This is a genomic window from Rickettsia typhi str. Wilmington (assembly GCF_000008045.1).
Lineage (GTDB): Bacteria > Pseudomonadota > Alphaproteobacteria > Rickettsiales > Rickettsiaceae > Rickettsia > Rickettsia typhi.
Genome location: NC_006142.1, coordinates 692,059 through 749,729, shown reverse-complemented (window position 1 = coordinate 749,729; position 57,671 = coordinate 692,059). Strand labels below are relative to the sequence as shown.

Sequence of the window (57,671 nt, the reverse complement as noted above, 5' to 3'; positions counted from 1 at the left end):
AAAAATTAAAATCACTCAAAGGAATTAAAAGAGTAAAAAAAGTTGAATGTACTATAGAAATAAAAATTGCTATACAACAGCAAAGTTTTAGATTCGTCTTTTCATGTTGTGCAATAAATCCAAGTATCATTGTAGCAATTACAAGAGTGCCATAATCAATTAAAGCCCAGCTAATATACCATAATATTATCATTATCACTACATGGCAAGAACCGCTATAGAAAAAACTAGTTACAGAATTACGAAAATAATAAATATAACATTGCCCTAAATAGATAGAAATTAGAATATTGCTAGTCAGAAACTGTTTAAATAATATAGTAGTATATATTTGTAGTATAATCCCGTATACTATTATTCTAGTTTTTGGTTTATCATAAAAATTATAGCCAGCAAAAAAGCAAAATACTGGCATAGAGATACGACCGATTATCCGCATAATTGTTAATTCGTGATATAGATATATGCCAATATGATCAATGGTCATCGCGATAATAGCTAAAGTTTTTAAAAAATCCTGATAATTTGTTTTATTTTGTGCTATTATCATAATTAACCACTTTCAATAAATATGCCGCGCCAAAAAATGTTGCTACTCCAATTGTAATTGTACTACCTAGCATAGCGACTTTAATAAGTAAATATTCCGAGTACATATATTCTAAATAATAATACTTTATTAAAGAAATTATAATAGACATTAATGTACAGCATAATAAAATCTTACTACAGAAAAGCTTTATACCAGCGTCTATATGGAGTTTATGTTGTTTTGTACTATAGCTATATAATAAACCTAAATTATACCAAGCGGCAATAGATGTTCCAACTGCAATACCTATATGTTTCAAAGAATCCATTAATAATAGATTCATATTAGTATTCATTATAATTGAAAATAATGTTATTTTGAGAGGAGTTTTAGTATCTCCATTAGCATAAAAAATAGGAGTTAAAATTTTTGCTAAAATAAACGCAGGAAGACCAAGTGCAAATGCAGAAATAGCCTCGGCTGTATTTGTAGTATCTTGATGCGTGAATACTCCTCTTTCATAAATTATATGAGTAATTGGATGAGATAATATTATAATACCAAATGTTGCGGGCAATGATAACAATAGTCCAATTCTAATAGAATTATTTTGTATTTTTTGTGCCGATACTATATCGTTTGATTTATATACTTTTGACATTGCAGGTAGCAATATAGTAGAGAAACTTGCACCTATTATTGATAAAGGAAATTGATATATCCGGTCAGCATAAGCTAATATAGAAATAGCACCTTCAATAAAGCTCGCAATAGATTGTGAAATAAAAAGATTTAATTGCTGTATGCCTGAGCTAATAGTTGCTGGTCCCATATTAATCAATAGCTTTTTTACATCGGGATCGTTTGTGTAAAAAATTATTGGAAAATGCAAATCAGCTCTTTTGACACAAATAAACATAAACACAACTTGTAATATTCCAGCAATTATTAAAGATACGCTAATTGAGATAGTAGATTCTATATAATTCTCAAAGATTAAAGTAAAAATTATTACGCATACACTTAAAATAATTGGTGAAAACGCAAATGCAGCGAATTTTTTTACAGAGTTTAATATACCGCCAAGTAGAGCTGTTAATGAAACAAATATTAAATAAGGTATTGTAATACGGCATAAAAATACCGTCAATTCAAACTTTTCTTTTTTAGCGTAAAATCCAGGAGCAATAAATAGTATTAATTGTGGCATAAAGATTTGCATTAATGCTATTGTTACTATTAATATTAGAAATAGCAGCGTAAAAACTTTTCCTGAAAAATTATTTGCAGCTTTCTTAGAAATAAGCATTTTTTCATTATAAATAGGAATGAATACACTTGATAATGCCCCTTCTGCAAAAATTCTTCTAAATAAATTTGGTAGTTTAAAAGCAATATTAATGCTATCGCCTATAGGTGTTGAACCAAATAATGATGCGATAAATTGCTCACGCACTAAGCCAAATATGCGCGAAATGAGTGTAAAAAAAGCTACTACGATCCCTGAGCGAAATAATGTCACTGTTTTATTAATGTTAATAGATACGTTATTATAATGATATATTGTTTGTGTGGATTAGTTGTTCCACTTTTGCTGATTTCTGTCTATTCCTTCCTTGATTAAATCTTCTGCTTTTACTTTATTCCCCCATCCAGTAACTTTAACCCATTTATCTTTTTCTAAATCTTTATAATGCTCAAAGAAATGCACAATACGTTTCTTTAGCATTTTACATAAATCATCTAGTTCTTGAATATGATCGAAAGTAATATCGAGTTTAGATGTTGGTACTGCGATAATCTTCTCATCGAGTCCTGATTCATCTTCCATCATTAATACACCGATTGCTCTGCATTTGATAACTGATCCAGGTACGACTGGATGATGTGCTACGACAAGTACATCTACCGGATCACCATCATTTGAAAGAGTATCAGGAATAAAGCCGTAATTACAAGGATAGCTCATGGTAGTTTGCATAAAGCGATCAACAAAAATCGCTCCTGATTCTTTGTCAAATTCGTATTTGATTGGTCCGCTATTCATTGGAATTTCGATAATTACATTTATTTCATTATTGTTTGCTTTTGCTTTAATTTTATCTATAAACATATTTTTTGTTTTATTGTTTTGTCATGCAGCGGCTTGAACACGGCATCCAGTTAAAAATGTTGCAACAACTGATAATTTAAATTTTTATAGATATCGTAGTCAAGCTTACGATACAACACTGAGTGTTCTAACTCGGTGGTCTATAATTCTCATCATGTTTTGCAAGTAATTGTCTTGCTATAAATTTGTTATCAGATAATTGCCCTATCGCAATAATTCCTTGTCCTTCACGAAATAGTGCAGGTAGAACTCCCTGATATAATATCTCTAAATCTTTAATATTATCGGTAATAACAAAACTTATCTTATTAGCAGAAATTCTATTTATTGAATCTCTTTTAACAAGTCCACCGACTCTTAACTCTTTGCCTTGTTCTGCTTCATTAATTTTTGACGGCGGAAAAAAAAATATTATATTTTTTTCTAAATTATAAAGTATTATACTAATTCCTAAACAAGTTGAGCAGAAACAAAGAATTATTTTTATTAATCTATTTCTAACTATCTTTTGCATTAAAATTTTGTTTATTTTTCAATATTTTATAATTTAAAAAATTTGCGATTAACAATATCGCTAAGGTTAAAAATGTAAATAAATATGATACTAATATGTAATTATTCATTTCTGAGAAATTCCATAATTTCCTTAGCTGAGATATCTAAATAGAAATGCTTTATATATTTCCCATTTTTATCAATTAAGTAGGTAAAAGATGAATGATCAATCATATAGTTTTGATCATCATCGTAACCATTGACACGAGCATATAAAATCTTGAATTTATCAGTTACATCTTTTATCTGGTGTTCGTTACCGGTAAGACATATAAATTTCGGGTGAAAATTTTTGATATATTCTTTAAGTACTTCAGGTGTATCACGTTTTGGATCAATCGTAATAAAAATAGGTATAATATCTATTTGATTTTGATGTAAAATTTCTACAATGTTCGTCATTTTATTTAGAAATGTTGGACATATATCAGGACAGCTAGTAAATCCAAAATAAATGAGACTTAAGTGACCTCTCAACTTATTACTATTAAATATCTCTCCATTTTGGTCTATCAGTTCAAAAGCCTCGCCGATTTTTATGTTATCTTTATAGATATTAACCTGACCCGCAAGTGGTTTTTTAGGTGTGCTTAAAGATAATAACACATATAATGTTCCTACTACTATTAACAAGCTCACTATAATAATTATTTTCATAATATTTGATTGCATTTAATTCATTTTCATTATTATTTATGTGGCTTGAGATACGTTATCATTATCATAATTTAAATGAGCTATATTGGAGGTGACGTAGCATTCTTGTAATAACCTCCAGTACAGAATAATGTAATAAAAATCATTATCGCTAACCTCTTACAGCAGACCTAATTTTTCCGGTTTAAAATATTTTACCCAAATATCTATTAGCAATTTAGTAATGATTATTGCCGAAAACATTGAAGATATAATCCCAATAGTTAATGCAACAGCAAAACCTTTGATTGCTCCAACTCCGAATATGTAAAGTGCAAAGGCAACTATTAAAGTCGTTAGATTAGAATCAATGATAGTAGCAAATGCAGATTCAAAACCTGTTCTAATAGCATAAAGATTAGAAACTCCCTTATGCAGTTCTTCCTTGATTCTTTCGTAAATCAATACGTTAGCATCAACAGCCATACCCATAGTTAGTATTATTCCTGCAATTCCAGGTAGAGTTAAAGTAGCTTGGAACAGTGAAAGTAAAGCTAGAATATATAATAATGCAAGAATTAATGCTATATTAGCGAATAAACCAATCACACCGTAAGACAAAATCATAAATATGCAAACTGCTGTAAATCCTATAAGACCTGCCTTTTTTCCTGATTCTATAGAATCAGCTCCCAAATTTGGCCCTATACTTCTCTCTTCAATAATTTTAAGTGGAGTAGGCAGTGAACCAACGCGCAATAATAGTGCGAGTTCATTTGCAGACTCAATAGTAAAATTCCCTGTTATTATACCATCCCCACCAATAATCGCTCCATTTATCATTGGAGCGCTTAGTAATTTATTGTCTAAAACTATAGCAAGGCGTTTACCAGTATTATTTTTAGTGATTTCAGTAAATATTTTACTACCTAAATTGTTGAAAGAAAAAGCAACCATTGGTTGTGAGTTTTGATCAAAAGAAGCTGAAGCTTTTGTCAGATGCGTCCCACTTAACAGGACTTTTTTCTTTATCACTATATAATATTCACCATGATGTTCGCTATCTCCCTTAATTAGCATTGAATCTAGCGGTATATGCCCTTTTATTGCTTCTTCAATATTTGCGTTTTCATCAACTAAATGAAAAGTGAGCTTTGCAGTTTTCCCCAATATATTCTTCAGATAAGATGGATTGTCTACACCTGGGACTTGCAGTAATATATGTTTATTACCTTGCCTTTGTAGTATAGGTTCTTTAGTGCCTGTACTATCAATCCGCATACGCACAATCTCAATAGATTGTTCTACTACCTTATTAAGTAAGTCATTTAATCTAGATTCACTGTATCGAAGTTTTATTTTATTTTTATTAACTTCAATGATAATTTCCGGATCGATTTTATGAATTATTTTCTTTAACGATTTTAATACCTCAGTAGATCTTACTTCTAATTGAATGTTATTGTGTCTCACTAACAGATTTTTATAGCCAATTTTATGCTCACGAAAATTTTTGCGTAAAGTATCAGCAATATTTTCCATTGAATCATTCAAATATGTATCAAAATCAACATCTAATAATAAATTTGCTCCTCCTCTAAGGTCAAGGCCTAAATTTACTGAATCATGAGGTAAAAACTTCCAATTTATCTGAATAAAATTTGGTAAGGCACAAATAATTGCAAAAACTGTGCATATAATTGAAAGAACAATTTTCCATTTAGGAAGATTTTGCACAGATTACCTTCTTATTTTTTTTGTTATTTTCTTGTGTCGCTGCTACTTCTTTTTTACGGCTAGTTATATCGATAATAGAACTTTTTATAGCTTTAATACGTACATCTTTCGCTATTTCGATCTCAATATTATTGTCATTTTCGCTTACTTTAGTTACAATACCGTAAATACCGCTATTTGTTAGCACTTCTTCACCTTTTTTAACTTCGCGTACTAATTTTTCTCTTTCTTTACGGCGTTGTTCTTGTGGGCGTAATAGTAAGAAGTAAAATACAGCAAAAATTAAAATCATCGGTATTAAGCTTGTTAATCCCGATTGTAAAGAATTTGTTTCTATAGGCACTGTATCAGTTTCTTGTATTTCTATAGTTTCGTTATTATTTATTTGATTATCTTGAGTATGTTGTGACATATGTAATTTCCTAATTATTGCGATAGTCTTCCTATATAGCCTCTTGCTAAAGGTCACTTGTATGTCAATTCAGTACTCGTATCCTTGTTATTCGTATCTACTATAGTGCTGTGTTTCTTACAAATTTACCATTATTCGCTATCTTATGCAAGAAGTCTAATAAAATAAAAATAGCTACCTCATATCTTGAATGCAAGGGTAAAATATTATTCTCTGCAAGATATTATTAGCATAATATTAAGTATTTACATATTTAATTAGATATAAAGTGAAAAATGTCACTAATAATGAAAGTTTCAATTTATATAGTTTAAGTGCAAAAAAATTCGCAATTATCTATTTGATTTGTTTTTGATCAATCTTCTTTTTAAGTTTATTAACATTAGGGAATATAGCAATTTTTATAATAAAAAGTAAGACAGCTAAAGTGATGTAAATTTCTTGTAATGAGTACAATATTTGACTATCCGTAATAGCGACATAATGATAAATTTACTTGATGTATAACATTTTAAAACTATAAACTACTATAAAATTTGACACAAAAATGTCTTTAAAATGAGCAATGAAATTTGATGTTGCTTTAAGTAAAAATACTAGAAAATCCATAAGTATTACGCAAAACTTTGTACTGCAAATTAGGTAATTTGCTTTTAAATAAGCTCAAAAATTATTTAAACTGTGCAATAACGAATTAGCTTTAGATGGTTCATAATATTTATTATAAATTTTATGAATTTATTTCTAATATCTATACTAGAAATTATTTTCTATTTTTTTGATTTTTTGATTTTGTTTTGCCTGATTGCGTCTATTAGGTCTTTTTATTTTTTGTTTTGCTATCATTGCTAGGCATCAATTTCTGTAGTAGTTAATAGGAATCTAATATCATTAAATTAGTATTACAATAAGAGCATTACTAGAATCAATGAAATCAATATAGTAACATTTCGAATATAATGGTAAAAATAAATTGTAACTACCAAAACTTCTTTTTTGGATTATTATATTGCGTTGTTACTCATACTAATAGTTTTAGTATCTAACACAATAATGCTATGGCGAAATGATATAAAACCTGGCAAATTATTGGAGCGGGTGAAGGGATTCGAACCCTCGACTTCGACCTTGGCAAGGTAGCGCTCTACCCCTGAGCTACACCCGCTTAAAATAACAAAAAAAGTTTTATGTAATAATGCCTTAGTATTGCTTAAGCTAAGTGCATCTCAATATAAGTAATTGTAAGATAAATTGCAAGTATTAAATAGAGAAATTTTTGGTATTGCTGAAATAAAGAGGAAATTACATAAGTATTAATTTAACTAATCTAGTTAAACACTCTGTAAATTACTTGTAAAAACATTTTAAGTGACAAAGAAAAAAAGTTTAGTCTGTAATCAAAAACTAGTAAATAGTTTTACTATAAATAGGTACATTTCTTGAATGATCTAATGCAATGTATTATTGCAGTACTTAATTTAATGAGTTATTTTCGCCTGAAGCAGATGTTCTGTTATTGTATATTGTCCCAGATATGTATTTAGACATATTTGTGCTTTAATATTCAGTTGGATATGAGATTTTGCAGTAAAATAGATTGATTGCAACTTTCAAAACTTATGCAAGCAATTTGTATTATAGAAATTTTTGCAGTAGTTTTGTATCGCATCGCTTATGGGTATGTACTCTATGTATGCTTTATGCTGAGCTGAATATTATTTTATGCAAGTTTTACTTCTGAATTTCTGTAACTTTAGGTTTTATCATGAGCCTTCAGAAAGTTTCTTAGGTTTTTTGGTTTTGATTTGCTTATGACATTTTTGTTTGTCACAGTTATGTATTAAAAATTAATACTTACACGCATAGTAGATCCTTTTAATGTTAATATCTAAGGATTTTCTATCTTAATATTTAAATTTTTATACATGCGAGTTTATCAAGTAATTTTTACTATTAAACATATACTTAATACTTACACATTTGATTTGCTAAGTGCTTATATCTATTTTCATTTCTGATTTAATTATCATTTGTTGAGCAATTAATTTGAAAATTTTAATAATAAATAGCTACAGATTATAAAAAATACTAATCCTAAAGTTAAGCAGTTTAAGCAGAGTATAATATTGCTTGTTAAGTTAATAACTGCATTGCAGGTGTGAGTTAATATTAAAATATTAACGTTGCAAATTTATTGTTCAAAGCATCAATTATTAATAATTGTAGTATATGGAAATGTCTTGAGTTATAAGTATTGTTTGCGATAATAATTTATCGAGCCTAGCTTTGTATTTTTTTGCTATATATGTAGATGCTAAGTATCATTTAAATTCATCGTTATAAGTTGGTTTGTTAATAAAACAATTACACTAAAAAAATATTAGCTAGACTTAAGAAAGTTAGGAAACCTAAAGCATCTGTGATAGTTGTTAAAAATACGCCTGAGCCTGCAGCTGGGTCTATATCAAAATAATGCAGTATTATAGGAATAGCAGAGCCGAATAATCCTGCTACTAAAAAATTTAAAATAACTGCAATAGCAAAAATAACGCTAAGATTTAAGTCGAATAACATGACGAAGCTAAGTCCTGCTCCAATAATTGCAAGTACAAAACCATTAAAAGCTGATACTGCGATTTCTTTTAATATTACTTTATTGACATTATTATAATGAATATCTTTATTAGCAAGTGCTTTCACAGTAACAGTCATAGCTTGTGTTCCTGCATTCCCACCCATTGAAGCTACGATAGGCATCGTTGCTGCAAGTGTTACAAGTTTTGCAATAGTATCATTAAAATGGTTAATAATCAGTGAAGTCATGCATGCAGTAATGAGATTAACAAAGAGCCAAGGAAAACGATGTTTGACTGTATAAAATACATTGAAAAAAGTATCTTGAGTGTGTACCCCGCTTAATGATAATATATCTTTTCCTGCTTGTTCTTCAATAATGTAAATTATATTATCGATTGATACACTACCTACTAATTTACCACTTTTATTTACTACAGGTACAATCGTTAAAGCATATTGTCTAAAAATGAAGCTTAGTTCATTTAAGTCGGTAAAGGTATCTGCAAGCTTAAAATCTTTGCTCATCAAATCTTTTATTAATTCATTTTTTTTACCTTTAATTAGTGTGCTAAGAGAAATAATACCAATAGGTCGTAATTTATTATCTGTAACGATTGCTGCATAAAATTCATTCTTTACATTTTTGATAAAATTTAATGATTCCTCAACAGTCCATCCTGCTTGAAGATTAATAAAATCTCGTTCAATTACTCTACCTACCGTATTTTCAGGGTATGTACAACCTACTGTAATTTGATGTTTTTTTTCTTTAGTAAGATTACTTAGTATAAGGTCTTTTATATCATCGTCTAGATCGATTACTACTTCAATCGCATCTTCTATAACTAGCTTATTTATTAATTCAGCAGATTTTTTGATGCCTAAAGTTTCTATTATTAGAGGTTTACTATAAGCATTCAAGGATACTAATGTTTCAGGCTTAATTTTATCATGTAATAAAGGAATAATTATTTTATATGTTTTATTATTAAGATTATCTAAAAAATCTGCTAAATCTGCATAATGCAGCTTAGCAAGTCTACTTGCAGCAGCATCATAATTGTGATCTTCAATCAGATCATTAATTTGATCAAAAATCTCAGCAAATTGATTATGATGATCAGGTAAGATGCTTTTAAATATATTGAAATTAGGCATAGCCTGTTTACCTAATAGTTGTTATAGAATTATTTATTATTTATAAGTTAGTTAGTTAGGCTTGGTACAGAATTGTGTACAATTTGCTAATCAATATAAATCACAGCTTATAAATAAGCAATAGTTTTTATTGCGTCTACTTTTTGAGTATGTAACTAGCACAAACATTTCTTAACAATAAGAACTTGAGATTTAAAATCTGAAGTGTTGCGACAGCAAAATTGGATTTTGTAACAAATCGTTGAATGGTGCGGTCGAGAAGATTTGAACTTCCAATCCTTTTACAGAACAGCACCCTCAATGCTGCGCGTCTACCAATTTCGCCACGACCGCTTAACTTTATAACAACTATAATGGATTATAAATAAAATATCAATAGAGTCGCTGTATCATCTCTTTAATAAATCACGTCATGACAGTAGTGTAGTGAATATATACAACAATATTCACTTCCATGTCATAAACTAGAAATGATGACAATTTTAGAGCATTTTACTAAAGATAAAAAAGCGATTCAAGATAAATCAACAACAAAATTAGGTATAATTGATTGCTTAATAGCAGCTTTCATTAAACTATCTAATTTTTCATTAATATTATCAAAGTCAAAATGATATTCTCTAGAATTTCCGGTTAACACAAGAGCAGAGTCGAAACCAAGGCGATTTGCTGCAAGTATATCGGTGTAAAAAGTGTCCCCAATCATTAACATACGATTCTTAGGGATATTAGAACATTCTTTTAAAATTTTGTGATATATTTCTGAATATGGCTTACCACTATAAATTACTTTTCCCCCAAGCTGCTTTATTTTTTCTGCATAATATCCGCTACAATATCTATAGATACCGTGCTGATTTATTCCAAGATCAGGATTAGCACAAATATTAATAATTTTGCGTTGTACAATGATTTTAAATAATTCGTCGAATTCATTTAAATCTAACTTTTCATTTTCGTCCCTATAAATAGTGATTAAGGAAATATTAGCTTTGTTAATATCATCGGTGGTGTAGCATTGCATTACGTTTATTATATCATTTTCTAAATGTCCTAGGTGATATATTATCGGTTTTTTAATATTGAATCGCTTTTTACTCTCTAGTATCATTTGCACTGCTATTTCACCTGAGCTAATGATCATTTCTGGAAGTGCATTTATTCCCCAAGATTTAATTGTTTTATGTAGAGAAAAAATATTTCGTGGGGCATTAGTAACAAAATATACTTTTTTCTGTGCAATAATTTTATTAATATTTTGTACGACGCCTGGATATGTATGATTTCCTTCAATTATCACCCCCCAAAGATCAAATAAAAACACATCATAATCATTGATTACATCGAAAATATTTTTATAATTTAACGTCTTCATTTATTGTTATCTCACTATATTTTAAATCAAGAAACTTTACTATTGTAATAAGTTACGTTATAGTCATTTTTATTGTTTCTAGCAACAAGTAATAAAGTGCAATATGTATTATGTCGGGAATTGAAGAAAAATGTAATGAATCATCATATAGTGCTGATTCTATAAAGGTGTTAAAAGGTCTTGAAGCAGTCAGAAAAAGACCAGGGATGTATATAGGTGATGTTGGAGATGGATCTGGTCTACATCATATGATTTATGAAGTAGTTGACAATTCTATCGATGAAGCGCTTGCTGGTTATTGTGATTTAATACGAGTAACATTAAATAAAAATGGTTCGGTAACTGTATCTGATAATGGACGAGGTATACCTGTTGAGATTCATGAAGAAGAAGGGATATCGGCCGCTGAAGTGATTATGACTCAGCTTCATGCAGGTGGTAAGTTTGATCAGCACTCCTACAAGATTTCAGGTGGTCTGCATGGTGTTGGTGTATCGGTAGTAAATGCACTTTCTGAGTGGCTTGAGTTGCGTATTTGGCGTAATAATAAAGAATATTTTATTAGATTTAATAATGGTATAACTGAAGCTCCACTTTCAATTGTCAAAGAAAATATTGATAAAAAAGGTACGGAAGTTACTTTTTTCCCATCTGTAGGAATATTCACTAATATAGAATTTGATTTTGTTACTATAGAGCATCGTCTGCGAGAACTTGCTTTTTTAAATTCAGGCGTAAAGATTCTACTCATTGATAATCGTTTTGAAGAAGTTAAAAAAGTAGAGTTTTTTTATACAGGTGGTATAGAAGCTTATGTACAATACATAGATAGAGCAAAGCATGCTATCCATCCATGTATAGTAGTTAATACTGAGCATGTTGAGTCCGGTATAAGCCTTGAGCTTGCAATTCATTGGAACGATTCTTATCATGAGAATATTCTATGTTTTACTAATAATATTAGGCAGCGTGATGGTGGGACTCATCTTAGTGCTTTCAAATCAGCGATCACACGTGTTATCACTTCTTATCTAGATACTACAGGTCTTAATAAAAAAACTAAACATGATTTTAGCGGTGAAGATACTAGAGAAGGGATTTGTTGTGTATTATCTGTTAAAGTTCCTGATCCTAAATTTTCTTCTCAAACAAAAGATAAGCTAGTAAGTTCTGAAGTGCGACCTGTTGTAGAGAATGCCGTTTATACAAAGGTTCTTGAGTGGTTTGAAGAACATCCTATTGAAGCTAAGGCAATTATAGCTAAGATTATGGAAGCGGCCAATGCTCGTGAAGCCGCTAGAAAAGCAAGAGAACTTACTAGAAGAAAATCAGCTTTAGAAGTCTCAAATTTACCAGGTAAACTTGCAGATTGCCATGCAAAAGATCCTGCTATTTCAGAATTGTTTATTGTTGAGGGGGACTCTGCAGGTGGTACTGCAAAGCAGGGTAGGGATAGCAAAATTCAGGCTATATTGCCTTTGCGTGGTAAAATTTTAAATGTTGAACGAGCAAGGTTTGATAAAATGCTTAGTTCGGAGCAAATCGGTACATTAATTACAGCTCTTGGGATTAGTGTTGAACGAGAATTTTCTTTAGAAAAGCTTAGATACCATAAAGTTATTATTATGACCGATGCTGATGTTGATGGTTCGCATATTAGAACTTTGTTACTCACATTTTTTTATCGTCATATGCCAGAGCTCATAAATAAAGGCTATCTATATATAGCACAGCCACCACTTTATAAGGTAAAAAGTGGTGCATCTGAGCTTTATTTAAAGAATGAACAAGCTTTGCAAAATTATTTAATAAAATCAACTATTAATGATACAAAATTAATTCTAGACGGTCAAGAGCAGTTAATAGGTTATAATTTAGAAGATCTAATTAATAAAGTAGTTCAGTTTAACTGTTTGCTTGATCGTGCTAGTAAAAAATTTAATCGCTCAATTACTGAAATTCTTGCAATTAATGACTTATTTAATAAAAAAATATTTGAGCCTGAAAGTGGTTCAAGGCTTCAAAAAGCTTTAGATGTTTTAAATAATTTAGAAGAATCGCCAGATAAAACTAATTTGCAAGTGTTAAAACATGAGAATAGAATAGAATTCTTCCATTTTAGTAGAGGTTTAAAAAACACTAAAATATTGTTGAAAGAGCAGTTAGAATTATTTGAATTTGTAGAAATATCACAGTTTGCTTTATCAATTTTTGATATATTTAGTAAGCGATTAAAGCTTATAGTAAAAGGTAAAGAATTTGATGTTGTAACACCAAGTCAGTTGTTAAATACTATTATAGAATGCGGTAAAAAAGGAATCACTATTCAGCGTTTTAAAGGTCTTGGAGAGATGAATTCTGATCAGCTGTGGGACACCACTCTTGATCCTACAAAGCGAACTTTGCTTCAAGTAAGAGTTTCTGAAGTAGATGAAGCCGAAGGGATTTTTTCTACTTTAATGGGTGATGTTGTTGAACCTCGTAGATTATTTATCCAAGCTAATGCTTTAAATGTTATGAATTTAGATATATAATGTAATACCTGAATACTATAGATATATCAAAGGCTTTGTGTAATCACATTGCTTGACCACGTAATGATAGAAGAGTATAATCAAGTTGTACAGGAACGATAATCACTTATGCAAAAATTAATTATTCACGGTGGTAAGCCACTTGAAGGTAGTATTAATATTAGTGGTGCTAAAAATGCAGTATTACCTATTATGGCTGCATCTATTCTTACAAATAAACTACATATTACTAATGTCCCAAAATTAACAGATGTTAGTACTATGAAAGATTTGCTCCAAAATCATGGTGCGTGTATTAGAATAATAGAACACACGGACGCATTGGAGATTATAATTAATACCACAAATATAAATAAATTTACTGCAGATTATGAAATAGTACGGAAAATGAGAGCATCAATTTGGGTTCTTGGTCCTTTGCTTACCAAATATGGTAAAGCAAAAGTATCGCTTCCTGGTGGTTGTGCGATTGGAGCAAGGCAAGTAGATTTACATATTGCTGTATTAAAATCTATGGGTGCTGAGATTGAAATAGAGGATGGATATATTAATGCTTCAAGTAAAGGACGTTTAAAAGGCACGCATTTTGTTTTTGATAAAGTTTCTGTTGGGGCTACTATTAATGCAATACTTGCAGCAGTTTTAGCAAATGGGGAAACTGTACTTTTTAATTGTGGTCGCGAACCCGAGATAGTAGATCTATGTTATTGTCTTATAAAAATGGGTGCTGATATTTTAGGTGTTGGAAGTAGTACAATAACGATTAAAGGTAAAGATTGTTTAAATGAAACAAGTTATAAAGTGCTTTCTGATCGTATTGAAGCAGGTACTTATATGTTTGCTGCAGCTATTACTAAAGGTGATGTAAAAATCTGTGGGATTGATTACAATATTATAGAAAATATAGCATTAAAACTTATTGAAACTGGTATAAAAGTTGTTCAGATCAATAATGGAGTTCAAGTAACTTATGCAGGAATGTTAAATTCAGTTGATTTAGAAACTAATCCCTATCCTGGTTTTGCTACTGATTTACAAGCTCAATTTATGAGTCTTATGTCGCTTAGTCGTGGTGTTTCAATGATTACTGAGAATATTTTTGAAAATCGTTTTATGCATGTGCCTGAATTATGTAGAATGGGCGCAGATATAGTAGTGCGAGGTAATAAGGCGGTCGTTAGAGGTGTAGAGATGTTAAAAGGAGCAGAAGTTATGGCGAGTGACCTTAGAGCTTCGGTATCGCTAATACTTGCTGGTCTTAGTACTAATAGTAAGACCGTATTACACCGAATATATCATTTAGATCGTGGCTTTCAAGATTTAGAAAAAAAATTAAGTAATTGCGGTGCTGATATAAAAAGGGTATAATAACTCAATTGATGTTATGGTTGGTTACAGATGTTGTTTAGGGCTTTGAATATAGGCTCTAGCTTAAAGTTTGAATAATGGATTTGTACTGTGAGTTACTTGTATAGGTACTATAATCAATTTATATTACAATAAAAAATTTTAACGGAGAAAATTATGGCAAGAATTACAGCAGAAGATTGTAATAAAATTATACCGGATAGGTTTCGGCTTGTTGTACTAGCCACAAGATATGCGAAATTATTAAATTATAAAGTGGAAACTAATCAAATTAAAAAAGAAAAGCGTGATAAGCCTCCTGTTATCTCATTACGTAGAATTGCTGCAGGCAAAGTATCGGTACCTCAGTTAGAACAGGATTTAATAAATAGTTTGCGTACCAGCTCTATGATAGAGCCACTTGTTAATCAAGATGAATCAGAAGATGTAGAAGAAAAATTTGAATATTTACCTGAAGTTTATATCGGGGAAGATTATTCTGATTTAGATGATCAAATCTTTATTAATGAGAATGGCGAAGATTATGAAACTGATAAGTAAATGCTTATCGGTGTCGGTACTGATATAGTACAAATTCCTAGAATTGAAAAAATATTAAATTTATACCAAGAACTTTTTGCTAAAAAAATTCTAACATCACAAGAATTAAAACAATTTACTTTGTTGGATAAACCAAACCATGCTACTTTTTTAGCAAAGCGTTTTGCTGCTAAAGAGGCTGTTAGTAAAGCATTTGGAGTAGGTATCGGTCAAGGTATAAATTTTAAAAATATTACTATAATAAATGATAATTTAGGTAAACCTGTAGTAGAAGTGAGTTCACACTATACAAATAAACTTATTCCTTTTCATATTCACCTTTCTCTTTCTGATGATTACCCTATATGCATAGCGTTTGCCATAGTTGAAAGTAATTGTTCAGTATAATTTTAGGTAATCTTATGTGGTGTTACATTATTTAAAAAATCTACGCTATATCATGCACACGAAAGCAAGAACCTATAAAAAGATTTTATACTTGATTCTTGCTTTTTCGTAGTAATGAACTCGATAAGCTATGCTGCTCTTTTATTAAATAAGTTAAGATCCAGTTTTGCTATTTGCTTTAGGTAACATAATTTTTAAATCAGCTTTAGCTTCTAAATCAGAAATATATTTCTTTAATATTTCTGCAGCTAATATGTTATCGATAGTTACTTTTGCTTCTTTTTTTGTTGGAATAGGTACAGGTTTTTTCTCAAGCACTTTTATAATATGCCAGCCGAAATCTGTTTTGACTGGAGTTGACACTTCATTTACTTTTAATGCAAACGCTTTATTTTCAAATTCTGGTACTAATTGCCCTGATTGATTTAGTATAATGTAACCTATAACCCCACCATTTGAAGCTGTAGCTTTATCAAGTGAGAATTCTTCTGCAAGCTTATTGAAATTTCCTCCTTTGCTTAATTTAGTCTTTACAGTATTAGCTTCTTTTTGTGATTTAACTAAAATATGAGCAACCTTTATTTGTTCTTTACCTTTAAGGTTATCAACATATTTATTATATTCGTCATCAAACATCTTATCTGTAATGTTAGATTTTATGTAATTTGCTAGTAATTCTTGCTGTGCTAATTGATTTTTTGCATTTTCAAGTTTTTCTTGGAATTCTTTAGATGAAGTAATACTAGATTTAGCAACTTCTTCTTTTAACAAAAGATTATTAACATAAATTTTTATTAATTTTTCCTGATCTTGTAGTGGAAAATCATCAAAATTTTTTATTGTTTCGCCGGATTGAAGATTGAGCTGAGGCTTAAATTCTTGCATAATTTGCGATTCTTTTACTTCACCACCTTTATATGTAGCTACGACTTTATCTTGGTCGCAAAAAGCAATACTGGAAAGCATGCTAACTGATAAAAATATAACAGATAATTTTTTCATATGACTCATCATTGTGTTAAACATAAGCTTAAATTTTATAAAAATAATATATCACCGTCAACAGCTATTTAAAATATTTTATTATTAATAAAAAAAATACCTTTTGATAAAAAATTATTCATTTAAAAATTATAATATTTGATTATTTTATAAAATATACCTATAGTAAAGTACTAAAATTACTAAAAATACGACATCATAAGGATTTTAATGTTTTCTATTTTAAAAAAACTTTTTGGGACTGCTAATGATCGTACTGTAAAAAAACTATTTTCTGAAATTACAAAGATTAACTCACTTGAGCCTGCAATAAAGATATTATCAGATGCGGCGTTGAAGAATAAAACTGTAGAGTTTAAAGAAAAACTTAAAAACGGAGCTACTTTAGATGATATCTTATATGAAGCGTTTGCAGTAGTGAGAGAAGCGGCTAGCAGAGTTTGTGGTATGCGACATTTTGACGTTCAGCTTATAGGTGGTCTTATATTACATCGTGGTATGATTGCAGAAATGCGTACTGGTGAGGGTAAAACATTAGTTGCAACGCTTCCTGCATATTTAAATGCTTTAACTGGAAAAGGTGTACATGTTGTAACTGTGAATGATTATTTAGCAATTCGTGATTCTGCTTCTATGGGTAAAATTTATAATTTTTTAGGATTATCGGTTGGATGTATTGTTGCAGGTATGACTGATGAAGCAAAACGGATTGCATATAATTCCGATATTACTCATGCAACAAATAATGAACTTGGTTTTGACTATTTAAGGGATAATATGAAGTATAGTATGCAAGAGCGCGTACTGCGTCCTTTTAATTTTGCTATTATTGATGAAGTTGATTCGATTTTGATAGATGAAGCAAGAACCCCAATAGTGATCTCGGGTCCAGTTAACGATAATTCAGCATTATACGGTAAAATTGATAAAATTATACGTTTGCTTAATGACAGTGATTTTGAAAAAGATGAAAAACTAAAAACTATTAACTTAACAGAAGTAGGTATTACAAATATAGAATCGCTGTTAATTAAAGATGGTATTATAAAACCTGATACTGGTTTATATGATTTTGAGAATTTAAATTTAGTACATTATGTTAATCAAGCATTAAGAGCTCATCATATGTTTACTGTTGATGTTGATTATTTGGTGCGTGAAGGTAAAGTAATGATTATAGATGAATTTACTGGACGTGTAATGGAGGGACGTAGATATTCAGAAGGCTTGCACCAAGCATTAGAGGCAAAAGAAAATGTAAAAATTCAAAATGAGAACCAAACTTTGGCATCTATTACATTTCAAAATTACTTTCGTAATTATCATAAATTATCTGGTATGACTGGTACATCTATGACTGAAGCATCAGAATTAAAAGATATATATAATTTGGATGTTGTTGCAGTTCCAACACATAATAAAGTTACAAGGATTGACCTTGATGATGAAATTTACGGAAGTAAACAAGAAAAATATGATGCTATCTTAAAGTTGATTAGGGATTGTTACAATCGTGGTCAGCCTATACTTGTTGGTACCATAAGTATTGAAAAGTCAGAAGAATTGTCAAGTATTTTAAATAAAGAAAAAATACCTCATAACGTATTAAATGCTAAATTTCATGAGCAAGAAGCTTTCATTATTGCTCAAGCAGGTAGGTTTAAAGCCGTAACGATTGCAACCAATATGGCAGGGCGAGGCACTGATATTATGCTTGGCGGCAATCCTGAAATGTTAATAGAACAGCTTAATAAAGATCGTAATTATGTAGCTAAAACAGCTGAAATTAAAGCTCAAATTGCTGAAGAAAAGCAGAAGGTTATTGAAACAGGTGGCTTATTTGTAATAGGTACAGAAAGGCATGAAAGCCGTAGGATAGATAATCAGTTAAGAGGAAGATCAGGAAGACAAGGCGATCCTGGTAAAACCCAATTTTTTTTATCACTTGATGATGATTTAATGCGTATTTTTGCATCAGATCGTATATCAGGAGTTCTTAGAACACTTGGCTTAAAAAACGGAGAAGCTATTCACCATCCGATGATTAGTCGTTCACTTGAGAAAGCTCAGCAAAAAGTGGAAGCACATAACTACGAGATGCGTAAAAATTTATTACGTTTTGATGATGTAATGAATGATCAACGTAAGATAATATATGAGCAACGTACTGAAATTATTAAATCTAAAGATAGTTACGGTTTCTTAAATAGTACTACTGAGGAACTCGCTAGAAAGATAGTATTAACTTTTATGCCGTTAGGCTCTTATAGAGAAGATTGGGATATAGACAATTTAACTGTAGAATTACATCGTATCTTTTCTATAAAATTTGATCATAATTTAGTGCATAAAAATGATGTGACAGAAGAAGATATCACGAAGCTTGTTATACAAATGGCTCATGATATATATAAGTCAAAAGAAGAAGCATATAGTAGTGAGTTAATGAATAATGCGGTAAAATATATTTTACTAACTACTCTTGATCAAGTGTGGAAAGATCATTTATATAGCTTAGATCATTTAAGGCAAGGTATCTCACTTCGAGCTTATGCACAAAAAGATCCTCTGAGTGAGTATAAAAGAGAAGCATTTAATTTATTTGAGCAAATGCTTAATAATTTAAAAGAATTATTTATTCAAACTGTATATCACTTCCATATCGACTTAAGACATCTTCAAAAAGAAGATATTTCACTTGAACATAAAAAACTTCAAAAAAATATGTGTGAGAGTCGGGAAGATCCAGCTTTTAGTAAATATAATGCTGGAAATAGTATTGAAACTTATCTTAAACCGGTCGTGTTACGCGTTGACCCAAAAGATAGAAAACCTGATGATCCTATGAGTTGGGGTAGAGTATCACGTAATGAGCTGTGTCCGTGTGGTTCAGGTAAGAAATATAAATATTGTCATGGTGCAAATTAATCAATATTTACGTCAGTGTTTTCTAAAAATCTAAGCTAAGTTATATTTTATAGTGCAGAAGATTGAGATACTATTGTTATCCTGTATGGTACCTTTGTTCAAGGTAATTTATTGTATGATTTGTATAATGATTCTCACAGTGACATTTTGAAAAAATGCAGTATAAGAAGGTATTCCTGGTTACACTCTTATTATTTAGTATTTTATACAAATAATCATACTTAATAATTTTATTTCACTAGTAATTATAAAATTCTGAATATGGTAAATCGTAACTTATTGCTGTATGATATACAATATTATTCAAACTAATTTAGTTTCTAGTTTTTTAGATAAAGTGTGTGTAGAGTATTTATTCCTGAATTATTTGCGATGTTTTAATTCATGCATTTAAAATTGCTAGATGGTTATTTCAAAAAAACAAATGTTAATATGTGTTAGTAGTAAATGATAATGATACTTTTTGAAATGCAGATGCACTCCACATAACTTATATAAAGTGTCAGAATATTGAATATCAATAAGGAGTCGTAATAGTGTGGCTAGGATTTATATGAATCAGTAAGCGCTTAAATATAGCAAATTATGACTTAAGATATTTTAGTTTGTTATAGGCAGTTCTGTACATCAATTGTGCAGTTTTTAAAAATTTTCTATTGAGTATTAAGAAATGGTATTATACTAATAACAACGCATAAGTAGAGAAAAGTAGATGTTAGTATGTTATGATATTACATAAGTAAAGTTTGAAATAGCATTAGCCAATGATAATAACTGTAACAGAAGAATAACAATATTCTGTAGAGACTAGAAGGTAGTTATTGACAAGTTTAGTAAAAAGTCTTATATTATCTACAGGTGTAACAAAGTGAATAGTGTATATGTCTAAAGCTAAAGCGAAAACAGCTTCTAAAAATAATCCTACTTCTAGGGAGCAAGCTAAGGAATATTTGCATAACGGTCAGAAAATTAAACCGGTAAAGCTTATTTCAGCTCAAAATTCTTTTATAGCTGCTGAGTATGAATCTTCAGGGGATTTAGTTGTAGGAAGTAATAATCAGCCGTTACCTTGGGGATTAGTGAAAAGCTTATCTTAGTTTCTTACAAAGAGTATATCTTTTACACAATTGGGGGCATAGCTCAGGGGTAGAGCATCTGCTTTGCACGCAGAGTGTCAAGGGTTCGATTCCCTTTGCCTCCACCATTTTAATTTCTATGTCCATTTATCAATAAATAGTAAACTCTATGTAAACTAGAGTTTTTTACTCTTTAAAAGTAAGGTTAACGCTTTTTAGTAATTTTTCTTTGAAGCAACCTTATGAATATTTCTAATGAACTTTTAGCCGTATAATTAAATATTAAAATTTATGAAATTTTAATAATGGTAAGAACATGCAAGAATTAATAGCTTTTGAAAGCAAATCAAGTATTTATCAATGGAATGGTAATGAATGGGGTTGTACTACATTTAAACTTGCATAGAGTGAATCGTTATTACCAAAGTTTAAACGGATTATACTATAACTAATTGTACAATTTTTAAAGCAGATAAATATCATCAATATGATGTGACTGAATACTGTTATGTAGCAAAAATGATACCATTCATTGATCATAATCAAAGAATATGTAAGAAATGATTATTGTGTATTTATATAGTATAGCTGATAAACAAATTAACATAATATTTAAATTAGTAACAGGTGAGTAATATTGCACAAAAAAGGAAAATATAGAGCTATTTTAGATTATAACGATATCGAAGCTTCTTATCATCGTAATGGTAAACTTAGGTGCTATTTGTAGATTATATTTCCAAACATAGCTTCTTGAAAAGTAACAAGTTAGAGATATGTTACTTAGAATGGAGCTATTTTTTTGGAGTGTATCACGCAATTCTTTAATACTAAGAGAGTATGGTTATGATATCGACTTTATTAAAGTTGTTGTAATTTAGCGCCAGAAGATTTAAGTTAGATTATCAACTCAGAATTTAATGAATGATATTTTAGTATTAAAAGTTAAAATACATAAATCATTGGAATGAATTTTTAGTAGAATCGTCAGCTCTTCATATAATCTGTAATTATTATGGAGGGATTATCTTTTAAATTGGTAATTCTTTGTCTAATGTTACTAGCTATATGCTCTAATGTATATTTAAAATAATTAGATATCACTTTTGAAATATAAGCATTTTATGCATATTTGATACTACTGTAGTAAGTAAGGTTATTATATAAAGCAAACAATAAGACACGGAATGCATGATGTAATAGAAAAATTTTTTGAAGCTTTGAAGCAGAATACTGTACAAAAAAAATAACTTATGATAATATTATATTTAAATTTCTTATAAGGTGCTTTTATGCTAAAAATTGTATTAGTTAGTTTTATTAATTTAATTTGTGCGTTAAGCTATGCTGACCAAACGACTCAAAATCCTAATTTTACAAATGTCGCTTCTAATCATTCAGATGATCTATTACCTGCAGAAGCAGCAGTGCACTTTGTACAGCCTTGGGCAATGCCTACAACAAATGTGCAAGCTAAAGTTAGCAACTCTGCTATGTATTTTACATTAATAAATACTAGAAGTAAAAGTTATAAGTTAGTGAATATATCTTCAGATAAGATAGGTTGGATAGAAATTTATCAAACAATTAATGATCAAGGTGGTAGTAAAATGGTAAAAGTAGATTACCCATTTTTAATCTCTAGTAATGTTAATGTTGATTTCAAGCCCGGTAGCATGCATATCATGCTTTATGACCCAAAAGTAGATTTAAATGTAGGTGATGAGTTTAAAGTAACCTTTTTCTTTGATGATAATACACAAAAAATAGTAAATGTTAAAGTAGCAAATGATAATCCTTATAATAAAATAGGGAATTAGCTAAAGCATCATTGTGAGGTATTGCACATTGTTTAAATCTTTTCCAACATCCTTATAGTATCCTGCCCAAACTGACAATTTTTCTTTGTAATTGATAAATAAAAGATGAGTTTAGAAATTAGTGGACGTGAGTTAATTAAATCTAAAATTATAGATGCTCCTGAATGTTCAGGAGTTTACAAAATGCTAGACGTTAGTAAGCAAGTTATTTATGTCGGTAAAGCTAAAATTTTAAAAAAACGTCTTACTAATTACATTAAAAGCGATTTAGATAATAAGACTCTACGGATGATTGCAAATACTTATTTTTTAGAGTACATTATAACTCATTCTGAAGTTGAGGCATTACTATTAGAAGCACAGCTCATTAAGAAATTTCAGCCGAAATTTAATATTCTCCTTAAGGATGATAAATCTTTCCCTTTCATCAAGTTAAGTTTAGATCATGATTTTCCACAATTACTAAAATATCGAGGTAAAGCTCTAAGTGACGGAAAATTGTTTGGTCCTTTTGCATCAAATACACAAGTTAATACTACTTTAACGGAATTGCAAAAAATTTTTAAATTACGTTCCTGTACAGATAATTATTTTAATTCTCGTACTCGCCCTTGTTTACAATATGAAATAAAACGTTGTTATGCTCCTTGTGTTGGTAAAATAAATAAGGAAAATTATAGAGTGCTAGTAATACAGGTAAAGGATTTTCTACAATGCCGTACTAGAGAACTACAGGAAAACCTATCTAAAAAGATGCAAGAGCTAAGTAGTCAGATGCGTTTTGAAGAGGCAGCAGAAATCAGAGATCGTATTAAGGCGCTTAGTTATGTGCAGCTTAAGTCTCGGATTTTAGATGTTGTTAAAAACGCAGATATTATATCTATTGTGCATAAGGACTTGCATTATTGTATTGAGGTAGCTTTATATAGGGCAGGACAACCATATGGTAATATTCCTTATTTTTTTTCTTCTACTGAAAATAGTACCCACGAAGAAGTATTAGAATATTTTTTATTACAATTTTATCAGAAACAACAAGTACCTTCAGAAATTATTATGAATCATGAAATTAATTCTAAAGAGAATGTGATAGAGGCGATTAAGAAAATCAATAATATATCTGATCTTAGTATTATAGTACCTCATAAAGGTGATAAAGCTAAATTAGTTCACAAGGCTGAGGTCAATGCTTTATTCTCTCTAGAACAGTATTTAAAGAAAATTACTAAGAACACAGAAATTATGTTTGAAGTTAAAAAGCTATTTGATCTTCCTGAGATTCCGGAAAGAATTGAGATTTATGATAATAGTCATATTCAAGGTATGTTTGCAGTAGGAGTGATGGTCGTTGCTGGTAAAATCGGTTTTGATAAAAAAGAATATAGGGTTTTTTCATTGTCATCACGTAATTTTACAATAGGTTCAGAGATAGAACTACGAGATGACATAAAAGGTGATGATTATGGGATGCTTAGGCAAGTTTTAACACGACGATTCACTAGACTTAAAAATGAGCCGAATAAATTGCCAAGCTTAATGATTATAGATGGTGGTAAAGGACATTTAACTGTTGTTAAAGAGGTAATGGATAAATTTGGGATGAATATCCCTTTTGTTTGTATGTCGAAAGGCAGAGATAGAAATGCTGGTCTTGAACAATTACATATGCAAGGTAAAGAAGTATTTACTTTAGATAAAAATTTGCTGGTTATGAAATATTTACAAATCCTACGGGATGAAGCACATAATTTTGCTATAAAAAATCATAGACTCGGTAGATCACGTGCTATAAAAATATCAAGCCTTGATGATATAGATGGTGTAGGTGAAGCTCGTAAAACAGCTTTGCTACATTATTTTGGTTCATATAAAGCAGTCTGTAATGCAACTATAGATGAGCTTGCTAAAGTAAAAGGTATTAGTAAATCACTTGCTAGTATGATTTTTAATGTTTTAAATCGCAAAATCTCACTTGATAATTCATGAAAATGGTATTGGAAGCGCATAAAGATGTCTTAACTTTAAATAGAAACACACATATCTTATTTAAAAAAATACTAATAATTTAGTATTTTAAACTTGACCATGCGATTAAGTTTTTAGACTATATTAGTTATGAATAGATTTTTGTTATTACAAGCATGATATAAATGAGCGATTCAACAAGAAACAAGAATGTGCACATAATGAGTTCTGTGATCTCAGGAAGTAAAATTGCTTACAGACCATTACTTACATAATTTTCTAGCAATAATTATTTGTCCTAAAATAAATATCACAAGACTCACGATGGTGCCTACAAATACTCCTCTAAGGTTGAAATATTGCAATGAGCAAGCATAATATTCCCACGTTAAAAAAGTTGCGGCTCCACTAAATGATGATAAGACAATTATAATTTTAGATGTTTTGATATCAAAAAGTGTTGTTATTAATGGTACTAATATTACAGGACCCCAGAAACCTGTAAAGAACATTACTAAATCAATTACATTACTAAATTTTAAAGCAACAATTATAGCCAAACTTCCAATTATAACATTAATAATGCGTGTAATTAATAATAATTTTTTCTGATTTTTCACTTTTACAATAGGATTTATTATATCTTTAACAATAGATATAGAAGTAACGTTTAAATCAGAATCCGCAGTAGACATAACTGCAGCTAATAGTCCACTAATAACAAATCCTTGAATTAAAGGTGGGATGATTTGGTTGATTAAATATGGTAATACTAAATTTGATGGTTGATTTGGGTAAAGATTAAATGCAATTAAGCCGTTTAAAGTAATGCAAATCAAGAAGAAAAAATATATAGCAGATTTTATATATATTGCTTTAATAGTGTGTGTAGGATTTTTATTAATTAACGCTCTTTGTATAAATGTCGGATATAGATTCATCACGCTAAAGTTTAAAGCTGCTGTGATAGCATAATATAGTAGATTAGTTTGATCAAAATTTGTGTTTGTGAAATTATCTATAAAATATACAAAACCGATTTTATTTAAACTTATAAAAGTTATAGCAGGTATAGCAATTATCATTGCAAAAAATTGTAATAAATTAGTAAAAACAATTGATTGTAACCCACCTATTGTAGTATATATAAGTACTATACTATAGCTTAAAATCACCCCATGTACATAATGTATTCCTAAGATATATTTGAAAATATAGCCGCTTACGCTTATCTGAGCTGCTAAAAAACCTACTGAAACGATAACTGTGCTAACACCACCGATAAAACGGCCTGTATTACCATAATATCTACTCATTATGTCACCAATACTTTCAGCGCCGTAATGTTTTACAATTAAAGGCACTATATAGAATGCAATTAATATATCTATAGGTATTGTAACTATTAGAGCGTAAGCATAATATCCATGTCCTAAAAACACTTTTTCCATAATGCCAAAGGTGGTAGCACCTCCGACAGAACTTGTAAATATAGTAGCTATTAGTAATAGCTTATTATGTTGTGATTTGCGTTCAACATTTGCATAGTTCTTAAAACTACTATGTTTAGCTCGGTAATATATACCAATAACTAGAATAGATATTAGATATATGAATACAATGATATTATCAATAGGTAAATTAAACATAAATTAGATTTTAAAGATAAAACTTAGTATTTGTTCTCAATATATTTTTAGTAATATTATGATGTGTACTACTATGTTTTAGTAGTTTTATGTATCTTGATTCAAAATATTTTGTTTTAGATCATATTAAATATTTTATTTTTTAGTAATTTTTTCTTTACTGATATAGTTAGTGTATGATTAAGTGGATAGTTTTATGTTTAAAATACCTATTTTAAGTTGCAACCTAATTAACATTTATTGATGTAAAACGTAATTATTAACATTAATCAGTAATTATTTCAAATAAAACATAAATTTTCTCAAAATTAAGTAGTATTCATATATCTATTATTGCTCGTGCTAAATAGTCTATAACTATAGTGTATTTGTGATATAACAGCGAGTTTGCATCTATAATTTATTATTTCTAGTTTCTCGATTTCATAAATTTTCCCTATTTTATGTAGTAAAGTGTTAATTATTGTACTGCTGCAATCAAAATATGTTTATTGTGAATTTGAGGAAATCAATACAATTGTCATGTCACTTATCAAAAACATAACGATTTTATCTTTTCATCGCCTAGTTTAGGCGTTTGTTTTTGAGGGATTATATCTCACAAGCTTAGCAATAGGTTTATCTGATTTGTATTTCTTAACTGTACTCATTGTGTTTTGTTTAATTTAATCATATATCAAAATTTGAGTTTTGTGTGTGATTGTAAGGAATACGGTAATCTTAGGTTTTTTGTATGAGATCATTTCGTATAGTGAAATTTTCTTAAAATGACGGAAAACACGAATAATTTAAGAATTAAGAATGCAAGTGTGTAATGGTAATAAAGACACACGTTAATAATTGAACTCCTATCTATTAAAAACGCTTGACTATGTTATAGTCCTATCATATCCTATAAATTACCATTAAATCCCAAGTTAACCCGAATTATACCAATGAATGTATTCCTATCTAAGTATATCAATGGTGTTGATAAAAAGAGTAGGGTAACAGTGCCGGCAAATTATCGTGCAGTACTAGGGAAAGAATTATTTAACGGTGTTATTGCTTATCCGTCGATTAGGAATAATTGTATAGAAGTGTGTGGTATTGCGCATATCGAGAAATTAAGGAAAATGATCGAGACTCTTGATCCTTATTCTGAGGAACGTGATGCTTTTGAGACTATGATATTTGGGGAAGCTGTACAGCTTGCCTTCGATGGGGAGGGAAGAATTATATTGCCGCAGTCTTTAATGAAACATGCAGATATAGAAGAGCAGGCATGTTTTGTAGGAAAGGGAATAATTTTTGAGATTTGGCAACCTCAGAATTTTGAAAAATATTTAAGTTACGCTCAAAATATCGCTCATGAAAAGCGTTTAACTCTAAGAAATGTGCATTAATGTCACAGTATCACATACCGGTAATGTTAAGTGAAGTTTTGGAGGTTTTAGCTCCAAAAGGCTATGAATCTTATTTAGATTGTACGTTCGGCGCAGGAGGATATAGTAACGCAATATTGAAAAGTTGTTATTGTTCTGTAACGTCTCTGGATTGTGATCCACACGTAATTGAAAGAGTTGAACAAATTAAGCAAGATTACGGTGAGAGATTTAGTTTTATAAAAACAAATTTTGCTGACAGCTTTGGAAAACTTAAGCAACAAAAATTTGATGGGATAGTGATGGATTTAGGTGTTTCATCAATGCAGTTAGATATCGCAGGTAGAGGATTTTCATTTTTGTATGATGGACCATTAGATATGCGTATGAGTGCACAAGGGTTTAGTGCTGAGGAATTTGTAAATACTGCAGATGAAGAAGAGATTTCAGATGTAATTTATAAATATGGTAATGAGAGCTTATCACGAAGAATAGCTAAGAATATCATCAAATATAGAAAAATTGCAAGAATCGATAGTACTCGCAAATTAGCTGAAATTGTAAGGTACAGTATAGGATTTAGAAAAGGCAAAATTGATTCTGCAACTAAAACTTTTCAAGCTATTAGGATTTATATCAACAATGAGCTTGGTGAATTAGAGCGGTTTTTAGCGAATGTAAAAAATATATTAAAGAAAAATGGACGTTTAGTTGTTGTATCTTTTCACTCTTTAGAAGATAGAATAGTTAAAAATTTCTTTAAAGAAAATTCAGCAAAGCCGGTAGCAAGATCTAAATATGCTAAAGATGAAATAAAAATTGATCAAAATAAATGGCTTGAGATTATTACGCACAAAGTTTTAACACCGTCAAGTCAAGAGATAAGGCTTAATGTTAGAGCTAGATCTGCAAAACTTCGAGCTGCAAAAAAGATATTATAAGTCATTGTTGAATTTACTATTTTTCATGTTCTTGAAAGCACGAGCTAATTAAGACAATGATAGAAAAATTTATTATCTTTGCATGCGATCGTTGCGTAGTGCTGTGCTGTAGCAATGATGCGCTTGGTATCCAGTAAGGTAACACTTTGTTAAAAAAAATTGTTTAAGAAGTATTATTATGTAATTTAGTTATGACTAGAAAGTTTCACTATTCAATATTATTTATAACAATTATAGCAATATGTAGTTTATTCCGGATCAAGGATCGAGTCTCAACTCTGAATTATCAATTAAGGAGTGTGATAAAACAGATTAATAGTGAGAATAATAATATTAATATTTTGAAAGCAGAGCAAGCTTATCTACTTTTGCCAACTAGATTGGAAAAACTCGCTGCGGCTTATTTGAAATTAGAAATAGTGAAATCATATCAAATGATCAATGATCCGTTAGCACCAAATATCGAACAAAATATTAAATTTAATCATAATATTAGTATTTCAAAGAGTAATAAATGGCGTTACAAAAGAATTATGAATAATAAGTATATACAGACTGTTTCAAGTAGAGTTAAGTAATTGTTATGAGCTAGTTAGTAATAGGATGCATTGCCATCTCAGGAATTTTTATAAGATTGTTTATTCAAAACTTATAGTTTTCACTTACAATGACATGATTGCTACTTAAGACACTATAAATAAAATGAAGCAAATTTTAGAAAAATGGAAGCCTGCGATTAAAAGTCTAATAATTTGGAATATTTGTAGTAAAAACACAAAAATTCGATTATTAATGGTTATTTGTGGTTTTTCTTTTCTTTTTTCTACTGTATCTTACAGATTAATAATTGTTGCTACGAATGTTTACGATAAAAATATTAATTCCTTCAAAAAAAAACATCAATTTAGAAAAGAAATAGTTGATAGAAATGGTAATTTATTAGCAATGAATCTACCATCTGCCTCATTATTTGCTAATCCACAAATAGTACTTGATCCTGAAACTTCTGTAAAAAAGCTAGCAGAAATCTTACCTGATATTAATAAAGCTAAATTAATTAAAGAACTTAAGTCAAATAAAAGCTTTATATGGGTCAAAAGAGATTTATTACCTAGTCAGCAAGAAAAGATAATTAGCCTTGGGTTACTTGGCTTTGAGTTTGAAGAAGAGCAGAAACGAATTTATATCTTTTCAAATTTATTGTCACATGTTATTGGTTATGTAGGTAGAGATGCAGTAGGACTGAGTGGCTTAGAACTCGCGTATGATAAATATTTAACTAATACTGATTATGAATTAAATGACCTAAAGGATCAGAAAGCACCACTCCAATTATCTATTGATATTAGATTACAAAGTATTTTAAGTGAAGAGATCGATAAAACGTTAAAGAAATTTAATGCAATAGGAGCAGTAGGAATTATTGCTGATCCTAATAACGGTGAGATTCTTGCATTAGTAAATAAGCCTGATTTTGATCCTCATTATCCAAGTTTAGCAAAACCGGAAGAGCTATTTAATACGGCAAGTCTCGGTATTTATGAAATGGGTTCGGTGTTTAAATCATTGACTATGGCGGTTGGTTTTGATACTGGTGTAATCAATATGAATGATGCTTATGATATAAGCTATATGAAAGTAGGAGGATTCCAGCTTAAGGATTATACCCCACGGCAAGGGTGGCATAGCGTACCTGAGATTTTTTTATATTCTTCAAATATTGGTACAAGTCAAATCATGCTTGAAATCGGTAAAAATGATTTTAAAAAATACCTAAAGAAATTAGGGTTATTAGATCAGTTACAAATAGAATTACCTGAACGAGGCACACCATTATTTCCTTCAGAAAAAAGATGGAATGAACTAACTAGTGTTACTATGTCTTATGGCTATGGTATTTCAATTAGCCCTTTACATTTTGTAAGAGCGATTTTACCAGTTGTTAATGGTGGCACTTTATATGATCTTACTTTATTAAAAAGAAAGACTCAAAAAGTAATCGGTACAAAAGTTTTTAGTGAAAATACCTCTACCCAAATGAAGAAATTGTTTAGATCAGTAGTGAAAGAAGGTAACGGTAAACGAGCAGAGATTAAAGGATATCTTATCGGTGGCAAGACTGGTACAGCAGAAAAACTTTCACAAGGTGTAGGAGGTAAAAAGAAATATCTTAAAAATAGTAGAGCTTCGTCATTTTTAGGTATACTTCCTGCATCTAATCCGCAATATGTTATTTTTATTAGATTTGATGAGCCAAAACCAACTAAAGAAAGCTTTGGCTTTGCAACAGCAAGCTGGACTGCTGTACCGACTGCTGGTAGAGTTTTTGAACGTATGATATCTTTATATGGTTTGGAACCGATAGAACAAAATGAGGAAGAGAGTTAAAAAATATACTCATTTAATTTGCAACATTTGTGTTATAAGTATAGCTCGTTATATTATTGCTCTAGTAATAAAGTATAAATAAAGCAAATTTTTAAAAAGCAAAAATTATTGCGTATTATGTGGAATTCCGAATTGTATAGGAATGACATTGAGTAAGTTAAAATATAACAAATGAATCTAATATATCTTATCTTACATCTTTAGTCTTTTTGGTTATACTAAAACAAGCAATAATTTGATATTAAAATAAAACTGTTTAGCTCTACAAATTCTAAAGAATAAGAAGAATGAGTGCTAAGTGCTGATGGAAAATAGAGTATATATTATTGTACAAAAAGAAAATTAATTTATATTTTGTAATGTAATGGATACCAGAGCAGTCATTTCGAGGAGTGAGGCTTTGCTACAATATCATTAAATCTCTTGATATTGCTTAGTACATTAGTAAGTAATTTTTACGTAAAGCAGGAAACACTGAATTATAAAACAATTATAAAAAACTACATTATTTATGTTAAAGATCAAACAGGAAATATATAAAAATAGCTTGCAAGTAATATTACAGTTTTTCTTTGCTTTGCTATGTTTTTGTATAATACTATTTCCACTAATGAGTTATAAAATAAATATCCAAAGTAGAATTTTCCCAGCAATGGAAATTATATTTATTTATTATTTTATGTCGTTATATTCCCTAAATATTCTTAGCATATTTTTTTTAGGGCTATTGATAGATCAAATAAGTGGCGTGCCTATTGGTACAGATTCTTTAGTTTTTATATCAGCAAATATAATTTATAAATTATCTTCAAAATATTTTTTAGCTAAAAATTATTTAATAAATTTTGTTGTTTTTTGTGTTTATTGTTTATTTATATTGAATTTTAAATATTTATTGGTAACAATAAAGCATCTAGACGCAGAGGGGTATCTAATAATTTTTTTTCAATTTTTAACAACTATATTTTCTTATAATATAATTCGTCTTATACTTGACTCTCCTATGAATTATTTTAAAAAATATGCTAAATAAAAAAATACTACATGGTGAGTTGATTTCACGAAGAGCCTTTATAATTGGATTAGGTAAACTCTGGTTTTTATCACTGCTGGGCATAAGAATGTTTTATTTACAGCTTATTAAAAGTGAAGAATATAGGACTTTATCAGATAAAAATCGCATTAATTTTGTTGTACTTCCGCCGATTAGAGGGAAAATTTATGATTTAGATGGTAATATTTTAGCTACTAATAAACCATGTTATCAGTTGGTAATAGATAAGAGTATTAATAATAATTATAGAGATGAATTGGAAATAATTAGTAACATTTTAAATTTCTCTCCAGATAAATATAATTATATTAAGCAAAAAATTAAAAAATCTAGTCGTCACACTATTTTAACAATACTAGATCATCTTGATTGGGAACAAGTTTCGATGATTGAAGAGCAAAAGCATAAACTAGCTGCAATATTTATTGATGTAGGGTATTTAAGATTTTATCCTTTTTCAAGCACTACTTCTCATTTAATAGGTTATCTTGGCCAGATCAATGAGCAAGAGAAGCAAGAGTTAAATATACGTAGTTTAAGTGATTTTAATATAGGTAAATCCGGTATTGAAAAATATTATGATAATAAATTACGAGGAGAATTCGGTTATAAAAAAGTTGAAGTCAACGCTTATGGTAAACAGGTAAGGACAATATCAGAGACGCCTACCCAATCAGGGGCTGATATGCATTTAAATATTGATGCGTCTCTTCAGAAAAAAATCCAGCAATACTTAAATCCTAAAGGTTCTTCTGCAATAGTTATGGATATTAGAACTGGAAATGTGCTAATTTGTGTTTCTACTCCAGGTTTTGAATCAAATAATTTCAGTAAATTATCAGAAAATTATTGGCAAAGTTTAATTAGCGATCCGCATAAACCTTTAATTAATAAGGTAATACAAAATTCTTATCCTCCTGGTTCGGTTTTTAAAATAATTACCGTACTTGCAGCACTTGAAGTAGGAATTAATCCTAATAAAACAGTTTTTTGTGATGGTAGCTCTATTCTCGGTACTAATAGTTTTCGATGTTGGAATCATAGAGGGCATGGTACGCTCGATATGATGTCTGCTTTAAAGTATTCCTGTAATATTTATATGTATGAACTTGCTAGAATAGTAGGCCCGGATAAAATTCTTGCAGTTGCAAGAGAATTTGGTTTTGGTTCAAAAACTGGTATTGATATATCACCTGAAAGTAGTGGGTTTGTACCTTCAAAAGAATGGAAAAAGAAAAAATTAAAACTTCCTTGGTCAATAGGTGATAGTTTTAATTTAGCAATTGGGCAAGGGTTTTTAGGGGTAACACCAATTCAGTTGGCAAGATTTATTACAGCTATTGCAAGTAATGGTAAGCTATATACGCCTAGAATATTAAAAAATGCTTCAGAGTTTTATAATGTGAATATTAAGACTGAAAATATTAAAATAATACAAGAAAGTTTGTATAATACTGTGAATGTTGCTGGAGGTACGGCGTATTATAATAGAATTTTTGCTGAAAATAGGAAGTTAGCTGGTAAAACAGGCACTGCTCAGGTGCAAAGCAAACTAAATGCTAAAGATGATTTAAATCGTGATTCTATTGCATGGGCAAGACGTAATCATGCTTTATTCTTAGGATTTGCTCCATATTCAGATCCTCGTTATTCTGTTACCGTTTTTGTCGATCATGGAGGAGGTGGTAGTATTGCAGCTGCACCTGTAGCTCGTAAAATCATGTCCGATGTTCTTGATAAGTATATGCGCTAAATTCGAAAATTAGCTTCATTATTTTTGTGCTTTTAATTATCATAGAATTTAGTGCTGTTTATGTACGTGTTACTTAGTTATGTATTCTGCAGTTCAAAGGTTTTAAAAACACTTTGCTTTTTCTAAATTGAGATTTATATGTCTATTATGTATCTTTATTTTATTATATCTTAGCTCATATTAAAAAATACTTTATTTCAGTTATTAGTTTATGTTATTAATAATTTAGAATCATTACAGAGGTATATATGTCTATGAATGAGCAAGATGATCAAATAATAAAAGAATTAGAAGCAAGACTAGCTGCACTTAAAGGTATTCCTCCATCAATTGAAGAATTAGAAGAAAGGTTGGCAAAGCTTCAAGATACATCTTATATATACAAAAAATCTGGTAATGAAGTAGACAATTTAATTGAGCAGATGCACTCTGAGCTTAAATTAGAACAGAAAAGTAAAAACCTCAATGATCAAAAAGATCAGGTAATACGTGATAGATTAGATAAATTAAGAGAAAATAGTTCTGTAACAGAAACATTGATAGATTTTTCTTTTAATGATACTAAATCAATAATTACCGATACTATATCTTCTCAAGCAGATATAGTTAGTGCATATGCTAATCGTTCTACTGAGTTAGATGATAAAAAAGTATTACTACATTTAGCTAATAATCTAACTGAAGCTAGAGATATTATTATGGATACACCATCTATATCTAAAGCATATGATACTAAAATATTTGATGTTATTGCTAGTGGACTCGGTAGAATTTATGAAGGAATAAAGACAGTAGCGACACCTGCAGTTAATATTATAAAAGAAGTAGGTAATATTCTTATTAATTCGATTAGATCGCTTTCTCAAAAATCTTCTGAAAAACAAATAGAAGAATCAAAAAAAGAATTAAAGAAGCTATATAAATCATATACTGATTTGAAAGGAGTTGATGAAAAAGTCAAAAAAGAATTTCTTAAAAAACATTATCAGCAAATTGATAAGCTACAAACTCCTAAGGAAATATTTTTAGAAACTGCAAAAATTACTAAATCTATAAGTATAGCAGGAAAACAAAAGATAAATAATCTTAAACCACAACAAGTGATTAATAGAATGCAGGATAAAAATCCTTCTGGTCTTCTAAATAAGAGTTCATTTACACCTTCTAATACTCCTACTAATAAAGTAAAATCTTCAAAGATCAACCAAAGGTAAATTTTGTGTCATTATTGAATAAGTGTAGCGTGATTAACTATGTATTTTTATAAATATATTAATCATTTTAACTGAATTCCATTTGTTAATACTTGTGATGTTGATATTGTGGAAACAAAACAATGCAATAAAACACGGTTATAGCATAAATTATTCTAATCCTTTTATTCCATTTGTATTAGCATTATCAAATGTAGTATTTTTGATTGTTACTTCAGTAAAATCAGTATTTGTTAAATCGGCATTACTAAAGAATGTCTGATCAATTTTCGCACACTTAAATATACTACCTGTTAATATCGATTTTGAGAAGTCTGTTTTAGTAAGTATTGCTGCAGAAAAATTTGTCTCTTTTAAAATAGAATTTTTTATTACTGTATTTGTTAAGTTAGCTTTTTTAAAGATGCTATTTGAAAAATCGACTCCATTAAATACTAAATTACTTAAATTTAAATTTGTTAAATTCATATTTGCTAAATTAGATATTTTTTGTAAATCTTTCACAGAATTTATTACTATATTATTATGTAGAATTTTATTCGGTGGAATTTTATCCGCACTATCATTTATAATAATGTTATTAGAAAGATTAGTATTGATAAAACTAGAATATGCTTGGTAATTAATATTATTTATTTGTGAATTAGCAAGGACTGAATTAATAATATTAGTGTTTATTAGATTGGCATTTATTAGAGCTACTTGATTTAAATTGCCTAAAGTAATTTTAATGTCTGTAAAATTTACGTTTTGTATTAAAGATTTAGAAAAATTTACATTATTAAATTGTCCATTAGTAAAATTTGAGTTTATTATTTCACTGTTATTGAAATCAGTATTAATGACTTTAAATTCTTTTAAATCATTATTGCTATAAATATTATTACTACAGGTAGTATTGATTAAAGTAATATTCAATCCTTTGGATTTATTAATTCTTACAAAATTCGTATTACTATTTTTTATTGATAAATTATTAAATGTATTATCATTGAAACTCATATTATTTAATATAGCATTGTCGATTTTAAAATGATTTAAAACTGCACTACTAATTGTGCTATTTTGTAAATCACATTTAGTAAGGTTAATATTTTGTAATGTTGAATCTTCAAAGGAAGCATATGAAAAAAAAGAGTTATTACTTTGGATATTATTAAAGTTTACTGAATTAAAAATACTTTGTGTGAAGTTAGAATCTTTAATTATTACTGCTGTGAATTTAGTGTTACTTAGGTCACTAGATTCAAAATAATTATTAGTAAAATTTGTATTATTTATTACACTTTTTCCTAAATCCGTACCATAAAATATTGAATTTATTACATTAGTATTTTTAAAGCTATTATTTTTTAGGTTAGTTTTTTGAAAATTACTGCTGTCAATATTACTGTTACACCATAATACATTACTAAATTTAGAATTTTCAAAATTGACATTGATTATAGTAGTTTTATTAAAAGCAGTATCACTGAAATTTGATTGAACAAAATTTGTATTTTGTAATGTTATATTATTAAAAATTGAACCTTGAAAATCAGCATTATAACCTGAAATATTTTTTATTACTGAATCCGTAAAATTACTTTCTTGAATTACCGCATTTGTCAGTATTGCTTTGTCTAAATTGCTACCCGAGAAATCAGTTCGTAATATTTCGCAAGAAGTAAAATCTATCCCTGATAAATCTTCATTTGTTAACTTTATTCCTATTAATTTTACTCCTTTTAAATTAGAACCAAACTTTTCTTTCAGGTTCACTTTAAGATTTTTAGAATTTTGTGATATGATATAATCACGAATTATAGTGCTTTGACTATCCGTAAGTAATCCATTCACATCACGTGTGGATTCGGAGCAACTGTTTAATAAAAGATAAATAGTAATGATTGATATGATTTTAAGCATTTGCTTTCTCATATTCTTCTTCATTTATTTTATTTGTTGGTGGTATATGTAGGCTTAATAATTTTAATTTTCGATGTAAAGCTGATCTTTCCATACCGACAAATGAAGAAGTTTTTGAAATATTATTATTAAAACGGCTCATTTGCGCTGATAGATATTGACGCTCAAAAACTTCTCTCGCTTCTCTAAGCGGCATAGATAACATATCAAAGCTGTCTTCAAGTTTTGTAAGATTAGCACTATTTGCTAATATTTCTGAAGGTATCATATAAGGTTTTATAATTTCATTATTACCTGTAGTTAACGGATTCATAATTAAAGTCCATTCAACAACGTTACGTAATTGTCTAATATTACCAGGCCATTCGTAGGATTGAAGAGCTGTAATAGCTTCATCAGAAAAATGACGTTCTTTTAAACCTGAAAATTTTGAAAGTTGCTTAACAAAATATTTAACTAGTAGTGGTATATCTTCTTTTCTTTCATATAATGAAGGTACTTTTAGAGAAAATACATTAAGGCGATAATATAGATCTTCTAGAAATTTTCCGTTATTTACTTCATCTTGGATATTTTTAGAAGTACTGGTAATAATTTTTATATCAACTTTAGTCTTTTTCCCACAAGGTTTTGTAATAGTTTGATCTTTAAGGAATTTTAATAATTTTACCTGGATAGGAATAGGAATATTACTGACCTCATCTATATATAAAGTCCCATTATTTGCAAATTCTAAGATAGTAGGACGTTTATTATTATTCTCCTGCTTTTCTGATTCTCCAAATAATTCTTGATTAATTTTTTCTGTAGTCATGCAGGTTGGGCTAAAAATAATAAATGGATTATTAACTCTCTTAGATTGTTTATGAATTAATCTTGCTGCAAGTTCTTTGCCGCTACCGACTTTACCATGAATCATTATACGACTGCTAGAGCTAGCTGCTTTTTCTATTTCCATTTTATATTTTAAAGTTACTGAACATCCTCCAACTAATTCAGTTTTATCTATAACCTTTGATTTTAAATCTATGTTTTCACGTTTTAATTTTGTTACTTCGCAAGCTCTTTTAAGTAAAATAATTAATTTATCATTATTAAATGGTTTCTCGATATAATCGTAAGCTCCCATTTTTATCGCATTAACTGCTGTTTCTATAGTACCGTGACCGCTAATAATGATTACCGGTATTAAAGGATAACGTTTTTTAATTATCTCTAAAACTCCAAGCCCGTCAATTTCGCTACCTTGAAGCCAAATATCAAGTATCACTGCAGAGACTGGTTTTTCAGAAATTATTTTAAGAGCTTGAGTACTATTAGCGGCAACCTTGGGATTAAAACCTTCATCTTTCAAATTTGCAGCAATGAGATTTCGTATACTCTCTTCATCGTCTAATATTAAAACATCTAATTGTGACATTACAATTTACCTTTAAAATATTAAAAACCTAATATGTATAGGTTAATGCTGAATTTAAAAGAAAGCAACATTTTTTTATAACATTTTTGTCACAATATTTTTTGCCTCTAAATTATTATAGAATGAGAAGTCTTATATAAATTTGGTTAGTTGTTGTGGTTTTTATAAATCTATAAAATATCAAATTTTTAATTTGATTTACAGTTTGTAGTGTTATAAATATAATGAATTATGTGGATATGGATACTGTAGTAGTCATTGTGACACTAGTGTGTTTGTAACAAATTGTCAATAAAATAATGAAAATACTAATAATTTAGTGTTTTAAATAGTGTTTTAAATTTGATCCAGTGATGAGGCAAGAGGAAAGTGTTTATGTATTCACGCAATAAAAACTCTTACTAGCAGTAAAATAAGTTTTTTAAATTATGCTGAACATATTTTTAATTATTATTGCATTATTTATTTGCTTAACAATCTATCTATTTATAAGAAACAATGATATTTTTACAAATTTATTGATTCTAAATAGTTGTACAACTATTACTTGCTTATTTATTTGTTGTCTAGGTTTGTACTCAGGAAATAGTTCATATTTTGATATAGCAATTATTTATTTTCTTTTAAGTTTTATCGCAACAAATGGTTATTTAAGATATTTTATATATGAGTCAAAAAATAGAAATAGATAAGATGTTAAATATCGTAATTTTAGGGTGTGGTTTAAGTGGTATGCTAACTGCACTGTCTTTTGCACAAAAGGGTATAAAAACTACTATATTAGAGAGTAAACTGGTAAAAAGCCCAGATTTTTTAAAAGATATAAGAACTACTGCTTTAACGCCGTATTCTAAAAAATTTTTATTCTCTATTGAGATATGGAAAGAGCTTGAACAGTTTGTAGCAGAAATGCAAGACGTATATGTTGTAGATAATAAAGCTTCAGAAATGTTAGATTTACGTAACGAGAATGATGCTGTACTTGGATATGTTATTAAGAATAGTGATTTTAAAAAGATATTATTGTCAGCAATAACTAATAATTCGTTTATAACATTAATTGATAATAATCAATATCAAGAAGTTATAAGCCATAATAATTATTCTATTATAAAATTTAATAATGATAAACAAATTAAGTGTGATTTATTAATTATATGTGACGGAGCAAATTCAAAAGTAAGATCTTATTATTTCACTAATGAAGTTGATAAACCTTATCAAACTGCTCTGACTTTTAATGTTAAGCATGAAAAGCCGCATGAAAATTGTGCGATGGAGCATTTTCTTCCACTTGGTCCTTTTGCTTTACTACCTTTAAAAGATCAATATAGCTCTTCCGTAATATGGTCAACTTCTTCTGTTCAGGCTGATTTAATTATTAATTTTCCTATAAAAGAAGTTGATTTTTTAATTCAAAGAAATGCTGGTCATTTCTTAGGTCAAATTACTATTGATAGTGAGATTAGTAGCTTTCCACTAAAAGCTTTTATAGCAAACAGATATTTTCATAATCGTATAGTGCTTATTGCCGACACTGCCCACATCATACATCCACTTGCAGGCCAAGGGCTTAATCAAGGTATAAAAGATATAGAGATTTTGAGTATGATTATTAGTAATAATGGTACATTACAAGAATATCAAAAACTAAGGCAGTACGATAATTTTATTATGTATAAGCTTACCGATTCATTAAATAGTATTTTTTCAAGTTATTCCATAAATTTAAGATGTTTAAGACAAATAGGGTTTAAGGTGATAAATAATTTAAAACCTATTAAGAATTTGATTACTAACTATGCCATGGGGCAGAGATGATAGTTGTTGCACGACTAACTATAATTGTCATTATAGTTAGTCGTTTCTGCTCAAATAGACCAAGGACAATAAGTTTTATACTGAAAAATTTTTTGAATACTAATTATAAAATTAATCTCAAAATTCTTGAACTGCAAAAGTTTAATGCTACAAGCTCTAAAGCAATTTTACGATAAATTATGGATAATGTTTTATCATTAGATGCATTACTCGTATAATAAAGCTCAGTAATTATAACTAGTTTAGGAGTGGATTTTACTAGAGTAGGAAGTAAAAATTAGTCGAAATGCATGCAATAAGAATAAATTACATAAATATTTTGCAACATCAATATGAAAAAGTATTAAGATAAGAAAGATTTATTTGAAAAGCAAGGAAAGCAAAAATAAATAGCAAAGTCTTAGAAGAGTTATAAGCTGTAACATTTAAAATTGATTAATTACGTTAATTAATAGATTGTTATAATATCACAAGCACGAGAGCAAATTTTGCAAAAGACATGAATTTACTCTTACTTACAAAAAACGATATTATATAGTTCAATCTGTAATAAAGCAGTAGCAGATTATTTTGTTGAATAGCAATACGTGGAAATGTATAGTATCATGAAAGATCAGATACCTAGTACCGCTGTTGTTGTTCTTAATATTCATAAGCCAAAAATTCCCTAAATTATTAAAAGTATAAGTACATAATAGTGTAGGAAAATTTAACGCACAGTAGTTAGTTCGGACAGAAAAAGTATATCTAAGAAAAAAGCTTCTTCAAGGAGAATGAATTTTGGTATTATCCTATAATTATCTTATAAATGATATTTTGCAGCAAATATGTTTAAGTTTATTCAGAAATATTAGTGGAAATGTAGTACTTCTTGAAATAAGTGAGAGTTGATAGCAACTGTATAATTACAGTATATGAGGAAACTTAATTATTTTAGCATATATCTTATTTAAATGAACATAGAAAAATAGCAGAAATATCAAGATACTTAATATTTATTAAGCCTTTATATCATCGATTAACGAGGTATAGCAGATATTGATCTAATCATAAGTTTACATATGAATAGATTTAAGAGATTATGATGATTACACTTCTCATATTTTAGCTATGGAGATTGTAAAAATTATGGATAAAAATCCGTTATTTAAAACTAAATAAAAATGTTAAGTATCATACTATTTTACGATTGTAGTATCAAATTTAACACACAATATTATAATTATAAGTAAAAAAATTTTATTAGTTGATGATATAATTATAACAATTGTTACTATAAATGAATATGCTTATAAGTAGTTGCATTGTTTGTGATGTTCTTAAGTGTTGTGATTACTAAATAATATTCAAACTTCAATAATTGGCTAGATCATCCTACAAATCTAAAGTACTCTTGTATTAACTGTGTTCTGTGTAGTGTATTTATTGCTCTTTCTGAAGTTGACCTTCAATTTATTATTAGATTTAGGATTAGGGGAGTAATTTATGCAAAATGAAATAAAAAAAGTTTGTGTTATTGGTGCAGGAGTTATGGGGTCAGGAATTGCAGCGTTAATTGCTAATTCTTCTCACCGAGTAGTTTTGCTTGATATTCTCGATAAAGATTCTAATGATCCTAATAAAATAGTAAAAAATGCTGTAAAGAATTTGCATAGACAAAAACTTCCTCCATTATCTTATCCAGATAAAGTAAATTTCATTACAATAGGTAATTTAGAACATGATTTAGATTTAATTAAAGAATGTAATTTAGTAATTGAAGTTATTGTTGAGAAGTTAGACATCAAACATCAATTATATAATAAAATTATACCTTATCTTAAAGAAGACACAATTATTGCTTCTAATACCTCTACATTGCCACTGAAAAAACTCAAAGAGAATTTACCGAATAATATAAAGTCCAGGTTCATTATTACGCATTTCTTTAATCCACCGAGATATATGGAGTTGGTTGAATTAATTATAGACAATACAATCAAGGATGAGGTAATAGAGAAAATATCAGTGTTCTTAACAAAAATTCTTGGTAAAACTATAATAAAATGTAATGATACACCTGGTTTTATTGCTAATAGAGTAGGGTGTTTTTTACTTGAGTTAGTAGCCCACAAAGCGATAGCTCAAAATCTTGATTTTGTTACAATCGATCAAATATTTAGTAGATGTTTAGGTTTGCCAAATACCGGAATTTTTGGCTTATATGATTTAATAGGTCATGACGTAATGAAGTTAATATCAAGTTCATTACTTTCTGCTCTGCCTAAAAGTGATGATTATCATAGGATATATTTTAATACCAAAGTTTTTGATAAGATGATAGAGCATAATTTAATTGGACGTAAAGGTGAGGGTGGATTTTATCGTTTATCTGTATCAAATGGTAAAAAGATTAAAGAAGTTATTAATATAAGTGATTTATCATATCACCCTGTTCAGAAAGTAGATATTTCATTTAATAATCTTGATGAGTTGTTAGCTAGCGATTCAATTTATAGCAAGTTTTTTAGTGAGATTATCACAGAATTTTATATTTATTTAACAAGCTTAGTACCATCTGTGACTAATAATATCTACGATATTGATGCTACTATGAAGCTTGGTTATAGTTGGCATTATGGACCGTTTGAGTTATTGACTATAGCTGTTAAAAATGGATGGAATTCGATAATTAAAAATGCTGATTTAATGAATATTTCACTACCTAAATATTTAGCTAGTAAAGAATATCAAAAAATTGATAAACAAAAATTTAATTCTAAAAAAGATTTTTTACAAGAAAGTACAATAGTATTAGCAAATGATTCTGCAAATTTAATACATTATTGTGAAAATTTAATATTTGTTATTACTACGAAAATGAATACTTTGAATCATAATGTGTTTTATTTATTGCAAGAAGCAGTAAGTAAAGCAGAAAATTATGGAAAAAATCTTTATATTTTCCCACAAGGAAATAATTTTTCTGCTGGTGCGGATTTAAAGCTTATTCTTTCTTATATTCAAGATGGGAATTTTGATAATTTAGAGAATTTATTAAAGCTTGGACAACAAACAATGCGTTATTTAAAATATTCCTCTGTACATATTATTAGCTGTGCTCGTGGTGTTGCGCTTGGGGGTGGGTGTGAACTTCTATTAAACTCAAGCTATATTGTTGCAAATCAGGAGCTTAACGCCGGACTTATAGAGTTTGGAGTAGGTTTAATACCAGGATGGAGTGGTGTTACAGAAATGTTTGCTAGAAGTAATGGAGATAAAACTAAATTAATTAGAAATATTAAGAATATTATAGAGCAAAATAAAACAAGTTCAGCTGATTATTTTAAAGCAGATTATGATGTAAGTAATATGCAAGTCAATATGAACAAGCATTATATTTTAGATGAAGCTTTGAAACTAAACGTATCTAACAAAATAGTATCAATACCTCATAAAATTGCTTTACCTAAAATTAATATAGTAAGTGAAATAGATACATCCAAATATAATGATCTACAAAATAAGGTACTTAATAAATTCCAGAATATTATTGATAAACATAATGAAATAAGTGAAGCAGAATTACTTACATATGAGCGTGAAATATTTTTAGAACTTGCAAAAGAACCGCAGACTATAGAGAAATTGCACGCGATTGTGGGGTAAATATTAATATTATGTATTATAGTTATGAGATCTTAAATTTTCATTTTCATAAATAAAAAAATATTATTCCAGTAGTGAGTTGTATTATCATTATGATATCCTATATATTTTTTGTATCATTTTAAATATGATGATTATAAAATTAATAATTTCACTAAACTTTACAAGAAAATGTAAATTTTCTAGTAAAGTTTTACAATTAGTTACAGCATAAAGATCAAGAAGATCTAATAGATAATTAGCATAGAATAGAAAATGGTACACATAGTCACATTGTAATATTAATTATAAAATTCGTTTTTGTAAAACAAAAGGACATTATAAACCTATATCCATCCGAATCTTAAATCTCAATTTTTGAACTAATTCAGCTTCAAGAGAAAAATTTATTTAATATTAGTAGCAATAGAATTTTAGTTATTTTAAAAGCTTAAATTACATCCTATTTGAGGAAAATATCCTGACATATATAAAATCAGCATCAATTATTATGATAAAGTGCATATAATTTTTGAAAGCATTTTTCCATTTTAGGTAAATTATGTTCTACCGTAAGATAGTGTAATATTTCTAATATTAGTACTTTTCATATTTTATATATGCTATAATCAAGTGTTGATCGAAACACTTTAAATATGTAATCGTATAATATCATGCTTCCTGCATCATATGTTAGGCTTTCTTCATATTAGTTACTGTTATGTTAAGTATATTCTACTCAACAATAATACATCCTATACTACCACGATAGTAAGTCTGCGTGTCGTACATAGCTTGACCGTAAACAGCAGTGGTTGTAAATATTCCCTTATTAACTGCTTTTATTTTATATCGATAAGTCATTTTTTGATCAGAAATAGTACCGAAAATCATTACTCTATCATCACGATTATTTATATATATCGGTTTCCATATCATTATTTCCTGATGACGTTCTAGTATATTTAAATTATTATTATCTTGTAAAAGCTCAAAGCCTCCTGGTAATAAATCAAGTATCACAATATTGCTCAGGGTTTTATTGCTAGCTGAATTTATAGTGATGTTCACAGTAATATTATCACCTAATTTTACTTTACTAACCTCTTTATTATTTTCATCGAGATATTTTTTAGTTATTTCTATTCCTTGCACTATCTCTTTATTGCCTTTTAATTGCTTATCATAGCCTGAAGTTAATAGCTGATAGAAAAAGCCGTTACTTGATGATGTTAAGTCTATCTCATTACTCTCTAATGACAACTCAGAAATCATCACTTTATCACCTTTTAACGTTACTACTTTATCTGTATCAGTTACTTTAATAGTAGCCTCATCTACATTATGGATTTTAGCAGCATAGGTAAGACTTGCCATAATTGCATAGCTTGCTGATAGACTATTGTAGTTATCTTTTGCAAAAAGAGCGATATCTTGGATAATTTTTGAGTCAAAGTTTTTTAATCGCTCAGGGAAATGTAAAGAAATTAAGTATAAATACTGACTATATTTTATTAATTGATTATAATATTGGTAATTTGTTTTTGATATAGGTTTATTGAGAGTAAATCTATCTAGTAATTTATCTGCGTCCTCATCCATTTTTAGCATTTTATAGCTAGATGCTAAATAAACGCTAATCAAATCATCATGCCATGTATTTTTATGGTATTCATCTAAATATTTTAAAATATTTGCAATATAGTTTGTAGTAATAATACTATTTCTCGTCAAGATATAAATTGCATATGCTTTTTCTCTCGCTTCGTCTAAAGAATTTATTTCTCTATTTGCAATATTCTCTAAGTAGTAAAGACCTGCGTTAAACATATCACTTGGCACAGCTAAATATCTAGTGACTCCCTCGTTTAAGAAGTGCATAGTATATACAGAAATAAATGGATCAGAATCATCGTAAAAATTGTTCCAATATCTAAATCCACCGTCATCATTTTGACGTTCCAATAATGTTTGAAATATTTTCGATAATGATTCATCCATTTTTTTACGATCAGTTTTAAGAATCTGAACTAGCTCTTGCTCATTATATAATAAAACATTGGCAAAATTTTGGCTGACTAATTGTTCGGTGCAGCCATAATGATAATTATCTAAAAAATCTTTAAAGCCTGAAATAATAGCAAGAGGAGATTTAGAAGCAGAAATTTGCAACTTAGCAAATTTAGGATATAAATCACGCAAGATTTTTAAATTAGCTTTATTGCCTGGAATAAAGCCTGTATCAACCGTTGTGATATTTGGGCTAGCAGGACGAACACTCGTAGTGCTAGTTAATTCTGAGCTATGTACTAATGTCATAGACGTTATATCAGTCTTTATGTTATTTATAGACGCTACAACATTTAAATTTGCTGAACCGAGTTTATCAGTTGCTTTTAATTTAACATTAATAGTAGCTTCATTATTTTCATCTATCTGTATTGCTTTAGGATAATCTAATATTTCAAGTCCTTCGCTTGTTTCAATATTTAAAAAAATTTGAGCATTTCCTGAATCTTTTAGGTTATTAAATATTGTTATTGGTACTGCAAATTCATCATTTGGAGCTACAAATAAAGGTAAATTTGTATTGATAATAAGATCAGATTGCACTAATAAATCAGTTTTAGAAACTCCTATAGTATCAAGGCTTGATGCTATACCTATCACTCTTAAAGTGCCGTTAAAATAGCTTGGTATATCGAATGTTATTTCTCTCTCATTAAGATCTGATTCTAAAATGCCTGACCAAAATGTTACAGGAGGTTGGCTATTCCTTTTAAACGGATTAAGGTTGCGAGATACATTTATAAAACTGTCGCCTGGAGGAGATGCTATATAAGATTTCATTAATAAATGATGCTCAGGCAATATTAAATCCATGATTTGTGAAGTTCGTACTTCTAATGCTTTATCGTTCATGAAGTAATTAATCGGGTCTGGAGTCTGATAATCAGCAAATGATAGTATGCCTTCATCAACAGCAAATATTATGATTTTACAAGGATTAGTAGTACGGTAACGAATTGATAACTTTTCACCTGATTTAATTTTTGGGAGCAATGTTAATTCAATATTTTCTTTATGTTTATACACTCCTGCAGTAAACGGTAGTACTGCATAGCTAAATGGTGAAATAAAGATTTCCGTATCTGTGATGTCTCTTATAAATTGTACATTTACGTATCCTTTACCTTCAAAACCGTCAGGTATTTTTATTTCTTGAATACTATTATTTTTATCAGCTTTAAACCATTTAAAATTATGTACTTTATCAGTCTCAATAGTAATTAATCCATAACCTGTATAAGGAGTGTTAATATTTAAAAGAATAGTATCGCCTGCTTTATAATCACCTTTATCAAGTTTAACTTTTAAATTTGCTTTATTTATTAAATTAGCTGTGACATTCCCTTCACCTATTACTGAAAATTCAGTTTGAGCAAAGATTCTATTTTCTGTATCTGTTAGGTAAATAACGTAATCACCTTCTTCGTTAGTAGGTACGTTATAAATATAACCCTCGTTTTCTGTGATATTAACATTATCAGAAGATATATTCGTTTCAACAGGTACTGCACTGTAAGAATAATTACCATTACTATCTGATACTAAATTATTTACGTAATTAATCTTGTTTAACTTAAGAGTTAAATTATGTGCAGATACTTTTTTTGCTTTATTGGATATGGCTATGAATTCTATTGTTGAAATCACTTGTTTCTTAATATACTTAAGGTTGCTGTTACTTCTAAAACCTATAATATAAGGAAGAGGTGACACTATAAGAGATTTACTGCCCTGTACGCTTCTTCCTGAGTCAGGTTCAAAGCCTTCTGCAGAAAATGTTAGATTAAAAGTAGCATTATAATATTTGTCAAGGTTAAGGTCAAAATTTGCTGTACCTGTAGAATCCGTAGTAACATCTCCTAAATGCTCATTAAAAAACTCTTTATTGTCTTTACTACGATAGAATGTATACTCTTTAAAGTTGGCAACAAAAAACTCTGTAGGTCTAATATCAATTAAACCTCTGACTTTTCTATTTTCTGCAGGAATGCCGTAAAGATTTATAAGTTTAACTGTTGCTTTAAGGTCTTTTGGATGAGTCCATAGCGTATCTTTTGAGTTATTGAAGTTTATATTTATTTTCATGCGGTCAGGCTGAAAATCTCCAACTCTGACAGATACGCTATTAAGATAATTATTTATTCCTGGCTCACCTAAATATAAGCTTATATTATATAAGCCTGTTAAAGAATCATCAAATGTTGTGAATAAATATTCACCAAGCCCTTCTGAATTTAGAACGATTTTATTTTTATCTATTACTCTCCCATAAGGGTTAGTGACTTGTATTCCTAAAGGTAAACCATCAAATTTGCCGTGCCAATCATTTTGTTTGAGCATAATACCTATGTGGCCTTGCTCGCTTGGTCTATAAATGCCGCGATCGGAAAATAAATAAGCTTTTAGTCCTTCTTCAGAATTAACAGTCCCTGATATATCAAACCGAGAATAATTAACTTGTTGATCCACTCTATTATATGGCATAAACGAGAAATCATCTTTAGTAGTTAACACGTAAGCTATTGGGATTTTTCCTTTATTTAAATCACGTATGTTTGATAAAACAGTATGTCCTTGGCTATCAGTTTTACTGCTGACTAATATCTCACCATTAAGTCCTATAATATCTGCTTTTACACCTTCTGCAGGTTTACCATTACTGATATAAGAAACAAATATATGATGTGTTCCTGTTTTATCAGTTTTTACTATAAACCCAAGATCAGTAACTAAAATTAATCTTTTATCTTGAGATATAATATTATTATTATTATCTTTAGAGTAGACTTTTGCTAAAAATAGTCCCTTAGAATATCTTCCTGCTTGCTCTAAATGTAAATACTTACTGAAATCTAAATCTGTATAATGAGGTAAATTGAGATTTTGAGAATTAACTATTACCTCTTCTTGGAAAACATCTGAAATATTATACTCATTAAAAGAATATTCGTTTATGAAAGTTGGGTTTTGGAAAATATTGTATCTATTTGTCTGGCTTATTAAATGATTAATTTCTTGCTGATGAATTTTATCAATTTCTACATATAATTTATCTATACCAAGTGAATATACTGGGAGTTTCTTTTTACCAGATAATGAGAGAATAGATCCGTCTGACATGAACTTTACTTCTTTAGGATTATCAGGTATTTGTATTATTTGAGTGTAATCTGAGCCAAGAGTTAAATTATCTAATGTCCTAACACCTTTTTTTATTTTAATAAGCACAGTTCTTGAGGCAAGCGTATCTACTTTGAAGTGATGTACATTAGTAATTTTTGGGACGGCAGGTAGTAGCTCAAAATTTATTTTTTCACTTAATTTAAGAATATCATCCGTTATTTCTCTTGGGCTTTGCCATTTATAGTTTTTTTTACCTGCAACTCCTAAAAAATGAGGTTTATTTTTGGGTAATAAAAATAACTCTAAATGTTTTTTTACCTCTTCACCTGAAACTGGTGTATTTGTAGTAATTATAATTATCTGTTCCGGTTTCAGTTTATCATCTTTAACAATTGTAGCAGTACTATTAGTGATTTTTAAATATGAGGATAGACTTGGAATTAATACATTTTCTTTATAAGAATATCTTATATTATTTTGCATCATCTTATTATTTTGAATGTCTACATTTTTTTGCGTAAAAATTTCGTCCCCATATAATATTTTAACCCCGTCTTTTATAATAATAGATACTATGTCTTTTTTATCTGTAAGCGGTGGTATATTGGTAATCGATATAGCTTCTGTCTTATCTGTATTGAATTTGATCGAAAATGATAATTTCTCTTTAGTTGAAGATTTGATGAACTCTATTCTTTCTTCTAGACTTTTAGGATCAATTGGGTAGTTAAAAGCTATTTTTGTTTGGACAAATTTTTGAGAAATATTGATATTATCTTGTAGATAATTCATTTCTTTAATCATAGAAAGTAGTGGTAAAGACGTGAAGCTTATATTATTTTTTTTTAAACTGATAAAATTAGGGAATATACTATCTTTGATAGTAATTTTATACGTTTGATTAGGTAAAAAATTTTCTTCGGGTATAAAATTTATATTATAATTCCATCCGAATCTCCACTCCCCTTTAATATCAGGTGAAATAGATATGTACTCATTTATTTTTTGCCTGTTCAGTCCCATCTCTCTTTGAGGCTTTGCACACCATTCTTTAATTCTAGAATCGCAAAGATCAATATTTAACGAATTTTTCCCTGCTAACATCTTTTCGTTCGTTAATTTTAAATATACAGGTATTTTTTCATTAAAGCTTGTAGCGATTACTTGTAAATTTATTAAATATAAGAAAATAGTCAATACACATTTACAGCAAATATTTTTCATATCTATAGCTTATTATTTATGATCAATTCAATTATATGCTGAAAAAATTAAATAAAGCAATGAATAAGGATATTTTTTAAATTTAAACAAAATTTTGTTGTTGTTTGGACAGGAATTGTGATGAAGCTAAATACTAGTATTCACTATAATTTATGCAACAATTATGTTCATAAGACATTTGCACTACATAATATTATTTAAATATACATGAAATACCTTATACCTTTAAATCTTTCTCTAATATTTAAAGGTTTGACTGTCTTTAGCGTGTATTACTGGCATAGTATTTTTGATTGGTAATATTAGAAATTTCCTGATTAAGATTTATATCTGGTTTGCGATGATTGATTATGTCTAACATTGTCCAGTTGGTATTATTTATCAATAACATATTGTTATTGTAATAATTGTTATGTTATTTGAATCACAAAGAGTTATTTAAAATATTTTTATATGTTTAGAAGTGTTTATCGTACCGATTGTATCTTGTTATAAATTATATTTTCATTATTAATCAGTTTAAGTATTTTTTTGGAGGAAAATATTTTGTTATTCTTTAACATTTTATTTATTTAGCTATAAATGTTACTGCGATAGCTTTAGGTTTACCAATATCACTGAGGATATGCCATATTTATTTATGATCTAGTATATGCATTATATTTAAGTGACTCATCATTTTTTTATATGTAGATGACATAAATCACTGAACTGTGATTGTACACAAAATACTCAAACTTTAAATTCAAAATGGCTCCTTTAAATTCAAAATGGCTCAATTAATAAAAATGTGGACTCTTTATATATTAGCTTGTAAAAGCAAATATAATTACAATGGCTAAGTTTCGCAGAAGGTAAAAAGCTCAATATATGACTAGCGTCATTAGTTAGATTCGTGGTAACGTTATTATATTGTCATAATCATTTTGCTATTAGTTTTTTCTAACTTAACACTATAAAGCTGACAATCTTACCTTTATAATGTGTTTTAATTTACATTTGTGTAAATACAGACAAATCAATAATGATGGCGCACCCGAGAGGAGTCGAACCCCTAACCTTATGATCCGTAGTCATATACTCTATCCAATTGAGCTACGGGTGCTAAGCTTGAAGTACTTGTGTCTTATTCTTAATAATACAAATCAATATAGATAAAATCATAGCATTTGTCAAGAAACATAGAATGTTTTGATGTTTCTTGAAATATACAAAATTAAATTTAATAGTACGAATTGTACTATTTCTATAGTAGAGGTTTATAAATTAATATTTAATTTAATTACATTTTACTTATTTTAGATTAATTTATATGTACAAGAGTACAAGAACAAAATGATAGAGGAAAGTGCTAAAAATATCATGAACTATTGTGTTGAGGTAAAGTAGTGAAAAGGTAATTTAATAAAATTATAAGTTATGAACGACTTTATTAGCAGCAAAAATATAACTATAATATGTCACAGTCTCTGACTTATTGTGCTTGTTTTGGTATATGTTAGTAGTGCAGCTTGCAAATCAGTTTCTACTCCCTAATTCTGAAAGCGAAAAGTGCAATACTTTATCAAAAAAGTAAGTTGAGTATATTTGAGTAGACGGAATAATCAAAAAGATCCTGGAAGATAGTCGTTGTAGTACCAAGTAGTAAGGGTTATAGCGAAATGCACAATTAAGAATCTGATCCGACTAAGATCAATAATATTTTAGTTTACCATGTGAAGCAACTTTATTGATTGGATTATTAATTGCAGATTGTTATGTAATCATCATTAAGCATTACTGTGTGCTCAACTTCGTATCTATCTCTAGTGCCTTGCAAAATACTAATCATTATTATTTTTATGGATCTAATGCTCAAGGTCACTATGTGCCTACAGTAAGTTTTACTACTCTACGCAATCAGACCTTGCAATAATGATATAAAAAAGTCATTCAGCACAGATTATAGTCGCTTGTAGTTATCTACACATGTAATGCCTAGTGTTATAGTTAGTAACGTATTCAATTTATCTAATATATAACCTTTATGAGTTGATTTAAATTTTTAATCATTTGAGTTGTTTTGTAGAGATAAATTTTTTTTGCATTGCTTTTAATACAGCTTGCATAACTTTGGTGCGGCTTATTTTTTCTCAGTGTTGGTTTCTGTAGAGATATTACATTATGGTTCGTATAACTTGTGTATTCTGCTTTTAATTTGGAGTACAAAATCTTTTGTTACTTTATTTTGTGCTGCTTAATGTTCATTTACGCTTATTTGATTATTAAATTTTGTTCAATTCAATATTTTATTGAATGTTATTTATGACAACACTATTAAATACTTATTATTTTTATTAACATATTAATTTATCACTCAAGTGAGTTAATTAAAAATTAATGAGCTTGTATGATAATCAATATATCAAGTATGGACAAAGTTTTCATATACTTTATAATAAATTAAATATAATAGTAATGCTATTGCTCTAGAACTAGAACATTAAAAACAAGGTCTTAATGCTAATTTTGAAAAGTAGTGACAAGTTTTTAATAGCAGTAAAATAGCTTTATTTGTACAAGTCTCCAACAATACAATAAAGTGTCTGTAGAGAAAACTATTCATAGAAAAACCACAAACGAGATAAAATAATATATAATATGACCTTTATTGAAGAATTTATATACAAAGGATATCTTCACCAATGTACTGATTTGGACCAGTTAACTGCTATAACACAAGAAGTCAAGATTGCTGCTTATATAGGTTTTGATTGTACTGCTACATCACTACATATTGGTAGTTTAATGCAGATCATGATATTACGGTTACTTCAGAAACACGGACATACGCCTATTGTTATTATTGGGGGTGGTACTAGTAAAATCGGTGACCCTTCTGGTAAGGAAGTAACACGTAAAGCTTTAACGCAAGAAGATATTAAAAGAAATACTGCAGGGATTAAGAAATCATTATCAAAGTTTATCAAGTTTGGAAAAGATCAGGGTGATGCGATAATACTCGATAATGCAGAATGGTTAGATTCACTCAATTACCTAGATTTCTTACGTGATTTCGGTAGACATTTCTCGGTAAATCGTATGTTAACTATGGATTCGGTAAAACTTAGGCTTGAGCGTTCTCATCATTTAAGCTTTCTAGAATTAAATTATATGTTATTACAAGCATATGATTTTTACTATTTAAGTAAGCATTATAATTGTATCTTGCAACTTGGGGGGAGTGATCAATGGGGCAATATAGTTATTGGTGCTGATTTAATACGTAGAATCAGTGGTAAAGAAGTATTTGGTATGACAACGCCGCTACTTACAACCGCTTCAGGTGCTAAAATGGGAAAAACTGCTGCAGGTGCAGTATGGCTTAATGAAGATCTTCTAAGCCCATATGATTATTATCAATATTGGCGTAACTGCGAAGATGCTGATGTAATAAGATTTGCAAAATTATATAGTGAATTAGATATCATAGAGCTTAATAAATTTGAGCACTTGGTATCTGAAGATATTAATGCTGCTAAAAAACAGCTTGCTTATGAGTTGACAAAGCTTTGCCACGGTGAGCGATTAGCTAAATTAGCTCTAGAAACTGCAGTAAGGATATTTGAGCAAGGAGATATTGATGAAAATCTACATACATTTATTTTAGCACCAGAAATATTACAAGCCGGAATTAGTGCATATAAGTTATTTTACAATGTAAATCTTGCGAGATCTAAGTCAGAAGCACGTAAGATTATACGCGGCAAAGGAGCTAAGATAAATGATCAATTAGTCGAAGATGAGAATATGACAATTGATACTAATTTCTTACTCGACAAGAAAGTTATAAAGCTCTCTGTTGGTAAGAAAAGACATATATTAGTTAAGGTTTAAATATTTTCCTTTATTGCGATACACACTTTAGTTGTAAAATTCTTGTATTGCTTAAATTACTTCTAATTAAAATTCTTATTTTCAATGAGACAGATTGTATATTTTTATCTAATTAACCCTTAAACATAACTTCAATTAATGGTTAAAAAGTCATGACTAAAATAAGACTTGATGAATATTTGCTGCAAAAAGGTCTTGTAACGGATATTACTATAGCACGAAGCTTGATTATCCAAGGTAAAGTACATAACAAACATGAGCAATTAATTAAATCTGGAATGAAGGTGAATATACATGATCAAGATATTAAGGTAAAGTTACCACAGCATAATTATGTTTCAAGAGGTGCATTAAAATTAATTACAGCTTTGGATTATTTTAAAATTGAACCCACAAATTTAGTTTGTATTGATATCGGTAGTAGTACTGGTGGTTTTACCGAAGTATTATTTGAGCGTAAAGCAGCATTAATTTTTGCCGTAGATGTCGGTTATGGTGCACTTCATTCTAAATTACGATATAATCCACAAATTAAAGTGCTTGAGAAGACTAATGCACGATATTTAACAGATAAACAAATTACAACGAAGCCTGATTTAATTGTTTGCGATGCGAGTTTTATTAGCTTAACTACTATATTACCGACTCCACTAAATTTAGCTAAAGAAGATTGCATGCTTATTGCTTTAATAAAACCACAGTTTGAGGTCAAAAAGAATGAAGTAGAGAATAGAGGAATTATTAAAAATCCTCTTTTACATCAAAAGGTATGTGATAAAATTAAGGATTGGCTTGAGCAAGAACATCATTTTCAAATATTTGGTATTATAGAAAGTCCTATACTAGGTACTAAGGGGAATAAAGAGTTTTTAATATGTGGCAAAAGAAATATGGCTATTTCCCTATAATTTGTTGTTAATTTGAATTGTTTTATCAATTATTACATTAATAATTTATAATTACAATGCTTACATGAATTCTTCATTTACTTCTTTCATAAAATATTTTAATTTACATTAATGTATTCATTCTGTATCTATGCGTATTTTATTGTAACATTTTATCCATAATTAGGTGCTAATTTATATCAAATTTATATTATAGAAGAATAATACTAACTTAATTCCTTTTACTACTAATTAGTATATCAGGCTATGTCATCCTAATCAGTATTAAAATAGTAGAAATTTTTGTTTATTTTTACCTTTAATATTATTTTAATGTAAAAAAAACGTCCTAATTAATTTTAGTTGCTCATAAGAGATTTATATTATTAAATAAGGAGTTAAAAAAATTTCTACATTATTTAAGAAATTTCAAATCTTTATTGAATATAGAAAACACTAAGAAAAGAATAAATATAAGCAATGCAAAATTTAAAATTTCACAGGCAGTAATATTTCTACAGAGTTATAGTAACCTGTGGTTAAAGAGTTTCTATCAAATGTAAATCGTGTACCAAGATAGTAATGGAATTAAATAATAGTAGTATGGAAGCACATTTTGTCAGCGTTGAAAAGAACCAAGATTCTGAAAAAATATAGAAATAGAAAGTTTTGAAATTTATAAAAAATCAAAGTTCTTTATGGATAAAATGAACAAAAAGTAATATTTAGTAAATGTGTACAAAGTTATTTCTGTTAAAGTAAGCAAAATATAGTTAATTTACTATATAAAACATGTCCTATGTATTCTTGATACTATAAAAGCACTTATGCCAACGGCATTTTCGTGAGATAGTAATCCTATTACTAGAAAACAAATGAAACAAATTCTAAGTTTTAGGCGTGATTCATGCTACTAGAAATCGTGATAAATTCCATGAGTTAAAATTAACTGAAAATTAACTGATATGGTAGTAATATGTGATACTGAAATTCAGTATATAATGATATATTTTTATACTCAAGATAGTTATAATCATTTCATAAAAGTATTATAATTATTATACTTGTATAATTACTACCTAATTTTTATAGGCCTTTTTAAAAAGGTAAAATCGATGAAATTTGTAGCCCTCATGCTTTTTATAATCATGTAACATATATAGGAGCGAAAATAGTGGTATGCCTCTCAATATAGTGTTAATAAGGATAAGAAATCTCTAAGTGTATAAGAGTGATTCTATAGAGTATTTGTAATTTATGATATGTAGTTTTTTAAAAAAATAAAGTTAAATATTGCTTATATAATCTAATTAGTGTATTTTTATTACGGATAAGCATTATATAAATTATAAATAGGGTGGGTTTATTCCACCTTTTTTATTATAAACATCGTATATGCAAACTATTGAACAACAAATAACAAATATAATAGAAGAATCCTTAACTGATATGGGATTTGAGTTAGTTCTTGTGAAGTTTAAAGGTGTTAATACTAAAGTAGTTGAGATATTGATTGATAGCTTAAACGGTAACAAAATATCTATAGAAGATTGTACTAACGTAAGTAGGACTATTTCTGCTATTCTAGATGTTGAAGATTTAATAGAGGATGCATATTCTTTAGAAGTATCATCAAGTGGTATTGAACGTAAGTTGGTGAAATTTGAAAATTATAATAGGTTTTTAGGAAGAGAAGTTAAAGTCAAACTCAAAGCATTATTGAATGGAAAAACACTTTATCAAGGTAAAATAATTAAAGCTGAGAATAATAAAATATATTTAAAATGTGCAGAACAAGAAGTATTAATTGATTTTAATTTAATTAAAAATGCCAATCTGGTTTTAACTGAAGAAGTATTTAAAAAATTATTAGGTTCTTGAAAATTTTCTAATTAATGTATTATTTTGAGGAATTTTTGAGCACAAAGCACAAATTCAATATAAATTATAAGATTTTTGAAGAGATAGTTATTAATTTTTTAAAAAATTTTATAATTTATAGCAAATAATAACTAGAAATCTTTATAGAACCTAAAAACTAGTAAGAGATAATGTATGTCTAATATATATAATGTAGAAATTTTACAAATTATAGATTCTGTAGCACGTGAGAAAGGAATATCAAAAGAAATTTTGATTGCAACCGTTGAACAAGCTATACAAGTAGCAGGACGGAAAAAATATGGTAATGAATATAATATTAAAGCGCAGATAAATAGGAAAACCGGTGAGATAAATCTTTTGAGGATCTTAAAAATAGTAGAAGATGTAGAAGATTATTTAACGCAAATTTCACTTGAAGATGCTTTAGTAAAAAATCCGGAAGCTAAAATCGGTGATGAGATATATGAATATTTACCACCAATTGATTATGCTAGAGTATCGGCACAAGCTGCAAAACAAGTTATAACTCAACGTGTTATAGAAGCTGAACGTGAAAAACAATATAATGATTTTAAAGATAGAAAAGGTGACATTATAAATGGAATAGTTAAGAGGATAGAATACGGTGATATAATAGTTGACTTAGGTCGTGCTGAAGCAATAATAAAAAAAGATCAGTTAATTAAGGGTGAACACTTTAAACCTAATGACCGTATAAAAGCATATGTACAGGATGTAAGGCAAGAAACAAAG

At 28.8% G+C, this 57,671-nt stretch carries 36 protein-coding genes, 4 tRNA genes and 1 pseudogene (2 of these 41 only partly in view); 24 read left to right on the top strand and 17 right to left on the bottom strand.

From position 1 onward, the window contains the following. The 11 genes from RT_RS02870 to RT_RS02820 form a co-directional block, all read right to left on the bottom strand. On the bottom strand, positions 1–550 hold the 5' portion of the coding sequence (locus tag RT_RS02870) for a TraX family protein (protein ID WP_011191026.1). 197 nt of this gene lie to the left of the window's left edge; the window shows 550 of its 747 coding nt (coding positions 1–550); it begins with the start codon at positions 548–550; its stop codon lies off the left edge, out of view. Next, entirely contained in the window at positions 531–2,054 is a 1,524-nt protein-coding gene (gene murJ, locus RT_RS02865) for a murein biosynthesis integral membrane protein MurJ (RefSeq protein WP_011191025.1), read from the bottom strand. Before murJ ends, RT_RS02870 begins: the two co-directional genes overlap by 20 nt. Positions 2,055–2,108: 54 nt before the next feature. After that, the gene (gene ppa, locus RT_RS02860) at positions 2,109–2,645 is read right to left on the bottom strand and encodes an inorganic diphosphatase (RefSeq protein ID WP_011191024.1); all 537 of its coding nucleotides are present in this window, start codon (positions 2,643–2,645) and stop codon (positions 2,109–2,111) included. 127 nt (positions 2,646–2,772) lie between these two features. Further along, positions 2,773–3,159 (bottom strand): cytochrome c maturation protein CcmE, encoded by a 387-nt coding sequence (ccmE, locus tag RT_RS02855; RefSeq protein ID WP_011191023.1) that lies wholly within the window; start codon positions 3,157–3,159, stop codon positions 2,773–2,775. A 101-nt stretch (positions 3,160–3,260) separates the two neighbouring features. After that, positions 3,261–3,872 (bottom strand): SCO family protein, encoded by a 612-nt coding sequence (locus RT_RS02850; protein WP_014419446.1) that lies wholly within the window; start codon positions 3,870–3,872, stop codon positions 3,261–3,263. A gap of 144 nt (positions 3,873–4,016) precedes the next feature. Beyond that, on the bottom strand, positions 4,017–5,573 hold the full coding sequence (gene secD / locus RT_RS02845) for a protein translocase subunit SecD (RefSeq protein WP_011191021.1): 1,557 nt from the start codon (positions 5,571–5,573) through the stop codon (positions 4,017–4,019). Continuing rightward, positions 5,557–5,985: a preprotein translocase subunit YajC gene (gene yajC / locus RT_RS02840; protein ID WP_011191020.1), complete on the bottom strand. Its 429-nt coding sequence runs from the start codon at positions 5,983–5,985 to the stop codon at positions 5,557–5,559. Before yajC ends, secD begins: the two co-directional genes overlap by 17 nt. Positions 5,986–7,075: 1,090 nt before the next feature. After that, a tRNA-Gly gene (locus RT_RS02835) sits at positions 7,076–7,150 on the bottom strand. Positions 7,151–8,349: 1,199 nt separating this feature from the next. Further along, positions 8,350–9,720: a magnesium transporter gene (gene mgtE, locus RT_RS02830; RefSeq protein WP_011191019.1), complete on the bottom strand. Its 1,371-nt coding sequence runs from the start codon at positions 9,718–9,720 to the stop codon at positions 8,350–8,352. 246 nt (positions 9,721–9,966) lie between these two features. Further along, positions 9,967–10,053 (bottom strand) — tRNA-Leu (locus RT_RS02825). Between the two features lie 181 nt (positions 10,054–10,234). Next, entirely contained in the window at positions 10,235–11,095 is an 861-nt protein-coding gene (locus RT_RS02820; RefSeq protein WP_011191018.1) for a TIGR01459 family HAD-type hydrolase, read from the bottom strand. Between the two features lie 110 nt (positions 11,096–11,205). Between RT_RS02820 and gyrB the strand changes: the two genes are divergently transcribed. The 4 genes from gyrB to acpS all read left to right on the top strand — a co-directional run bounded on the left by gyrB (position 11,206) and on the right by acpS (position 15,924). Continuing rightward, a complete protein-coding gene (gene gyrB, locus RT_RS02815; RefSeq protein ID WP_011191017.1) occupies positions 11,206–13,629 on the top strand; it encodes a DNA topoisomerase (ATP-hydrolyzing) subunit B in 2,424 nt (807 codons plus the stop codon). Between the two features lie 108 nt (positions 13,630–13,737). Continuing rightward, positions 13,738–14,997, top strand: a complete 1,260-nt coding sequence (murA, locus tag RT_RS02810) for a UDP-N-acetylglucosamine 1-carboxyvinyltransferase (protein WP_011191016.1) — start codon at positions 13,738–13,740, stop codon at positions 14,995–14,997. A 156-nt stretch (positions 14,998–15,153) separates the two neighbouring features. Then, on the top strand, positions 15,154–15,537 hold the full coding sequence (rpoZ, locus tag RT_RS02805; RefSeq protein WP_011191015.1) for a DNA-directed RNA polymerase subunit omega: 384 nt from the start codon (positions 15,154–15,156) through the stop codon (positions 15,535–15,537). Beyond that, entirely contained in the window at positions 15,538–15,924 is a 387-nt protein-coding gene (gene acpS / locus RT_RS02800) for a holo-ACP synthase (protein ID WP_011191014.1), read from the top strand. Between the two features lie 153 nt (positions 15,925–16,077). On the opposite strand, the gene RT_RS02795 is transcribed toward acpS, so the two are convergent. Further along, positions 16,078–16,926 (bottom strand): peptidylprolyl isomerase, encoded by an 849-nt coding sequence (locus RT_RS02795; protein ID WP_014419445.1) that lies wholly within the window; start codon positions 16,924–16,926, stop codon positions 16,078–16,080. A 210-nt stretch (positions 16,927–17,136) separates the two neighbouring features. On the opposite strand from RT_RS02795, the gene secA reads away from it, so the two are divergent. The 5 genes from secA to uvrC all read left to right on the top strand — a co-directional run bounded on the left by secA (position 17,137) and on the right by uvrC (position 24,736). Beyond that, positions 17,137–19,854 carry a preprotein translocase subunit SecA gene (gene secA, locus RT_RS02790; RefSeq protein WP_011191012.1) on the top strand — a complete coding sequence of 906 codons (2,718 nt, stop codon included), beginning with the start codon at positions 17,137–17,139 and terminating at the stop codon, positions 19,852–19,854. 881 nt (positions 19,855–20,735) lie between these two features. Next, entirely contained in the window at positions 20,736–20,951 is a 216-nt protein-coding gene (locus RT_RS02785) for a hypothetical protein (protein WP_011191011.1), read from the top strand. Positions 20,952–20,983: 32 nt separating this feature from the next. Next, positions 20,984–21,058: transfer RNA gene (locus RT_RS02780), tRNA-Ala, on the top strand. 1,164 nt (positions 21,059–22,222) lie between these two features. Next, positions 22,223–22,750, top strand: coding sequence for a copper chaperone PCu(A)C (locus RT_RS02775; RefSeq protein ID WP_011191010.1), 528 nt, complete (start codon positions 22,223–22,225; stop codon positions 22,748–22,750). Positions 22,751–22,855: 105 nt separating this feature from the next. After that, the gene (gene uvrC / locus RT_RS02770) at positions 22,856–24,736 is read left to right on the top strand and encodes an excinuclease ABC subunit UvrC (RefSeq protein WP_011191009.1); all 1,881 of its coding nucleotides are present in this window, start codon (positions 22,856–22,858) and stop codon (positions 24,734–24,736) included. A 242-nt stretch (positions 24,737–24,978) separates the two neighbouring features. On the opposite strand, the gene RT_RS02765 is transcribed toward uvrC, so the two are convergent. Next, positions 24,979–26,364: a sodium:solute symporter family protein gene (locus RT_RS02765; RefSeq protein ID WP_011191008.1), complete on the bottom strand. Its 1,386-nt coding sequence runs from the start codon at positions 26,362–26,364 to the stop codon at positions 24,979–24,981. Between the two features lie 935 nt (positions 26,365–27,299). Here RT_RS02765 and mraZ point away from each other — a divergent pair. The 7 genes from mraZ (at position 27,300) to RT_RS02730 (ending at position 35,078) form a co-directional block, all read left to right on the top strand. Further along, entirely contained in the window at positions 27,300–27,749 is a 450-nt protein-coding gene (mraZ, locus tag RT_RS02760; protein WP_011191007.1) for a division/cell wall cluster transcriptional repressor MraZ, read from the top strand. Further along, entirely contained in the window at positions 27,749–28,669 is a 921-nt protein-coding gene (gene rsmH / locus RT_RS02755; RefSeq protein ID WP_011191006.1) for a 16S rRNA (cytosine(1402)-N(4))-methyltransferase RsmH, read from the top strand. The genes mraZ and rsmH overlap by 1 nt, the downstream gene beginning before the upstream one ends. A gap of 191 nt (positions 28,670–28,860) precedes the next feature. After that, entirely contained in the window at positions 28,861–29,247 is a 387-nt protein-coding gene (locus tag RT_RS02750; RefSeq protein WP_011191005.1) for a cell division protein FtsL, read from the top strand. 124 nt (positions 29,248–29,371) lie between these two features. Next, entirely contained in the window at positions 29,372–31,057 is a 1,686-nt protein-coding gene (locus RT_RS02745; protein WP_011191004.1) for a peptidoglycan D,D-transpeptidase FtsI family protein, read from the top strand. A 511-nt stretch (positions 31,058–31,568) separates the two neighbouring features. Continuing rightward, positions 31,569–32,090 (top strand): hypothetical protein, encoded by a 522-nt coding sequence (locus RT_RS02740; RefSeq protein ID WP_011191003.1) that lies wholly within the window; start codon positions 31,569–31,571, stop codon positions 32,088–32,090. Then, complete coding sequence (gene mrdA / locus RT_RS02735) at positions 32,080–33,864, top strand: penicillin-binding protein 2 (RefSeq protein ID WP_011191002.1); 1,785 nt, start codon at positions 32,080–32,082, stop codon at positions 33,862–33,864. Before RT_RS02740 ends, mrdA begins: the two co-directional genes overlap by 11 nt. Positions 33,865–34,112: 248 nt before the next feature. Further along, on the top strand, positions 34,113–35,078 hold the full coding sequence (locus tag RT_RS02730; RefSeq protein ID WP_011191001.1) for a hypothetical protein: 966 nt from the start codon (positions 34,113–34,115) through the stop codon (positions 35,076–35,078). Between the two features lie 150 nt (positions 35,079–35,228). Here RT_RS02730 and RT_RS02725 read toward each other — a convergent pair whose 3' ends face one another. Continuing rightward, entirely contained in the window at positions 35,229–37,010 is a 1,782-nt protein-coding gene (locus tag RT_RS02725) for a pentapeptide repeat-containing protein (RefSeq protein WP_044286880.1), read from the bottom strand. Next, the gene (locus tag RT_RS02720) at positions 36,979–38,406 is read right to left on the bottom strand and encodes a sigma-54-dependent transcriptional regulator (RefSeq protein ID WP_011190999.1); all 1,428 of its coding nucleotides are present in this window, start codon (positions 38,404–38,406) and stop codon (positions 36,979–36,981) included. The genes RT_RS02725 and RT_RS02720 overlap by 32 nt, the downstream gene beginning before the upstream one ends. Positions 38,407–38,834: 428 nt before the next feature. On the opposite strand from RT_RS02720, the gene RT_RS04420 reads away from it, so the two are divergent. The 4 genes and pseudogenes from RT_RS04420 to RT_RS02710 all read left to right on the top strand — a co-directional run bounded on the left by RT_RS04420 (position 38,835) and on the right by RT_RS02710 (position 43,875). Continuing rightward, positions 38,835–39,098: a monovalent cation/H+ antiporter complex subunit F gene (locus RT_RS04420; RefSeq protein WP_011190998.1), complete on the top strand. Its 264-nt coding sequence runs from the start codon at positions 38,835–38,837 to the stop codon at positions 39,096–39,098. After that, complete coding sequence (ubiH, locus tag RT_RS02715) at positions 39,073–40,227, top strand: 2-octaprenyl-6-methoxyphenyl hydroxylase (protein WP_011190997.1); 1,155 nt, start codon at positions 39,073–39,075, stop codon at positions 40,225–40,227. The genes RT_RS04420 and ubiH overlap by 26 nt, the downstream gene beginning before the upstream one ends. A gap of 1,193 nt (positions 40,228–41,420) precedes the next feature. After that, positions 41,421–41,526: pseudogene (locus RT_RS04630) on the top strand (ComF family protein); the annotation flags it as partial. Between the two features lie 186 nt (positions 41,527–41,712). Then, positions 41,713–43,875: a 3-hydroxyacyl-CoA dehydrogenase/enoyl-CoA hydratase family protein gene (locus RT_RS02710; RefSeq protein WP_011190996.1), complete on the top strand. Its 2,163-nt coding sequence runs from the start codon at positions 41,713–41,715 to the stop codon at positions 43,873–43,875. Positions 43,876–44,589: 714 nt separating this feature from the next. Here the strand turns inward: RT_RS02710 and RT_RS02705 are convergent. Beyond that, entirely contained in the window at positions 44,590–50,271 is a 5,682-nt protein-coding gene (locus tag RT_RS02705; protein WP_011190995.1) for an alpha-2-macroglobulin family protein, read from the bottom strand. Between the two features lie 1,028 nt (positions 50,272–51,299). After that, positions 51,300–51,376 (bottom strand) — tRNA-Arg (locus tag RT_RS02700). A 1,535-nt stretch (positions 51,377–52,911) separates the two neighbouring features. On the opposite strand from RT_RS02700, the gene tyrS reads away from it, so the two are divergent. From tyrS to nusA, 4 genes are all read left to right on the top strand, one after another. After that, complete coding sequence (tyrS, locus tag RT_RS02695; RefSeq protein WP_011190994.1) at positions 52,912–54,147, top strand: tyrosine--tRNA ligase; 1,236 nt, start codon at positions 52,912–52,914, stop codon at positions 54,145–54,147. 152 nt (positions 54,148–54,299) lie between these two features. Next, entirely contained in the window at positions 54,300–55,055 is a 756-nt protein-coding gene (locus RT_RS02690) for a TlyA family RNA methyltransferase (RefSeq protein ID WP_011190993.1), read from the top strand. A 1,374-nt stretch (positions 55,056–56,429) separates the two neighbouring features. Next, the gene (gene rimP / locus RT_RS02685) at positions 56,430–56,915 is read left to right on the top strand and encodes a ribosome maturation factor RimP (RefSeq protein WP_011190991.1); all 486 of its coding nucleotides are present in this window, start codon (positions 56,430–56,432) and stop codon (positions 56,913–56,915) included. 174 nt (positions 56,916–57,089) lie between these two features. Further along, positions 57,090–57,671 carry the beginning of a transcription termination factor NusA gene (gene nusA, locus RT_RS02680; protein WP_011190990.1) on the top strand. The gene runs 930 nt beyond the window's last position, so 582 of the gene's 1,512 nt are visible here — the first part of the coding sequence; the start codon lies at positions 57,090–57,092; its stop codon lies beyond the right edge, outside the window.

Excerpts from the sequence above, each read along its gene's own strand:
- RT_RS02850 (WP_014419446.1), bottom strand. The coding sequence starts at position 3,872 with ATGCAATCAAATATTATGAAAATAATTATTATAGTGAGCTTGTTAATA.
- rimP (WP_011190991.1), top strand. The coding sequence starts at position 56,430 with ATGCAAACTATTGAACAACAAATAACAAATATAATAGAAGAATCCTTA.
- RT_RS02795 (WP_014419445.1), bottom strand. The coding sequence starts at position 16,926 with ATGAAAAAATTATCTGTTATATTTTTATCAGTTAGCATGCTTTCCAGT.
- tyrS (WP_011190994.1), top strand. The coding sequence starts at position 52,912 with ATGACCTTTATTGAAGAATTTATATACAAAGGATATCTTCACCAATGT.
- ccmE (WP_011191023.1), bottom strand. The coding sequence starts at position 3,159 with ATGCAAAAGATAGTTAGAAATAGATTAATAAAAATAATTCTTTGTTTC.
- acpS (WP_011191014.1), top strand. The coding sequence starts at position 15,538 with ATGCTTATCGGTGTCGGTACTGATATAGTACAAATTCCTAGAATTGAA.
- mraZ (WP_011191007.1), top strand. The coding sequence starts at position 27,300 with ATGAATGTATTCCTATCTAAGTATATCAATGGTGTTGATAAAAAGAGT.
- RT_RS02745 (WP_011191004.1), top strand. The coding sequence starts at position 29,372 with ATGAAGCAAATTTTAGAAAAATGGAAGCCTGCGATTAAAAGTCTAATA.
- yajC (WP_011191020.1), bottom strand. The coding sequence starts at position 5,985 with ATGTCACAACATACTCAAGATAATCAAATAAATAATAACGAAACTATA.
- uvrC (WP_011191009.1), top strand. The coding sequence starts at position 22,856 with ATGAGTTTAGAAATTAGTGGACGTGAGTTAATTAAATCTAAAATTATA.
- mrdA (WP_011191002.1), top strand. The coding sequence starts at position 32,080 with ATGCTAAATAAAAAAATACTACATGGTGAGTTGATTTCACGAAGAGCC.
- RT_RS02725 (WP_044286880.1), bottom strand. The coding sequence starts at position 37,010 with ATGAAGAAGAATATGAGAAAGCAAATGCTTAAAATCATATCAATCATT.
- ubiH (WP_011190997.1), top strand. The coding sequence starts at position 39,073 with ATGAGTCAAAAAATAGAAATAGATAAGATGTTAAATATCGTAATTTTA.
- mgtE (WP_011191019.1), bottom strand. The coding sequence starts at position 9,720 with ATGCCTAATTTCAATATATTTAAAAGCATCTTACCTGATCATCATAAT.
- RT_RS02710 (WP_011190996.1), top strand. The coding sequence starts at position 41,713 with ATGCAAAATGAAATAAAAAAAGTTTGTGTTATTGGTGCAGGAGTTATG.
- gyrB (WP_011191017.1), top strand. The coding sequence starts at position 11,206 with ATGTCGGGAATTGAAGAAAAATGTAATGAATCATCATATAGTGCTGAT.
- RT_RS02820 (WP_011191018.1), bottom strand. The coding sequence starts at position 11,095 with ATGAAGACGTTAAATTATAAAAATATTTTCGATGTAATCAATGATTAT.
- ppa (WP_011191024.1), bottom strand. The coding sequence starts at position 2,645 with ATGTTTATAGATAAAATTAAAGCAAAAGCAAACAATAATGAAATAAAT.
- murA (WP_011191016.1), top strand. The coding sequence starts at position 13,738 with ATGCAAAAATTAATTATTCACGGTGGTAAGCCACTTGAAGGTAGTATT.
- RT_RS02750 (WP_011191005.1), top strand. The coding sequence starts at position 28,861 with ATGACTAGAAAGTTTCACTATTCAATATTATTTATAACAATTATAGCA.
- RT_RS02705 (WP_011190995.1), bottom strand. The coding sequence starts at position 50,271 with ATGAAAAATATTTGCTGTAAATGTGTATTGACTATTTTCTTATATTTA.
- RT_RS02720 (WP_011190999.1), bottom strand. The coding sequence starts at position 38,406 with ATGTCACAATTAGATGTTTTAATATTAGACGATGAAGAGAGTATACGA.
- RT_RS02740 (WP_011191003.1), top strand. The coding sequence starts at position 31,569 with ATGTTAAAGATCAAACAGGAAATATATAAAAATAGCTTGCAAGTAATA.
- RT_RS02690 (WP_011190993.1), top strand. The coding sequence starts at position 54,300 with ATGACTAAAATAAGACTTGATGAATATTTGCTGCAAAAAGGTCTTGTA.
- secA (WP_011191012.1), top strand. The coding sequence starts at position 17,137 with ATGTTTTCTATTTTAAAAAAACTTTTTGGGACTGCTAATGATCGTACT.
- rsmH (WP_011191006.1), top strand. The coding sequence starts at position 27,749 with ATGTCACAGTATCACATACCGGTAATGTTAAGTGAAGTTTTGGAGGTT.
- RT_RS04420 (WP_011190998.1), top strand. The coding sequence starts at position 38,835 with ATGCTGAACATATTTTTAATTATTATTGCATTATTTATTTGCTTAACA.
- RT_RS02730 (WP_011191001.1), top strand. The coding sequence starts at position 34,113 with ATGTCTATGAATGAGCAAGATGATCAAATAATAAAAGAATTAGAAGCA.
- RT_RS02785 (WP_011191011.1), top strand. The coding sequence starts at position 20,736 with ATGTCTAAAGCTAAAGCGAAAACAGCTTCTAAAAATAATCCTACTTCT.
- RT_RS02765 (WP_011191008.1), bottom strand. The coding sequence starts at position 26,364 with ATGTTTAATTTACCTATTGATAATATCATTGTATTCATATATCTAATA.
- RT_RS02775 (WP_011191010.1), top strand. The coding sequence starts at position 22,223 with ATGCTAAAAATTGTATTAGTTAGTTTTATTAATTTAATTTGTGCGTTA.
- rpoZ (WP_011191015.1), top strand. The coding sequence starts at position 15,154 with ATGGCAAGAATTACAGCAGAAGATTGTAATAAAATTATACCGGATAGG.